Here is a 57,377-nt window from a genome sequence, read left to right on the forward strand (position 1 = left end):
GCCGGGGCATCGGAGGGTACGACCTGCGGTCGGCGGCCGACCGGGCGTTCGCCTTCGACTACGGCGGTTCGGGCAGGCAGGACCATCTGACCCTGTACCGCCCCGGCACGGGCACCGTCTGGATCCTGCAGAACCCGGGCTAGCGGTCCCCGGCCGGGGACCCGGTCAGAAGGGGTACCACCGCACTGCCGGGTCGCCGTCCCGCAAGGACGCGACCCGGCGGCCGAACTCGGCGCGCGCCGCCGGGTTCCCGGGCGCGTGCTGGGCCACCCACGCGCAGCTCGCCGTCTCCCGCGCCCCACGCAGCACCGCGCAGCCCGCCCACTCCCGTACGTCCCAGCCGTAGGTCCGGACGAAGGTGTCGTAGGCGTCGGGGTCCAGCCCGTACCGGTCCCGGCTGAGCGCCATCACCACCAGGTCGTGCTCCCGCAGATCCCCGGCGAACGTCTCCAGGTCCACCAGCACCGGTCCGTCCGGTCCGATGTGGACGTTGCGCGGCGAGGCGTCGCCGTGGATCGGCCCCGGGGGCAGCTGTGGTGTCAGCGCGGCGGCCGCCGCCGCGAAACCGTCCCGCCGCTCCCGCAGATACGCGGCGTCGGCCGGGTCGATCGCGTCCCCGGCCAGCCGCAGCCACCGCTCGACCCCGCCGAGCAGTTCGCGCCGCGGCAGCGCGAAGTCCGGTTCCGGCAGTGCGTGGATCAGCCGCAGCAGTTCGGCGAGGTCGGCGGGGCCGGCGGGGCGGGGCGGCGCGGGGAGCCGGTGCCAGAGCGTCACCGGGTGCCCGTCGGCCGGCAGCACCTCGGGTGCGGCCGCCCGCACCGCCGGGATGCCGCACTCCGCGAGCCAGGCGGCGACGCGCAGTTCGTGACGGGCCCGGTCCACCAGCGAGGCGTCGCGCCCCACCTTGGCGACGAGGTCCCCGGAGGCGAAGACCGCGTTCTCCCCGAGCGCGAGGAGCTCCGCGTCGGCCGCCGGAACGACCGCCGAGAGGAGCTCGCGCGCCCGTTGTTCCGTGAAGGGCACGTTCGCCGGATCCGTCGAGGCCACTTGATCCACCACTCGTACCCTCCGTACCTGCCGTGTCGGCGCCACCTGGCCGATCACCGAGATTGTCCCCTCCGGCCGGGAGCCCGGTGGCACCGGGTGGGCAGCCGCGCGGGCACCGGGCGGGCAGGAAGGCTGACGTTAAATCATTTGCACGAGACGTATCGTCTCGTCTAATCTCCGGGCATGACCACTCCCCGCCCCGCCCATATCGCCATGTTCAGCATCGCGGCCCACGGGCACGTGAACCCCAGCCTGGACGTCATCCGCGAACTCGTCGCCCGTGGCCACCGCGTCACCTACGCCATCCCCGAGTCCTTCGCGGAGCGCGTCGCCGCCACCGGTGCCGAGCCGAAGATGTACACCTCGACCCTCCCGGCCGACGGCGACCCCGACGCCTGGGGCACCGAGGTGATGGACCACATGGAGCCGTTCCTCGCCGATGCCGTCCAGGCGTTGCCGCAGCTCATCGCGGCGTACGAGGGCGACGAGCCGGATCTGGTCCTGTACGACATCACCGCCTACCCCGCGCGGGTCCTCGGGCACCGCTGGCAGGTGCCGGTCGTCCAGCTCTCGCCGAACCTCGTCGCCTGGGAGGGCTACGAGCACGAGGTCGCGGCGGCCGTCATGGACCCGGTCAAGCGCACCCCGCGCGGCATCGCCTTCTACGAGGGGTTCGCCGCCTGGATCGCCGAGAACGGCATGGACATCGACCCCGACACCTTCATGGGCCGCCCGGACCGCTGTCTCGCCGTCATCCCGCGCGCCATGCAGCCCCACGCCGACCGGGTCGACGAGTCCGTCTACACCTTCACCGGCCCCTGCCAGGGCGACCGGGCCGACCAGGGCGACTGGGAGCGCCCCGCCGACGCGGAAAAGGTTCTGCTCATCTCGCTCGGCTCCACCTTCACCAAGCAGCCCGGCTTCTACCGCGCGTGCATCGAGGCCTTCGGTGACCTGCCGGGCTGGCACGTACTGCTCCAGATCGGCAAGCAGGTCGACGTCCGCGAACTGGGCACGATCCCGGCCAACTTCGAGGTGCGCTCGTGGATTCCGCAGCTGGCGGTGCTCCAGAAGGCCGACGCCTTCATCACGCACGCCGGCATGGGCGGCTCGCAGGAGGGCCTGGCCTGCGGGGTGCCGATGGTCGCCGTGCCGCAGGCGGTCGACCAGTTCGGTAACGCGGCGCTGATCGAGGAGTTGGGCGTCGGCAAGCACGTACCGATGGAGCGGGCCGACGCGGCGACGCTGCGCGCGGCGGTCCTGGAGCTCGTGAACGACCCTGCGGTGGCGGCCCGTTCGGCGGAACTCCGGGCGGAGTTGGCGGCGGAAGGCGGGACGTCCTATGCGGCCGATCTCATCGAGGCGGAACTGCGCAAGTGAGCGGCGCGCTGCTCTGAAGTCCCCTCGTTCGGGCGTTAGTTGGAATGTGTCCCGAAGGTAAAACCTGACAGTGATTGTCAATCGACTGTCCAATTTGGCTCCGTTCAGCGGGGTTTGAAATTACGCAAGAGCGTTGCGTATGTCACACCTTCGTGTGGATCTTGAATTGAGCACGGTAAATCCGACAGGGTTTCGAGTCACCCGGAGCAATCCCTTCCGTGCTCCGGGTGACGTTTGATGAACGCTCAATTTCCCCCCCACATCCTCACGAGGAGGAACCCTCGTATGGCAACCCATAAGCGCGTCGGCAAGCGGCGTCTCGTACTGGCGATATCCGCCATGACCGCCGTCACCGCCGGAGCCACCCTGCTGGCTCTGCCCGCCGGTGCCGCTCCCGCCGAAGGAACCGTCTACGGCGCGAATGCCAAGGGCGCGATCGACGGCAGCTACATCGTCATGCTGAAGGACGGAAAGAGTGCCGAATCCGTCGGCGCCAAGGCCGTCACGGCAGAAGGCAAGGACCTCGCCAAGCGGTACGGCGGCAAGCTGAACCGCACGTACGACTCGGCGCTGCGCGGCTTCTCCGCCAGCGGCCTGGACGAGGCGGAGGCGAAGCGGCTCGCCGCCGACCCGTCCGTCGCCAAGGTCGTGCAGAACCACCGCTTCACCGCCACCGGCACCCAGGAGGCCCCACCCTCCTGGGGTCTGGACCGCATCGACCAGGCCGACACCAAGGGTGACGGCAAGTACGCCTACCCCGACGGGGCGGGTGAGGGCGTCACCGCGTACGTCATCGACACCGGCGTGCGCATCAGCCACAAGGACTTCGGCGGGCGCGCCTCGTCCGGCTTCGACGCCATCGACAACGACGACAACGCGGACGACGGCAACGGCCACGGCACGCACGTCGCGGGCACCATCGCCGGTAGCGCGCACGGTGTCGCCAAGAAGGCCAAGATCGTGGCCGTCCGGGTGCTCGACGCGAACGGCTCCGGCAGCACCGAGCAGGTCGTCGCGGGCATCGACTGGGTCGTCAAGAACCACAAGGGCCCGTCCGTCGCCAACATGAGCCTCGGCGGCGGCGCCGACGAGGCCCTCGACGCGGCCGTCAAGCGGGCCGTCGCCGCCGGCGTCACGTTCGCCGTCGCCGCGGGCAACGAGTCCACCGACGCGGGCCAGGGCTCCCCGTCCCGCGTCCCGGAGGCGATCACCGTCGCCTCCACCACCAAGGACGACCAGCAGTCCGACTTCTCCAACTACGGGAGCGTGGTCGACCTCTACGCCCCCGGCTCGGACATCACGTCCGCGTGGAACGACAGCGACTCGGGTACCAAGACCATCTCCGGTACGTCCATGGCCACCCCGCACGTCGCGGGCGCGGCCGCGGTCTACCTCGGCGGTCACAAGGACGCGACGCCGGAGCAGGTCGCCGGTGCGCTGACCAAGGGCGCCACCCCGGACAAGGTCTCCAACCCGAGTGCGGGCACGCCCAACAAGCTGCTCAAGGTCGTGGAGTAGTCACCGCACGGGCCGACACCGTGACGGACATCGTCATCGGCTGTCGGTGAGTTGAATTCCCGGTCGGCCGTCGCGCCCCTCCCCCACGGGGGCGCGACGGTCGACCACTCGGCGTTAGGCTCCGGCCATGACTTCCGCGACTTCCGCCGCAACCGCCGCCCCTTCCCTCCCGGATGGCGGGACTGTCAAGGTCGACTTCTACTTCGACCCCCTCTGCCCCTTCGCCTGGATCACCTCGCGCTGGATCCTGGAGGTCGAGCGACTGCGTGACATCGAGCTCCGCTTCCGCGTCATGAGCCTGTCCGTACTCAACGAAGGCCGCGAAGACCTCCCCGAGCGCTATCGCGAACTGCTCGACACGGGCTGGGGCCCGGTCCGCGTCTGCACGGCCGCCGCTCAGCAGCACGGCGAGTCCGTGCTCCGCGACCTCTACACCGCCCTCGGCACCCGCATCCACCATCAGGGCAACGCCATCGACGGTGACCTGATCAAGGAGGCGCTGGCCGAGGCGGGCCTACCCGTCGACCTGGCCGGGGCCGCCCACACCAGCGATCACGACGACGCGCTGCGCAAGAGCCACCACGAGGGCATGGACCCCGTCGGCGAGGAGGTCGGCACCCCGACCCTGCACATCGACGGCGTCGCCTTCTTCGGCCCGGTCCTCACCTCGATACCCCGGGGCGAGACAGCCGCCCGCATCTTCGACGGCGCCCGCGCGCTGGCCTCGTACCCCGACTTCTTCGAACTGAAGCGCACCCGCACCGGTGACCTCGACTTCAGCTGATCGCGGCACCGCCCCGCGTAAGCCCGCCCTCCGCCCACCCCTCGTACGACAGGAGCCCCGCGTGACCACCGCGATCCTCGGCTTCGCCCTCTTCTCCCTGCTCGTGACCATGGCCCCCGGCCCGGACACCCTGCTCGTCCTGCGCAACTGCCTGCGCGGTGGCCGGCGCACCGGAAGCGCCACCGCCGTCGGTGCGGCGGTCGGCTCCCTCGCGTGGGGCGTGGCCGCGGCGTTCGGCCTGGCCGCGGCCCTGCAGAAGTGGGACGCCGCGTTCACGGTGGTACGGCTCGCGGGAGCCGCGTACCTGATCGCCCTCGGCGCGCAGGCCCTGTGGCAACAACGCCCGCGGCGCCTGCGCCGGGCCGCGCGGGACACCACGGCGACCACGGATGAAGCCGACCAGCCGTCGGGGCCCGCCCCCGGTACGGTCGAGGCGTTCCGTCAGGGCCTGTTGAGCTGTCTGCTGAACCCGAAGGTCGGTGTCTTCTTCGTCGCCGTCGTCCCGCAGTTCCTCCCGCACGGAAGCTCGGCGTTCGGCGTGACCCTGCTCTTCGGCGCCATCGACGCGGCGATCGCGGGACTGTGGATGCTGCTCGTCGCCGTCTGCGCCGCCCGCCTGATCACCTGGCTGCGCCGCCCGCGCGTCCACCGCAACCTGGAACGCACCACCGGCGGTGTGCTGGTCGCCCTCGGAATCGGGGCGGCGGCGGAGTCGGCGTGACGGGTGCCGTACGGGAGCGCGGCCGACGGAGGCGCTCCCGCACGGCTGTGCGGTCAAGCCGCCGTTTCGGCCACGCGGCGGGTCGGCGGCCCCTCATCTCTGGGCTGAGAGGGCCGCCGGCCTGTGCGCTGGATCGGGCAACTGGAGGTCTCAGCGGACCATGTCGACGAAGGCGCTCCAAGCGGCGGCCGGCACGACGAAGGCGGGGCCGTTGGCCTGCTTCGAGTCGCGGATGCCGACCTGGTTGGTCAGCACCGCAATCGAGACGCAACCGCCCCCGTTGTTGTCGCCGCTGTACGAGGACTTGAACCAGGACGTCTCGTCGGCCACATCCAGGGCCAGGTAGGCGTTTGTGGTCATCAGATCTCTCTTGCTGGTCGGTGCAGGCAATCGGCCGTCTCGGCCGGGGCAAGAGCGCCGTCCCGCATGGCATCGAACTTCCGGGCATACCTCCAGACCTCGCGCGGCTTGTCGGACACCGTCATGACCGACGAGCCTTCCTCCATGACGACGGGGTCGAGCCGCGCGTCGAAACTATCTGGCCACCCTTGTCAGTGAGCTGCTCCGCTACGCGGAACAAGCCCCGCGACCCGGGGCGGTGTCCTGATGTCCGGCATGCCGCGCGTCCCGGAGATGGGGCCGCGCCCCGACCATGGCCGCGAGCTTGAGCGCTCGTACGTCCCGAAGCCTGGCGACGAGGTGCACGACAGGGTTGCGGACCGCAATGGGCGGGTCATCGTCGGGCCTGGCGTGTACGGCGTTCACCAGGTCTACCTGCGGCCGACTGACGACGACGACATGAACGCGGCGCGCACGGCAGCCGAGTGGGACCGGGTGCACATGGCAGGCGAAGGGGTCGGCCGGATGATCAGCGCCGAGGAACTGATCAAGTTCCGCAGGTTCGTGGGGCCGGGTCCGGGCCAGGTGGTGATCGACGCCGGCTGTGGAAAAGGCGCGTTTAGCCACCAACTGTGGCGGTACCTCCGCGCGCAGCGCATGCGGGGCTGGCGGAAGAGGAGATCGCCGTCCTCGATCGTGGGTGGGATTCGGCGGTGCGCTACGGCCTGGGCCGGGCCGCTGTCGTTGTACTCCGTAAGTCGGACCTCGCCCATAAGCCGGGCCGCTGCGGTGACGCCCTCGCATGGGCTCCGATCAAGTGACCAGCGCTGTGAAGGGCGCGCCGACGCCAGCCGATTGGGCGTGTATCGGATGACTGCGACACGCGCGGAGGCGTGTCAGTCGGTAGGCGGGAGCTCGTGGACCATTCGCAGGCCGTACGCGACGTCGCCGGGTGTGTGGGGGCAGTGGGTACCAGCCGCGAAGTGTCCAGGGGAGTTGCAGGTCTCAGCCGTCTCAGGACGTGGCCGTGAGGTTCGCTGATTCGGCGGCGCGGCGGTATTCGGCGTTGATGCGCTGGGCTTCCTCGAGCTGGTCTTCGAGGATGATGATGCGGCAGGCGGCCTCGATGGGGGTGCCCTGGTCGACGAGTTCGCGGGCGCGGGCGGCGATGCGCAGCTGGTAGCGGGAGTAGCGGCGGTGGCCGCCCGCGGAGCGGAGCGGGGTGATGAGGCGGGCTTCGCCGATGGCGCGGAGGAAACCCTGGGTGGTGCCGAGCATCTCGGCTGCCCGGCCCATGGTGTAGGCGGGGTAGTCGTCGTCGTCGAGACGGCCGTACGAGTCATCTGCTGTCATTTGCACCTCTCTGTGGAACGCGTGGAGGGGCCCTGGTGCCGTATGGCACCAGGGCCCCGAAGGAACTACAACACCATCTGCCGACCTTACTGCGTCGGCCTTCTGTGTCCGCGGACCCGACCGGAATGCTGTCGGGGGTGCGGGGATCGCGGTTGCCTGACCGGAGACCACCTCACTATCGATGTCCTGCGGTACCCGGACTCAAGTCTTCCGTCCGGGCGATCCTGATGGCGCCTGGCTCCTCCGTTCTTCCCTCTGGGATTACTCACTTACCTACTGCTGGTACTGCTCTCCTGCGTACTGCTGGTGATGCGTACTGCTCTGCGGCCTGTGACAACGCCGCTCTTCGGCAGCCAGCCCCGTCGCCCGTCCTGCGTCAGCTTTGGCTTGGAACCCCACTGCCGAACCTCCCGGTGCGCGCGCCCGCAGCCGACGCCTTCACCGAGGTGCTGCTCACTGACTTCACTGCTGTGCACTGCGAACTGCACTTACGGGTACTGCTACTGCGTGAACTGCGGTACTGCTCACGGCGGCCCCTGATCACTGCGGGCCCCCCGGTCCGGTCGTCAGCCCCGTCGCCGTCCTGCAAACAACGCTGGCTTCGAGACTCCACCACCGAACCGTCCTGCGCACTGCAACTTCGGGTACTGCTGCCTGGCAGTTCATCTCTGCCGGGCCTTGCTCGATCTCGGCTACGAGAGAAACCATAACCACACCACTGCCCAATGTCTACTCCAGCCAGCATAGATTTTCGCGAGTCCGACAGTGAGGAAATCGCCCCCGGGTAGCAGTGGGGCAGACGGGCCCGGCTGTCGACACCGTGGGCCTGGTCGTTCGAAGCTCGCACCAACGCCCCGCACGGCCGTACTGTCACGCCGTCACAGGTTGTAGCGCTCGATCTTCAGGGCCCAGTTCTGCAGTCCGGCGGTGCCGATGTTGTCGCTGGGGCTCACGCGCACCTGAGCGGTGACGTCCTTCTGGTTGAACTGCGGCTCGAAGCTGATGATCCGCAGCGCGGTGTGCGAGGACCACTCCGCCGAGGAAGCCGCCGACGAGAAACGGTGGTTGTCACTGACCGGGTTCGGGCTCTCGCCGCCGAACAGCACGTCGAGCAAGAGGACGCTGTTGTGGTCCGAGGAGCTCACCAGCGTCTCCGCGCTGAAGGTCACCACGAAGACCGCCCCGTAGGAGGGCGACATCGATCCGCCGACCGTGAGCCCGACCTTCGCCCCCGGCACGTCCTGCCAGCCTGGGCTCTTGGTCTCCCAACCGTCCGAGTCCCACGCCCAGTACGTGCGGTCCGTCGAGCGCTGAACCCAATCCGATGCAGCGGTCACACTGTTCCCCTTTCCGATGTGCGGTAACGGGTCGTGTACTGCCATCAAACGGGTGTGCTGGTGCGGGTTGCGCGCGGGCGAGAGCGAGGGGGAGCGGGGCTGGTGCCTTGAGGGAAGGGGTGGCTGGATCCATCAGGCTGCAGTCGGCGGCCTTCCTCTATCGCTGACTGTTGCGGAAACCGATGATCACCGCGCCCCACCAGCACACCTGGGACATCAGGGCAGTGCCGGCGCCCCAGGCCAGGAAGCGGCGCGGCGGCTGCTCGGTGGGCCGACGGTCGGCCATGCGCCGGTTCAGCAGGCCGGCCTGCAGTCCGTTGAGGGACAGCAGCAGCACCATCACCAGCTTGACCCGCGTGGGCGTCGAGGAGGTGTCCGGGTGCAGCAGCATGCCGCTGCCGACCAGGCCCGTCAGGCCGGCCCAGATCGGCGTGTGCAACCGGGCCGCACCGTCGAGGGCGTCCGTCAGCGCCATCCGGCCGGTCAGCCACAACAGGCCGTAGTAATCGGCGACGAGCACGGCCCCGAAGCCCAGCACCAGTGTTGCCAGGTGCGCGAAGAGCGCTGCGGTGTACAGCGAGGCATCCGCCCGCAGATGCCCCGAGACCCAGATCGCGACACCCCACGCAGCACAGACGGCCAGCGCGGCCCCCGCGACCGTCCACCACGAGTCGTACAGCCCCACCGGCCGGGCGCACCGGGCACTCCTCGCCCAGCCCGGCGCCCGCCGCGAGTGGGGGAGGAGGGGCACCGACGGGTCGGGGGGCAGGGCGGTGGACACGCTTCTCCGATCGGGTAAGGCGAGGCTTGCCTCACCATGGGTGAGTGGTCACTATGACCGGCGGAGCCGTTGATCACCACTCGCGAGGACTGTTGTGACCACCTCGTTGTCGAGCCGAGACCGACGGGGAGGTGTCGGCTGCCCGTTTCGGCCTCGGTCCGGAGGAAGCAGCCCTAGGCGCGAGCCGTCAGGCAGAACTGCGCCAGGCCGGCGTCGACATCGAGGACGATCTTCTCCATCTCTGTCCACGGCGGTGAGAAGGCCATTCCCCACTCGACCGTGAAGGCGAGGATCTTCTCCTCCTCCTGACCCGAGAGGATGTGGCGCGCGTAGGCGTAGTCGTCGCTGGTTCCGCAGGTCGGGTACAGGTCGAAGGCCGACTCGGGGGTGTACTCCTTGCCGCGTACGCCCTTGAGGGCCTCGCAGAACCGCTCGGCGAGCACGGCGGAGTCGTCGGCGTCGTCCTCCTCGATGAACTCGGCGTAGAGCAGGCCGTCCTTCAGTCCGCGCTTGCCGTCGAAGAGGGGGTTGTGGAAGTTCTTGGCCGGGTCGACGGACTGGTTCTGGTCGTCGCCCCACACGTAGAGCATCTTCTGGGTGTAGCTGTGGACGTCGACGAACCAACGGGTGCGGATGAAGTGGTCGATCAGCCAGCGCACATTGCGGGTCTCCGGCTCGGAGAAGGGCTCGGGGCCCTGGTAGACCTGGTCGGCGTCGGCCGGGTTGTCCGAGACCCGGACCGGGGCGAGGGGGTGGAAGGCGGTCCGGTAGTCGAAGAGGTGGTCGTAGTTGCGGTTGAGGTCGACGCCGATCGCGGCCGGATCGCCGCTGGACTGGGCCGGATTGCGGTTCCGCCGCCACATGGCATCGACGGTCTGGCTGTAGTGCCGGCCGTCCGGGTTGACGAGCGGGAAGACGATGACGTCGAGCTCCTCCAGGATCGTGCGTACCTGGGCGGAGGTGAAGCTCGTACCGCCGTAGGCAAGGCCCGTACCGCCGGTGTGTGCGTGCAACAGGTCGGCGGCGAGGTTGACCAGGATCTCGCAGCTGCCCCACTCGCGGGCGTGTGCGCCGCCGATCAGGACGACGGCGGGCTTCGGCTCCAGGCGGTGCGTGCCGATCCGCAGGGCGTGGCAGGTCCGGCCCTCGAAGGTCGGCTCGGGCAGCTCGATGAGGTCCGCCGTCGGGAACGCGGCGGCCAGGCTGGTCACGCCGGATTCGACTTCGGTGATGTTCAGGTACGGCATGGCGCCCCTCCTAGCTGTCCCGCACCTTGAGGGCGAGTCCCTGCGGAACCGCGTCCTCGGGGGCGAACCGGTCTCCTTCGCCTACCTCGGTCTGGCGGGCACGTCCGGTGGCGGTGGCGTCCTCGACGGTCTCGACATACACGCCGTCGCGAGCCAGGGCTTCGCCCTGCTCGGGGGAGACGTAGGCGTCCATGGTGAGACTGCCGTCCTCGTTCTGGCGGACCCGGCCGCCGACGTCGGGACGGGAGTCGCGCAGCAGGGCGCGCAGGGTGTCGGCATCCTTGGCCGTGACGCGGACACGCAGGATGGTGTACTCGCTGGACATGACGGGCCCCTCTCGGGCGCCGTCGGGCTCGGATCGGCCCTGCCGACCCGGCCGGGGGACGGCGCGCTCGCGACGAGTGGACGAGTGGGCGTGTGCTCGCGGGCGGGTACTACGTAGTGCCCAGGCATACGTCCGATGTGTGCCTTATGTCCTCAGCGTGCGCTTCCACCGTGGAACGAGCAAGCGGTGCCTCGGGCACTCCCTCCAGGCCGGCAGCCCGACCGTCGGAGTGAGGGTCGCCGCCCGCGCCGCCTCCTCGTACCGTCGCAGCAGGAGTGAGACGACCTCCGGCGCCGGGCCCAGGACGTCCGCCAGGATGTCCGCGCCCGCCTCCCGGGCGCCGGCGGCGATGCGGTCCGGCAGGCGGCCCGGGGCGAGGACGTACGGGGCGACCGCGATGTGGCGGACGCCCTCCGCGCGCAGGGAACGGACGGCGTCCTCCGTGCGCGGCAGGGAAGCGGAGGCGAACGCGGGTCGCACGGCGCACCAACCGGTGTGCCGCCACTCCCGCGCGATGTCAGCGATCACCGCGCTCGCCTCCGGGTCGGTGGAGCCCGCCGAGGCCAGGACGACCCCGGTCCGGTGCCGGTCGCCGGGCCGCAGCCCGGCTTCGTACAGCCGCCGCTCCAAGGCGGCCGTCAGCAAGGGGGAAGGGCCGAGGACGGCGGCCCGGCGCAGCCGCAGCCACGGCAGCCGGGACGCCGCCTCGCGCAGGACGGCCGGGATGTCGGCCTTGGCGTGGAAGGCACGGGTCAGCAGCAGGGGGAGGGCGACGACGTCCCGTACGCCCTCCGCCGACAGGCGTTCCAGCACCCGGGGCACGCTCGGCGCGCAGAAGTCCAGGAAGCCCACCTCGACGCGGAGATCCGGGCGCAGCGCTGCCAGTTGGTCCCGGAGCGTCGTCACCGTCGCCGCGTGGCGGGGGTCACGGCTGCCGTGGGCGACGATCAGCAGAACCATGCGCCTCACTCCTAGCGCGTCGCCAGGCCGCGGGTGCGCAGCACGCGGCGCTCCAACGGGCTGAAGACGATCAGGTCGATGGCGATGCCGACGAAGAGGATGAGGAAGATGCCGAGCAGCACCCCGGGCATGTCGGAGTCGGTCCGGGAGTTCTCCAGGAACTGGCCGAGCCCCAGGCCCAGATCGGGCGAGGAGGCGATGAGTTCGGCGGCCATCAGCGAGCGCCAGGAGAAGGCCCAGCCCTGCTTGAGCCCGGCGAGGTAGCCGGGCAGGGCGGCCGGCAGCAGGATGTGCCAGGCGCCGCGCGCGCCGGTGGCGCCGATGGTGCGCCCGGCCCGCAGGTACAGCGGCGGCACCTGGTCGATGCCGGAGACCAGGCCGTTGGCGATGGACGGCACCGCGCCCAGCAGGATCACCGCGTACATCGCGGAGTCCGTGATGCCGAGCCAGATGACGGCGGCCGGCACCCAGGCGACGGACGGCAGCGACTGGAGCCCGGAGAGGATCGGGCCGAGGGCGGCCCGTACGAACCGTACCCGGGCGACCAGCAGTCCCAGCGGGGTGCCGAGGGCCAGGGCGGCGGCGAAGCCCAGCAGACCGCGCGAGACGCTGGTCCAGACGATGTCGAGCAGGGTGCCCTGCACCCACAGCTCGGTGAGGCTGTGCCAGACGGCGGAGGGGTCGGGCAGCTTGTAGTCGTCGGTGACCTCCGCCAGGACCAGGATCTTCCAGACGGCGAGCACGAGGACGACGGCGCTCACGGGCGGCAGGACCTTGTGCAGCAGGACCTGGGTGAAGGGCGTCCGCTTGACCTGGACCGCGTCCAGCGCGTCGAGCCCGGCCTCCAGGCCCGCGAGGTCGTGGCCGTCGGGCTTCGCCTTCGCGGTGGTGTCAGTGCTGGCCATGGCGGCGGATCTCCCCACGCAGTTCTTCGGTTATCTCGACGGACAGATCCGCGACGGCCGCGTCCTCGATCCGCCGCGGCTGCGGGATGTCGACCTCCCACTCCCGGGCCACCCGGCCCGGGCGCGAGGACAGCAGCACCACGCGCTGGGCGAGCCGGACCGCTTCGCGGACGTTGTGCGTCACGAACAGCACCGACAGCGACGTCTCGGACCAGATCCGGGTCAGTTCGTGGTGCAGCACGTCCCGGGTGATGGCGTCGAGCGCGGCGAACGGCTCGTCCATCAGCAGCAGTTGGCTGTCCTGCGCCAGCGCCCGGGCGAGGGCGACGCGCTGCCGCATCCCGCCGGACAGCTCGTGCACCCGCTTGCGGTACGAGCCGCCGAGCCGCACCAGGTCCAGCAGCCGCTCCGCCTCCGGCCGCCGCTCGGCCCTCGGCACCCCGCGCAGCCGCAGGGCGAGCTCGATGTTCCGGCCCGCGGTCAGCCAGGGGAAGAGCGCGTGCTCCTGGAACATCAGCGCCGGCCTGCCGCCGGGCACCTCGATCGTGCCGGCCGTCGGCCGGTCCAGCCCGGCGACCAGGTTGAGCAGCGTGGACTTGCCGCAGCCCGAGGCGCCGAGCAGACAGACGAACTCGCCGGGCCGGACGTCGAGGGTGATGTCGTCCAGGACGGGCTGGGCCGCGCCGGGGCGGCCGAAGCTCTTGTGGACGTGGTGGAGCCGGACGGCTGCCGGGGCGTCCTGCGGGACGACGGCCGTGCCGGTCTTCTCGGTGGACAGTGCCGGGGCCATCCGGTCACCTCCTGGGTCTGGGCGCCGACGGGTCGGCGGTCGCTGCTTGACGGGATGCTCGACGGCAGACGCTTCGGCCGCGGGCTATCGCTTGCCGAGGTTCGCGGCGTCGACCGCCGGCTTGCCCTGGGCCTTGAGGACCTTGTTCAGCGGGGCCAGGTCGTAGATCCCGGACAGGTCCGGCTTCTCCAACAGGCCGGCCTTGACGGCGTGGTCCGCCTCGGCCTGCAGGGTCGAGGCCAGCGGGTCGTCGGTGACCGCGATGCTCCGCCACGCCGGGTCGAGCACCTCGGCGGGCAGCTCCTTGCCGGTGAGGCCCTTGAGGGCCGCGTTGGCGGAGGTCTTCGCCTTGTCCGGGTTCGCCGTGATCCAGGCGTTGGTCTTCACCGAGCCGCGCAGCACGGCCTCGACCACGTCCGGGTGCTCGTCGAGGAACTTCTGCGACACGATCACATTGGTGATCACGAACTTCTTGTCCGGCCACAGCGTGCTCTCGTCCAGCAGCACCTTGCCGCCCTCGGCGACCAGCTTCGAAGCGGTCGGCTCCGGCACCCAGGCACCGTCGACGGAACCGGCCTTGAAGGCGTCGGGGGTCACCTTGTTGTCCGTGCGGACGACGGACACGTCCCCCTTGCCGCTCTGCGGATCGACCTTCCAGCCCTTCTCGGCGATCCAGTTGAGGAACGCCACGTCCTGGGTGTTGCCCTTCTGCGGCGTGGCGATCTTCTTGCCCTTGACGTCGTCGAGCGAGGAGATCCGGTCCGGGTTCACGACGAGCTTCACACCGCCGGAGGCCGAGCCGGAGATGATGCGCAGGCTCTTGCCCTTGGACTTCACATAGCCGTTGATGGCGGGCGACGGGCCGATCCAGCCGATGTCGATCGAGCCCGCGTTGAGGGCCTCGATCTCGGACGGGCCGGCGTTGAAGGTCGTGGAGCGGAGCTTGGTGCCGCCCAGTTCCTTCTGGAGGATCCCTTCGTGGTCGCCGACCAGCGGGGTGGCGTGGGTGATGTTGGGGAAGTAGCCGATCTTCACCGTGTCGACCGAGAGCTTCGCGCCCTCGGCGGCGACGTCGTTCTTGTCGTCCTTCTTCTCCGAGCCGTAGCCGCAGGCGCCCAGGGCGCCGATCAGCAGGGGGAGGGCGACGGCGGCCGCGAGGACGCGGCGGGCGGGGCGGGCGGCAGACACGAGGGGGGTTCCTCTCGGTGGTCCGGGCGTACGGCTAGGGCACGCCCGGCGTCGACTGGGGTCTTCGGGGGTGGGGGAGGCACAGCGGCGGTACGGGCGTCAGCGCACACATCGCCCGACCCCGCCCTGTCCGCTGCCGAGGGCGCCGCTGCCGATCCGGCCGCCCTCCTTGTCGAAGGTCGAGAAGAAGTCCCTGCCCGTCGAGGTCATGATCAGAAGTCCCATCCCTCGTCGTCGGCCACCGGCTCCGCGGGACCGCCCGCCGCCTTCGCGGCGAACGCCTCGCCCGCCATTCCCGCCGTCAGCGTCGTACCGTCGGCGGGGTCGACGAGCAGGAAGGAACCCGTGCGGCGGGAGTCGGCGTAGGCGTCGAGCGCCAGCGGCTCGGCGGTGCGCAGCACGACCCGGCCGATGTCGTTGGCGGCCAGCTCGCCGGGCGCCGGGTGCTGGGAGAGGTCGCCCAGCGTCAGCCGCGAGGGGATGTCCTTGACGATCGCCTTGACCGTGCGGGTGGTGTGCTTGAGCAGCACCCGGTCCCCGACGCGCAGCGGCCGGTCGGCGACGTGGCAGACGGTCGCCTCGACGTCCCGCGTGGGGGCGGGCGCCCCGGCGGCGGGGGCGATGAGGTCACCGCGGGAGACGTCCAGATCGTCGGTGAGGCGCAGGGTCACGGACTGCGGCGCCCACGCCACGTCGACCTGCGAGCCCAGCGCGTCGATGCCGGCGATGGTGCTGCGCCGCCCGGAGGGCAGCACGGTGACGTCCTCGCCGACGCGCAGCACCCCGGAGGCGAGCTGCCCCGCGTAGCCGCGGTAGTCGCGGTGTTCGGGGGTCTGCGGGCGGATGACGTACTGGACGGGGAAGCGGGCCGGGTCGCCGGTGGGGTCGGCGACGACGGGGACGCTCTCCAGGTGCTCCAGGACGGTCGGGCCGCCGTACCAGTCCATGTGCGCCGACGGCGTGACCACGTTGTCGCCGGCCAGCGCGGAGATCGGGACCGCGGTGACGTCCGGCACGCCGAGCGAGGCGGCGTACGCGGTGAACTCCTCGGCGATGGCCGCGAAGACGGGCTCCGCGTAGTCGACGAGGTCCATCTTGTTGACCGCCAGCACGACGTGCGGGACGCGCAGCAGGGCGGCGACCGCGGCGTGCCGGCGGGTCTGTTCGACGACGCCGTTGCGGGCGTCGACCAGCACCACCGCGAGCTCGGCGGTGGAGGCGCCGGTGACCATGTTGCGGGTGTACTGCACGTGCCCGGGGGTGTCGGCGAGGACGAACCGGCGGCGGGGGGTGGCGAAATAGCGGTACGCGACGTCGATGGTGATGCCCTGCTCGCGCTCCGCGCGCAGCCCGTCGGTCAGCAGCGCCAGGTCGGGCGCCTGCTGCCCGCGGCCCAGCGAGGCCCGCTCGACGGCCTCCAGTTGGTCGGCCAGCACCGACTTGGAGTCGTGCAGCAGCCGCCCCACCAGCGTGGACTTGCCGTCGTCCACCGAGCCGGCGGTGGCGAAACGCAGCAGCGAGGTCGCCGCCGGGTCGATCGATGTGCTCATGGCTAGAAGTACCCCTCGCGCTTGCGGTCCTCCATCGCGGCCTCCGACAGCTTGTCGTCGGCCCTCGTCGCGCCCCGCTCGGTGAGCCGGGACGCCGCGATCTCGGCGATGACGTCGGTGATCGTCACCGCCGAGGAGTCGACGGCACCGGTGCAGGACATGTCACCGACCGTGCGGTAACGCACCAGCCGTCTGACGACCCGCTCACCGTCCTTGGGGCCGCCCCAGTCGCCCGCCGCCAGCCACATGCCGTCCCGGGCGAACACCTCGCGCTCGTGGGCGTAGTAAATGGCCGGGAGCTCGATCTTCTCCCGGGCGATGTACTGCCACACGTCCAGCTCGGTCCAGTTCGACAGCGGGAAGACCCGCACGTGCTCACCGGGGGAGTGGCGGCCGTTGTACAGCTGCCACAGCTCCGGGCGCTGCCGGCGCGGGTCCCAGCCGCCGAACTCGTCGCGCAGCGAGAACACGCGCTCCTTCGCGCGCGCCTTCTCCTCGTCGCGCCGGCCGCCGCCGAAGACCGCGTCGAAGCGGTGCGTGCCGATCGCGTCCAGCAGGGGCACCGTCTGGAGGGGGTTGCGGGTGCCGTCGGGGCGCTCGCGCAGCCGCCCGTCGTCGATGAAGTCCTGCACGGACGCCACGTGCAGCCGCAGGCCGTGCTCGGCGACCGTGCGGTCGCGGTAGGCGAGGACCTCGGGGAAGTTGTGGCCGGTGTCCACGTGCAGCAGCGAGAACGGCACCGCCGCCGGGGCGAACGCCTTCAGCGCCAGATGCAGCATGACGATCGAGTCCTTGCCGCCGGAGAAGAGGATCACCGGCCGCTCGAACTCCCCCGCCACCTCGCGGAAGATGTGCACCGCCTCCGACTCCAGGGCGTCCAGGTGCGTCAGGGCGTAGGGGTTCTCGTCCACGCTCACAGCATTCCCCTCTCCGTCAGCAGCGCGTGCAGTTCCGCCACCGACTCCTCGACGCCCGACCGGTGCGCCTCGATCCGCAGGTCCGGCTCCAAGGGCGCCTCGTACGGGTCGTCCACCCCCGTCAGTCCGGAGATCTCCCCCGCCGCCTGCTTGGCGTACAGGCCCTTCACGTCCCGCACGGAGCACACCTCCACCGGCGTCGCCACGTGCACCTCCACATAGCCGGTGCCGTGCTCCTGGTGGCGCTTGCGGACGGCCTCGCGGGAATCCGCGTAGGGCGCGATGACGGGCACGAGGACGGTCACGCCGTGCGCGGCCAGCAACCGGGCGACGAAACCGATGCGCTGCACGTTGGTGTCGCGGTCCGCACGGGAGAAGCCGAGCCCGGCGGAGAGGAATTCGCGGATCTCGTCCCCGTCCAGCACCTCCACCCGGTGCCCCTCGTCACGCAACCGCCCCGCCAGCGCGTAGGCGATGGTCGTCTTGCCCGCGCTGGGCAGCCCGGTGAGCCACACGGTGGCGCCCCTCTTATGCAGCGCGCTCGCCTCCGGGCGCTCAGGCCCGGTGTCGACGTTCGTCGGCTTCGGTCGCTCGTTCCTCGCTCCCTGTGCCTCCTCTCTTTCGACACCGGCGCGCCCTTTGGCTCGCGCGCTGGGACCCGTCATCCGTATCTCCTGAGAATGTGTCATCCGTGAAGCCCGCATTCCGTTTTTCCGCGCCCGGACCACCTGCCGGCCCTGGCATCCTCACCGTCCTCGACTTGGCGTGTGCACGGCGCGCAGCCGATGGAGGCGTAGCCCTCCGTCAGCAGCGGGTTGGTGAGCACACCGTGCTCCTCGACGTATCGGTCCACGTCCGCCTGCGTCCAGCGGGCGATCGGTGAGACCTTCACCTTCCGCCGTCGCGCGTCCCAGCCGACGACGGGCGTCCGCGCGCGGGTCGGCGACTCGTCGCGGCGCAGCCCGGTCGCCCAGGCGTCGTACGCGACGAGGCCTTCCTCCAGCGGCCGGACCTTACGCAGCGCGCAGCACAGGTCCGGGTCGCGGTCGTGCAGCCGCGGTCCGTGCTCGGCGTCCTGCTCGGCCACGGAACGGCGCGGGGTGAGGGTGATGACGTTGACGTCCATGACCGCGGCGACCGCGTCGCGGGTGCCGATGGTCTCCGGGAAGTGGTAGCCGGTGTCCAGGAAGACGACGTCCACGCCGGGCAGGGCGCGGGACGCGAGGTGGGCGACGACCGCGTCCTCCATGGAGGAGGTGACGCAGAACCGCGGCCCGAACGTCTCGGCCGCCCAGCGCAGGATGTCGAGCGCCGGGGCGTCCTCCAGCTCCCGCCCGGCCCGCTCGGCCAGTGCTTCCAAAGAGGCGTGACGGTCAGTCAAGTCGACGTCGTTCATGGCGATTCGATGCCCCCTTCGTGGGTGTCGTGCCGCAGGCCCTTGGCCAGCAACCCGAGGAACGAGAGCCGGAACGCGCGGTTGCAGGCACCGCATTCCCAGCTGCCGTGCCCCTCCTCGGAGGGGCGCAGGTCCTCGTCCCCGCAGTACGGGCAGTAGAAGGGGGCCGCCCGCCCGCTCATGACAGATCCTCCTGCGCGGCACGGGCCGCCCAGGTCGCGAACCGCTCACCGTCCTCGCGCTGCTCCGAGAACCGGGTGAGGACGCGCTCGACGTAGTCCGGGAGCTCGGCCGAAGTGACCTTCAGGCCGCGGACCTTGCGGCCGAAGCCGGCCTCGAGGCCCAGCGCGCCGCCCAGGTGCACCTGGAAGCCCTCGACCTGGTTGCCGTCGTCGTCGACGACGAGCTGGCCCTTGAGACCGATGTCCGCGACCTGGATGCGGGCGCAGGCGTTCGGGCAGCCGTTGATGTTGATGGTGACCGGCTGGTCGAAGTCCGGCAGCCGGCGCTCCAGTTCGTCGATCAGGCTCTGGCCCCGGCCCTTGGTCTCGACGATGGCGAGCTTGCAGAACTCGATGCCCGTGCAGGCCATCGTGCCGCGCCGGAAGGGCGACGGGCTGACCCGCAGATCCAGTGCCTCCAACCCGGCGACCAGGGACTCCACCTGCTCCTCGGGAACGTCGAGCACGATCATCTTCTGCTCGGCGGTGGTGCGCAGCCGACCCGAGCCGTGGGCCTCCGCCAGCGCGGCGACCTTCACCAGAAGGGTGCCGTCGACCCGGCCCACGCGCGGCGCGAAGCCGACGTAGAACGCGCCGTCCTTCTGACGGTGGACGCCGACGTGGTCGCGCCACTGTTCGACGGGCGCGGCGGGCGCGGGGCCGTCGAGGAGCGGGCGCCGCAGATACTCCTCCTCCAGGACCCGGCGGAACTTCTCCGCGCCCCAGTCGGCGACGAGGAACTTCAGCCGGGCGCGGTTGCGCAGCCGCCGGTAGCCGTAGTCGCGGAAGATGCCGATCACGCCGCCGTACACGTCGGGGACCTCGTCCAGCGGCACCCAGGCGCCGAGCCGGACCCCGATCTTCGGGTTGGTGGACAGACCGCCGCCGACCCACAGATCGAAGCCGGGGCCGTGTTCGGGGTGGTCGACGCCGACGAACGCGATGTCGTTGATCTCGTGCGCCACGTCCAGCAACGGCGAACCGGAGACGGCGGACTTGAACTTGCGCGGCAGATTGGAGAAGTCCTTGTTGCCGATGAACCGGCGGTGGATCTCGTCGATGGCGGGCGTGCCGTCGACGATCTCGTCCTCGGCGATGCCGGCGACGGGCGAGCCGAGGATCACGCGGGGCGTGTCACCGCAGGCCTCGGTCGTCGACAGGCCCACGGCCTCCAGCCGCCGCCATATCTCGGGGACGTCCTCGATCCGGATCCAGTGGTACTGCACGTTCTGCCGGTCGGTGAGGTCCGCGGTGCCCCGGGCGAACTCCTGGGAGATCTCGCCGATGACGCGCAGCTGCCCGGTGGTCAGCCGGCCGCCGTCGATGCGGACCCGCAGCATGAAGTAGCGGTCGTCAAGCTCCTCCGGCCCCAGGATCGCGGTCTTGCCGCCGTCGATCCCGGGCTTGCGCTGGGTGTACAGGCCCCACCAACGCATGCGGCCGCGCAGGTCGTTGGGGTCGATCGAGTCGAAACCGGCCTTGGAGTAGATCGTCTCAATACGTGTCCGCACATTGAGACCGTCGTCGTCCTTCTTGAACTGCTCGTTGCCGTTGAGCGGTGTGTGATGGCCGACGGCCCACTGGCCCTCGCCGCGGTGGCGGCCGGCCTTGCGGCGGGTCGTGGCATCGGCGGCGCTTTCCGAGGTGGCAGCCATGGCGATATGTCCTTCTGGGGGCGGCTCTGAGGAGGGCTGTTCATGCCGAGACACCCCCTATGACCTGCGCATACGCCGATCGACCCGGGCATGCGCGAAACAGCGGTCACGGGTGGTGCGACATGCGCGGCGAGCGCGGGCACGGCGGTGCGGGGTGGGGCGGCTCGGGGTGGCTCGTCCGCGACGATGGGGACGGCGAGGGGGCGGGAGGGCGCCGGGAACAACGGTGGTGCTGAGACTCTCAGCCCGCCGGACAGATGGCGCTGGACATGCGGCCCAGGTCGACGTGACGTCGACTCACCAAGGCAACTCCAGCTCGAGACATGACGGAAGCGTGGCACGGCGGTCTCCGGCCAGTAAAGCGTTGTCCGCGATGCGGACTGTATCGTCTCGGATGCCGGGATGGTTGTCTGTGCCGCCCGCAGCGGCGGGCGCCCTGCGGGCGCGTCCTCAATCGCCGGGCAGGCTGCAATCAGCCTGCCCGGCGATTGAGGACACCGCCGCGCAGCGGAGGTGCACCTGCCGCGGCCCGCAGTCGAAGAACCGGCCGGTCAGGCCTTACGCGCCGGGCCACGGGCCGGGCAGCGGGGCCGCCGGCTCGTCCTCGGTCTTGGTGTCGAAGACCCGGAAGCCACGCCGCTCGTAGTTGGCGAGGGCGTGCGGGCCGTCCTTGTCGCAGGTGTGCAGCCACACCCGCTTCGTCGGCGTCAGCTCCGGCCACCGCTCGGCCAGGTCCCACGCCCGCGCGGCGCCGAACGTCAGCAGCCGCCCGCCGAGGCGACGCCCCTGGAAGGCCGGGAGCAACCCGAAGTAGGCGATCTCGACGGTGCCCTCGCCCTGGGGGTCCAGCTCCATGTAACCCGCGGGCGTCCCCCGGTCGTACGCCACCCAGGTCTCCACACCCGGCCGCTCCAGATAGGCCAGCCACCGCTCGTACGGCCACGGCAGCCGGTCGGTCCAGCTGATGCTCCCGCCCACCGCCGTGTAGAGGAAACGGCTCAGCTCGGGCGAGGGCACCTCGGCCCGCTCGATCCGCAGGCCGTCCGGCACATCCGGCTCGGAAACCGGCGCGAGGTCGTCCGGAGACGTCAGTTCCATGGACCAGGTCGTCACAGAAATCACGCTGTTGCTCATGTCAACCAGCCAACCACGCGTTCGGGCGGACCTCGCCGGGGGCCCCGGGCGGGGGCGGTCAGCGCGCCGGCAGGCCGTGGCGGGCGGCCAGCACGACCGGGGCCCGGGATGCCGGCAGCAGGTCCTCCGCGTGCAGCGGCGCCAGCAGCCGGACGTCGATGCCGTCCGCGAAGCGGTACGGGCGGTGGCTGAGCACCCCCGCCAGCGTGCGCCGCATCCGGGACATCTCCGCCCGTACCGTCACCGTGCGGGTGGCGTCGCCGAAGAGATCCGACGCCAGCTCCGCGGCCGTGCGCCCGGCGGGGTGGCGGGCCAGTACGTACAGCAGCTCGGCGTGCCGCGGGCTCAGCTCCTGCGACCACTGCCCCGACTCGCCGGAGACCGTCACCGTCCAGCTCCGGGGCCGGCGCAGGTCCAGCACCACCCGGCCCGGCGTGCCGTCCCGGCCCGCCCCCGCGTCGGGCTCCTCGACGCGCACCAGCCAGCCGTCCGGCAGGGGTTCGAGCCGGCACAGCCCGAGGGTCGGCAGCCACACCCGTCCCGGCGCCACCGACTTGGGCAGCACCACCCGGCCCACCGGGCCCATGCCGGTCACCGCCGCCGTCCAGCCGTCCCGGTCGACCGCCAGCGCCCGGCCGCCGATCCGGGCCAGCATGGGCGTGGCGACCGAGCGCAGCCGGTCGACGGACTCCCAGTGCCGGGCGCGCAGCTCCGCCTCGGCCACCTTGGCCACCGCCGTGACGAGGGCCAGCGAGGCCGGATTGAACGCGCCCGCGGGCCCGCTGACGTTCAACACGCCCACCAGCCGCCCGTCCCGAGGGTCGTGCAGCGGGGCCGCCGCGCAGGTCCAGGCGTGATGGGTCCGGACGAAGTGCTCGGCGGAGTGCACCTGCACCGGGCGGCGCTCCACCAGCGCGGTGCCGAGGCCGTTCGTGCCGACCAGGTCCTCCGTCCAGGAGGCCCCCACGTCGAAACCCAGCCGGGTGGCGTTCCTGATCACCCCGTGGCTGCCCTCCCGCCACAGCACCCGGCCGTCGGCGTCCGCGACGGCCATCAGATGCTGCACGGTGTCGGCCACCTCGCCCAGCCCCTCGCGCAGCTGCGGCAGCAGCCCGCCCAGCCCGGAGGTGTGCCGCCGGTGCTCCACCTCCTCGGCCGACAGGGCCGGTGCGGCCCGGCCCACGTCCGGGTCGATGCCGTGGCGCCGCGCGCGATGCCAGGACTGCCCGATCACCTGACGCGGAAGCACGGCTCCGGCCTGCCGGGAGGGCTCCGTACCGGCGAGCGACGGATCAGCGAGCCACGCCTCCCGGACGGCGGGCAGCAGGCCCGCCTCGAATGGTCTGCGGTTCACGCTGCAATGGTGCCGCCGCGAGGCCCGTCGCGTCGGGGCATCGGCAAGATTGCAACGCACTGCAACCGTTGCGGGTGGCACCTGTGCGGGCGCAAGGTGACAGGGAGCGGTCGGAGGGTGGTGCCGAGTCGGCGCAGCATCACCCTCCGCCTCGACTCCCGCCGCCGTCGCGGCCGTCGCCCGCCCCACCCCTGCCCTCCCGCGCCACCCATTCGGCCACCGTGCAGGCCAAGGGCCATTCGGCGGATACGGTAAGGGCGTGCAGGCAGCAAATGAACCACCGGGGCGGTCGGTCGGCCGACTCCACAGGGCTCGCGTCCTGTACCGAAATGTCTCCAAACGCAGGATGGCGTGGCTTCTCCTGAAGGACACGGTCAACTCCTGCGTGGAGTACCGCGTCACCGGGCTCGCCGCCGAGGCGGCCTTCTTCACGCTGCTCTCGCTGCCGCCCCTGCTCCTCGGTCTCCTCGGCCTGCTCGGCTACCTGGACGCCTGGACCGGCACCAAGACCATCGAGAGCATCCAGAACAACATCCTCAACGCCTCCGCGACCGTCCTGTCGGACAAGGGCGTGAACGAGATCGCGCGGCCGCTCCTGCAGGACGTCACCAAACGCGGCCGCCCGGACATCATCTCGGTCGGCTTCGCCATCGCCCTGTGGTCCGGCTCGCGAGCCGTGAACGTCTTCGTGGACACCATCACGATCATGTACGGGCTGGAGGGCAAGCGCGGCATCGTCAAGACCCGGCTGCTCGCCTTCCTCCTCTATATCGTCGCCCTCCTCATCGGGGCGGTGGTCCTCCCGCTGATGGTCGTCGGGCCGGACGCCGTGCTGGACATCGTGCCGTGGAGCGCGGACCTCGTACGGGCGCTGTACTGGCCCGTCGTCACGCTGCTCTCCGTCGTCTTCCTGACGACGCTGTACCACGTGTCCGTACCGGTCCGTTCGCCCTGGCAGGAGGACATCCCCGGGGCGCTCGTCGCCCTCGCCATGTGGGTGCTGGGCAGCTTCCTGCTGCGCATCTACCTCACCCACACCGTCGAGGGCCCCACCATCTACGGCTCGCTCGCCGCGCCCGTCGCCGTGCTGCTGTGGATCGGCGTCTCGGCCTTCGCGGTCCTCGTGGGCGCCGCCGTGAACGCCGCCATAGACCGGGTGTGGCCGTCCGTCGCCACCGCCGCGGCGCGTGCCGAGGTGGACCGGGTGCGCGAGGCCGCGGCGGCGCGGGCGGCGGCCGAACGTGCCGCCCGGGCGTACGCCCCCGACGACGTCGACGAGGAGGACGGGGTGATGGGCCAGGACCGGGAGCCGCCGTCGGAGTTCCCCGAGCGTTGGGCGCAGTTCCTGCCCCCCGAGGACGTCCGCGCCCGGCTGCAGCACCTCAAGCCCGAACACCAGCCGAAGCACGCGAAGCACGGACGACACGCGAAGCCGGACGGACGCGGTTAGAAAAATCGTTGGCGTGGCGGTCAGGCGTGCGCCTACTCTCGCCACAGACCGCGCGCACCACGCGGCGAGACACAGGAAACCAGGAGGTGAGGACCGTGATGACTGTCATTGCGACGGGCGTTGCCCGCACTCAGAAGTCGGTTCACCCCACCTCTTTCCTGAAGGATCACTTCCTTGTTCGAGCTCGCTCCGTCACACCCTCTCACCGGCTACGGCTGGGACGACGGGTTCGCTGACAGCTTCACCCCGTACGCCGCCGAGGGCCTCACGCCCGGGCGGATCATCCGGGTCGACCGCGGCCGCTGTGACCTCGTCGTCCCCGACGGCGACGGTGTGCGGACCGTCCACGCCGACACCGCCCTCGTCACCACGGGCGACCCCCTGCGCATCATGTGCACCGGCGACTGGGCGGCCGTCGACCTCGCCCAGGGGTTCGTCCGCGCCCTGCTGCCGCGCCGCACGGCCTTCGTGCGCTCCACCTCCTCCCAGCGGTCCGAGGGCCAGATCCTCGCGGCCAACGTCGACCACGCCGTCATCGCGGTCTCCCTCGCCGTCGAGCTGGACCTCGGGCGGATCGAGCGGTTCCTCGCCCTGGCCTGGGAGAGCGGCGCCGCGCCCGTCGTCGTCCTCACCAAGGCGGACCTGGTCACGGAGACGGCCGGGCCGGACGTGCTCGCCCATCTCCTCGCCGACACGGAGGCGTCGGCGCCGGGCGTGCCGGTCCTGGCGGTCAGCGCGACCACCGGCGAGGGCGTCGACATCCTCGCCGCCACGCTGGCCGGGACGACGTCCGTGCTCCTCGGCCAGTCCGGCGCCGGCAAGTCCACCCTCGCCAACGCGCTCCTCGGCGAGGACGTCCAGACCGTCCAGGCCGCCCGCGACCGGGACGGCAAGGGCCGTCACACCACGACGACCCGCAATCTGCTGGCGCTGCCCGGCGGCGGCGTCCTGATCGACACCCCGGGCCTGCGGGGCGTCGGCCTCTGGGACGCCGAGGGCGGCGTCGCGCAGACCTTCTCCGAGATCGAGTCCCTGGCGGCCCGCTGCCGCTTCCACGACTGCGGCCACGAGTCGGAGCCGGGCTGCGCGGTCCTTCAAGCCCTCACCACGGGAGAGCTGCGCCAGCGCCGACTGGACAGCTACCGCAAGCTCCTGCGCGAGAACCAGCGCATCGCGGCCCGCACGGACGCCCGCCTGCGCGCGGAGATCCGCCGCGACTGGAAGAAGAAGCAGACGCTGGGCCGCGAAATGGCGGACCGCAAGCGGGGGCGCTAGCCGCTGGGCGAGGCCGGCAGCGGTGCCCGGCGCCGACGCGGGCGCCCCCCGAAGGGGGCGCGCCCCCGAGGCGCCGGGCCTGCGGCCGGTCCCCGGGCCTGCGGCCGGGTCTGCGGGCGGTGCCCGGGTCTGCGGCCGGTCCCCGGCCGGTGGGCCGCTGTGAGGGTCCCAAACGTGGCGTCCGATTTCCGCCAGTCCGGTGTTGTCCCATGCCGCAGACTGGAAGGTGTGATGGACGAAGAGACCAGGTACGAGGCAGTGAGCAGCCGCGATGCCCGCTTCGACGGAGTGTTCTTCTTCGCCGTGGTGACCACCGGCATCTACTGCCGCCCGAGCTGCCCGGCGGTGACCCCGAAGCGGGCGAACGTGCGCTTCCACCCGTCGGCGGCCGCTGCCCAGCGGGCCGGGTTCCGGGCCTGCCGGCGCTGTCGGCCGGACGCCGCGCCCGGGTCGGCCGAGTGGAACGTACGGGCCGACCTCGTCGGGCGGGCGATGCGGCTGATCGGGGACGGCGTCGTCGACCGCGAAGGGGTCGCCGGGCTCGCCGACCGGCTCGGGTACAGCTCCCGGCAGGTGCACCGCCAGCTCACCGACGAGCTGGGCGCCGGCCCCGTCGCCCTCGCACGGGCCCAGCGGGCCCACACCGCACGGGTCCTGCTCCAGACCACCGACCTGCCGGTCACCGAACTCGCGTTCGCGTCCGGCTTCGCCAGCGTGCGGCAGTTCAACGACACCATGCGCGAGATCTACGCCCGTACGCCGAGCGCCCTGCGCGCCCAGGCGCCCGGCACGCGTGGCCGCGCCGCCGCCGGCATCCCCCTGCGGCTCGCCCACCGCGGCCCGTACGCCGCCCGGGAGATCTTCGACTTCCTCCAGCGACGCGCCGTCCCCGGCATCGAGGAGACCCTCGGCGAGCCCGGCGCCCGCACCTACCGCCGCACCCTGCGCCTGCCGTACGGCACCGGCGTCGCCGAGGTCCGCGAACCGCGCCCCGCCGGGCCGCGCCGCGGCCACTGGCTCGACTGCCGGCTCCACCTCACCGACCCCCGGGACCTGTCCACCGCCGTCCAGCGCGTCCGGCGGCTTTTCGACCTCGACGCCGACCCGTACGCCGTCGACGAGCGGCTCGGCGCCGACCCCCACCTGGCCCCCCTCGTCGCCGCCCGCCCCGGGCTGCGGTCCCCGGGGGCGGCGGACGGGGAGGAGCTGGCGGTACGGGCCGTACTGGGCCAGCAGGTCACCGTGGCGGCCGCCGCACGGCTCGCCGGCACCCTGGTCGCCGCCTACGGCAAGCCGCTCGCCGCACCGGACGGCGGGCTCACCCACGTCTTCCCCGAGCCCGCCACCCTGGCCGACGCCACCCTCGAGGAGCTCGGCATGCCGGACTCCCGGCGACGCGCCCTGCGGACCGTCGCCACCGCGCTCGCGGACGACCGCGTGCGGCTCGACCCCGGCGTCGACCGGGACGCCACCGAGCGCGCCCTGCTCGACCTGCCCGGCATCGGCCCCTGGACCGCCGGCTACATCCGGATGCGGGCCCTCGGCGACCCCGACGTCTTCCTGCCGGGCGACGCCGGCGCCCGGCACGGGCTCACCGCCCTCGGTGCGCCCGCCGACGCCTGCGACGCCTGGCGCCCCTGGCGTTCCTACGCCCTGCACCACCTGTGGAACCACACGCCGCCCCGTGAACCGAAGGACGCCTGACGATGCTCTACACCGAAATCGACAGCCCGCTCGGACGGCTGCTCCTCACCGGCCGCCCCGCCGCCGACGCACCAGGCGGCACCGCCCTCGTCTCGCTGTCCGTACCCGGCCAGAAGAACGGTGTCCTCGCGCAGCCGGACTGGCACCGCGAACCCGCCGCCTTCGCCGAGGCCGAACGGCAGCTCACGGCCTACTTCGCGGGCGAGAGCAAGGACTTCACGCTCGCACTCGCCCCCCAGGGCACGGAATTCCGGCAACGGGTGTGGGCAGCCCTGGACTCGGTCCCGTACGGCGCCACCACCAGCTACGGCGAGCTGGCCGCCCGCGTCGGTGCCTCGCGCGCCGCCGTCCGCGCGGTCGGCGGCGCGGTCGGCGCCAACCCGCTGCTCGTGCTGCGCCCCTGCCACCGCGTGATCGGGGCCGACGGCTCGCTCACCGGCTACGCGGGCGGCCTGGACCGCAAGCGCCTGCTACTGGCCCTGGAGAGCGCGGGCTGAGCCCCGTCACCCCCGGACGACCGCGCCGATCCACCCGCCGACGACCAGCAGGCAGGCGAACAGCTCGACGAGCACGCTGGTCCCGAGCGCCCGCATCACCGTCCGCGTCGACGCCCACGCCTCGCCGTGCCCGCCCAGCCGCCGCCGCTCCATCGCGTAGAGCCCGGCGAGGAAACCCGGCACGGCACCGATCACGGGCAGGACGAAGAAGCCCACGACGCCCGACGCGCCCGCCACGAGGAAGGCGCGCCGGGTGATGCCCGCGCCCCTCGGCCGCCGTGGCGGCAGCAGCCAGATGACGGCCTGGTTCAGCAGCAGCACCCCCGTCGCCCCGGCCAGGACCGCCCAGGCCGACGCCGTCCGCTCGGTCATCGACCACCAGAGCACCCCCGCCCACACGATCGGCGGGCCGGGCAGCCCCGGGGTCACGACGCCGAACAGGCCGAGCAGCATCACCAGCCCGACCAGGACCAGCTGCCACGTCCCCATGGACCCAGGTTGCCAAAATGCCGCCACCAGCGCCCCTGCACCACACCTGACCTGCACAGACGCAAGTGCCGGCCCTCATCAGGCGCGGGCGGTCCAACCGTGCTCGGCCGCGTGCCAGCCCAGCTGCAACCGGGTCGTCACCCCCGCCAGCTCCATCAGCCGCTTCACCCGCCGCTGCACCGTCCGCAATCCCAGGCCGAGCTGTTTCGCGACACTCGCGTCCGTGAGCCCGACCAGCAGCAGGGAGAGGACCTCCAGGTCCATCGCATCGGGCCCGGGTGCCCCGGGCCCGGGTATGCCGGCCGCGGGCAGATGGCCGACCCGGTCCGCATCCGCACCGGCCGCGCGGATCGGCAGCGCCTCGTGCCAGACGTCCTCGAAGAGGTTCACCAGGGACTCCAGCAGCGCACCGCCGTGGACGACCAGCGCGGCCGACTCGGCGGTGTGCGAGGCGAGCGGCAGCAGCGCGATCCGGCGGTCGGCGATGACCAGCTCGGCCGGTACCCGCTCGACGGCCCGCAGCCGCGCGGGTTCGACACGGCCGAGGACGGCTGTGGCCCCGTCCCACCCCGGTGCCCCGGCCAGCGCGGCCCGCTCCACGACCGCCCGATGGGGCACCCCGCTCTCACCGCTCGCGGCGGCCCAGGGTCTCCCCGTCAACAGCGCGCACACTTCTTCGCCCGCGCCAAGACGCATTCGCGAAAGGCGCTGTGCGACAGCGCGCGCCCCGGTCACCACCTCCACCGCACCGGGGCCCGCGAGCCGTTCAGGCCGCTGCTCACGGTGCGCCGTCTCCCTCATCGCGTCCAGTCCTATGGCACCGAGCACGCGAACCCCTCCCCAAACCGCGTTCCGACTCGGGCCATCATCCCCGGGTGGTGTCCGCCGTGCACTCTTCCCGTATGCCACACAGTGTGGACAATAAGGGCATGAACCAGCAGGGGGATCGGTACGCCGACCAAGAGGACGCCTGGTGGGGCGAGTTGTACGGCAGGAGCGAACCCGATCCGGGTTCGGCCGCCGAGGGCGACAGCCTCGATGATCGTTTCATCTCGGCCGCGGCGGTGGTGAGGGCCGAACCGCGGGCACTGCGAGGCGCCGAGCCACCCGCACCGCCCGGCCCGCGCCCGCCCCAACCACCCCGCCGTACGGAGGCGGTGAGCCGCTCCGAACCGGTCAGGCGCTCCGGCCCCGGGAACCGCCCCGGGCCCGCGAAGCCCGTACATCCGTCCGAACCCGCGCCTCCCGCCTCTCCCGCGCCTCCCGCCCCTCCCTCAAGGCCCGCCGGCCCCAAGGCTTCCGCTCGAACCACCGACGCGTCCGGACCGCCGGCCCCCGCCGAAATCACCGGCCCCAAGGCCCCTCCGGACCCGCCCGCCCCGCCCGCCGCCGCGGACTCCGCCGGGCCGCCCCCACCACCCCCGTCCACCCGAGGCCTGCTCCCCGTCCCGAAGAGTTGGGGATCGCCCCACCCCGGCGCCCTGCCGGCCCCGCCCCAACTGCCCTCGCCCGCCCGGCCTTCGAACGCCCGGCCGGACCGGCCGCGCAAGCCCCCGCGCACCGATCCGAGGGCCCAGGTCCCACCCCCGCGGCTCCCTCTCCAGCAGAAGCGCTCCGCCCCTGCCGAGCCACCCACCCGGCCCCTCCCCACCGCCCCGTCCGCACCACCCACCCCCGCCGCACCGCCGGCACCGACAAGGGCGGCGATCGAGGCGGGCCGGACCGCCGGGGAGCTCGACGCGGGCAGCGGGCCCGAGCCGCCCACCCGACTGTCCTCGGTGCCCCGGCAGGTGGGCCGCACGGCGACCCGCGCGGCCGAGTTCGTGGGCCAAGGGCCGCCCACCTACGAGGCCGAGCCCACCGCTTGGCCCGCCGCCGCGCCCGGCGGGCTGGACGACCTCGTGCCCGACACCGTGGTCGACGGCGCCCGGTACGGCGTGCTGACGCTGCGCGCCCTGTCCCTGCGCGGGGACTCGGCGCGCTACCGCGGCGAACCGCGGCGGGACGCGCTGCTCACCGCCCGCTTCGGGGACGGCGACGACGCCCTGCTGCTCGTCGCCGTGGCGAGCGGCGGACGCGCCGCGGAAGGCGCCCACCGGGCCGCCCGGGACGTCTGCGCGTGGCTGGCCGACGCCGTCGGGCGCAGCCACCCCCGGCTGGTCGAGGACATCCGCCGCGGCCGCCGGGGCGAGCTGAGGTCGGGGCTGCACCGGCTCACCGACCGTTCCTACGGGCGGCTGCGCGGCCGGGCGGCAGACCTGGGCCTGCGGCCCGCCGAGTACACCGCCGCCGTGCGCTGTCTGCTGCTGCCCGCCGACGCCCGGTGCCGTACGCGCGTCTTCTTCGGCGTGGGCGCGGGCGGCCTCTTCCGGCTGCGGGAGGGCGCGTGGCAGGACCTGGACCCGGCACCGCGCGAGGCGGACGGGAACGTCGACCCGATCGTCGGCCGGGGCACCGGGCCCGCCGACCGGATCACCGTGGACCTCGGCATCGCCACCCCCGGCACCGCCCGCGTCATCGACCCCGTCGAGGTGCCCAGCGAGCCCTTCCGGTTCCGTGCGTCCGTCGCCCGGCCGGGTGACGTCCTGCTGCTGTGCAGCGCGGGCCTCGCCGACCCGCTGCGCGGCGAGCCCGCGCTGGGCGACCGGCTGGCCGAGCGGTGGACCGGGCAGCGGCCGCCCGGGCTGGCCGCGTTCCTCGCGGACGGACAACTGCGGGTGAAGGGATACGCCGACGACCGCACCGCGTGCGCGGTCTGGGAGGCATAGCCAGGAGTTCCGTGGGTTGATGGGGGCAGGAGCGCACTGTCAGGGGACGCGTTTCGGACGCGTCCCGACCCGACCCGAGAGGACCGGCCCGATGGCGAAGCAGACCGTGGCGGAACAGACGGTGGACATCCTCGTACGAGCCGGGGTGCGGCGGCTCTACGGGGTCGTGGGCGACAGCCTGAACCCCGTCGTGGACGCGATCCGCCGCAACGCCGCCATCGACTGGATCCAGGTCCGCCACGAGGAGGCGGCCGCGTTCGCCGCCGGGGCGGAGGCACAGCTGACGGGGAAGCTCGCGGCCTGCGCGGGCTCCTGCGGCCCCGGCAATCTGCACCTGATCAACGGCCTCTACGACGCGCACCGCTCCATGGCGCCGGTCCTCGCGCTGGCCTCGCACATCCCGAGCAGCGAGATCGGCACCGGTTTCTTCCAGGAGACCCACCCGGACCAGCTCTTCCGCGAGTGCAGCCACTACTGCGAGCTGATCTCCAACCCGCAGCAGATGCCCCGGGTGCTCCAGACCGCCGTCCAGAACGCGATCGGCCAGGGCGGTGTCAGCGTCATCACCCTGCCGGGCGACATCGCGGCCCAGCAGGCCCCCGAACGCAGCATCGAGCACGCCCTGGTCACCACGCGCCCCACCGTGCGGCCCGGTGACGCGGAGATCGAGGCGCTGGCCCGCATGGTGGACGAAGCGGGCAAGGTGACGCTGTTCTGCGGCAGCGGCACGGCGGGCGCGCACGACGAGGTGATGCGCTTCGCGGAGCGGGTGAAGGCGCCGGTCGGGCACGCGCTGCGCGGCAAGGAATGGATCCAGTACGACAATCCGTACGACGTGGGGATGAGCGGACTGCTCGGCTACGGCGCCGCCTACGAGGCGACCCACGAGTGCGACCTGCTGATCCTGCTGGGCACCGACTTCCCCTACAACGCCTTCCTGCCGAACGATGTGAAGATCGCGCAGGTCGATGTGCGCCCCCAGCACCTGGGCCGCCGGTCCAAGCTCGATCTCGCGGTGTGGGGCGACGTACGCGAGACGCTGCGCTGCCTCACACCGAAGGTGCAGGTCAAGAGCAGCCGCAAGTTCCTCGACAAGATGCTCAAGAAGCACGCCGACGCCCTCGAAGGGGTGGTCAAGGCCTATACGCGCAAGGTCGAGAAGCACACGCCGATCCATCCCGAGTACGTCGCCTCGATCCTCGACGAGGAAGCCGCCGCCGATGCGATCTTCACCGTGGACACCGGGATGAACAACGTCTGGGCCGCCCGCTATCTCACCCCCAACGGCCGCCGTCGCGTGATCGGTTCCTTCACCCACGGGTCGATGGCCAACGCCCTGCCGCAGGCGATCGGCGCCCAGTTCCTCGACCGTGACCGGCAGGTCGTCGCCATGTCGGGCGACGGTGGCTTCGCCATGCTGATGGGCGACTTCCTCACGCTCGTCCAGTACGACCTGCCGGTGAAGATCGTGCTCTTCAACAACTCCTCCCTCGGCATGGTCGAGTTGGAGATGATGGTCGGCGGGCTGCCGGCGTACGGCACGACCAACCACAACCCCGACTTCGCGGCCATCGCCCGGGCGGCGGGGGCGCACGGCGTCCGGGTCGAGAAGCCCAAGCACGTGCGGGGCGCGCTGCGGGACGCCTTCAAGCACAAGGGCCCCGCGCTGGTGGACATCGTGACCGACCCGAACGCCCTGTCCATCCCCCCGAAGATCAGCGCGGAGATGGTCGGCGGCTTCGCGCTCTCCGCGGGCAAGATCGTGCTGGACGGAGGGGTGGGCCGGATGCGGCAGATGGCCCGCTCCAACCTCCGTAATGTGCCGCGTCCTTGAGGGAAACCCTCGGCAGGAGCCCTAGAAGCCGGTGGAGCCGTCGATCCGCTCGCGGAGCAGGTCGGCGTGGCCGTTGTGCCGGGCGTACTCCGCGATCAGTTTCACCAGGATCACCCGCAGCGAGACCGGCTCGCCGCTGAGGCGCTCCCGGCCGGTGGCGTCCAGGGAGGGCGCGCCGGCCACGATCTCGCGCGAGCGCTCGCACTCGGTCCGCCACACCGCGAAAGCCTCCTCGACATCGCCGTCCAGCGCCTCGAAATCCTGGTCCGGATCGTCGTCCGAGTAGTACAGGTGGGGCAGGTCCTCGCCGGCGAACTGCATGCGGAACCACCACCGTTCCACCCCGGCGAGATGGCGGAGAAGGCCGTGCAGGCTCAGTCCGGAGGGTGCGACGCCCTTCTCGGAGAGCCGCTCCGCGGGGATGCCCGAACACTTGGCCTCGAACGTCGCCCGGTGCCAGTCGAGGAAGGCGGTCAGGACCTCGCGCTCCCCGCCGACGCGGGGGAGCTGTGCCCGGTCCGCGCCCGACCAGGGCTGTGCGTAGGTGTCGGCCGGCTGCCGGGCCGGGTTCTTCGCTGGAATCTCGGTCATGCGGCGAGTGTCGCAGGGGGTACTGACAATCGGCCCCCGGTGCCCGCGGACGCCGCCGGGGGCGACTATTCGCAGCGGCCGCGAGACAGTCCTGTATTTCAGTCATATCACCATGTTGATGCGTCAACAGGAGTCGTTCCCTTGAGAGTGGGGCATGCATTGCCGTGAGCGTGTTCGATCCGGGGCGCCGGGGAGGGGTCGGGGCGGCTAAGGATGAAACGGCGGACTGCGAACTGGGTGGACGCGGCGAGCGGCGCGGGTCGGGAAGGGGCCGCGGACGGCATGACGTCGGACGGGGACGGAAAAGGGGATTCCGGGCCTTGCTGGGAAAGACGAATCCGGCAAAAGGACCTGACGGCGGTCGGTGACGTGCGTGCCGCACTGCGCGAACTGCTCGCGCGGTGGGGGGCGCCGGGGCGGGCGGACACCGCCCGGCTCCTGGCGAGCGAGCTGGTTACCAACGCCCTGGTGCACACCGACGGCGGGGCGGTGGTCACCATCACCCTGAGCGGTGGTGACGCCGCCGAGGCCAAGGGGCGGCTGCGGGTGGAGGTGCGGGACTTCGTCGCGCGGCGTCCGACCCTGCACCGGGCGGGGCTGGACGGCGATCCGGAGTCCGTCATCGCCGGTGCCGCCACCTCGGGCCGCGGGCTGCTGCTGGTGCACTCCCTGGCGGATGCGTGGGGCGTACGGGCCCACGGCGTCGGCAAGTCCGTGTGGTTCGAGCTGGAGGCCCAGGAGCCGTGACGGCCGACGGTGCGGGCCGTGGCGGGTGGCCGCGCCGCTCGCGCGCTCCGAGTCGGCCTGTTCCGAGGTGAGTTGGCGTCCGCGGGATGCGGTGACCGCTCGTCGCCGTGTCGGTACCCAGTCGGGCGGCCGGGTAATATGGGTGCGGTTGGCCACGCGCGCCCCGGGCCGCGCGGCGGCCCAGGGCGGCCGGTTGTCAGTCAGCCGAACTGACGCTCGATCTGGGCGAGTTTGGCCTCCAGCGAGTCGAGTCGCGGGATGGCTTGGGTGTCGTCCTCCGCGGTGAGGTCGATCGGCTCAGGACCGTCGCCGACCGCCTGAAGTGGACGGGAACGAACGGGAAGGTGTCCCTGCTCGGCTATGGAAGGGTCCGAACCGATCTGTGCGGGCTGCGCGGCGGCGGGCACGGCAGCCGGTCCCGTGGGTCCGCCGGGCGGGCGCACGTCCACTTGCTGGCCGCCGCGGCCGAGGCCCCACGCCCGGTGCTGCCGGTTGTAGGCCTTGAGGCGGGCCCGCTCCAGCCTGCCCGCCTCCCGCTGGCGGATGCGGTGCTGTTCCCGCTGCCGTTTGTCCTCGCGGACCTCCTCGACCGCTTCGTCCAGCGTCCGTACGCCCTCGAGCAGCATCAGCGACCAGGCGCCGAAGGTCTCGCGCGGAGCCCGCAGCCACCGCACTATGCGGATCTGCGGCAACGGGCGGGGCACCAGGCCCTGTTCGCGCAGCGCGGCCCGGCGGGTCTGTTTGAGCGCGCGGTCGAAGAGCACCGCCGCCGACAGCGACATCCCCGCGAAGAACTGCGGGGCGCCCGCGTGGTCTATCCCGCGCGGCGCGTGCACCCAGTTGAACCAGGCGGCGGCACCCGCGAACGTCCACACCAGCAGCCGCGAGCCGAGGGCCGCGTCGCCGTGGCTGGCCTCGCGGACCGCGAGGACGGAGCAGAACATCGCCGCGCCGTCGAGGCCGAAGGGGACCAGGTACTCCCAGCCGTCCGTCAGCCCCAGGTTCTGCTGTCCGAAGCCCACCAGGCCGTGGAAGGAGAGCGCGGCGGCGACGGCGGCACAGCAGAAGAGGAGTACGTACGAGGCGATGCCGTAGACGGTCTCCTTGCGGCGCCTGCGCTCCTCGGTGCGTTCCCAGGAATCCGTGGTGCCCGCCGCGTCCTCCGGGCTGCCCCGCCGCCCGCGCGTGAGCACCGCCACCGCCACCAGGGCCCCGGTGAGCGCCACCCCACAGGGCAGTACCCAATTCAGCGGTATGTCGGTCACTCTCATCTTGCTTCCCTTGCTTTGCGGTACTGCGTTTCGCGCGTCATCCTGTCGGAATCGGACCGTTCCCCCAAGGGTTTTGGAGCAAGTGAACGCCAATGGAGGCCAAGGGAATACGGATAGGTGCGAAGTAAGTCGAACACCGTTCAGGTGAAGGGGAATTGTGTTCCCCTCAAGTCACTCGACCGGGTGGAATCAAGCCCATCAGCTTGCAGACAGCCGATCGAGTCGGTCCGCATCGCAGGTGCGCGGACAGGTAAGACAGGTGTCATCGGGGCGCAGGGTGTAGAAGAAGCAGCAACTCACCCGGTCCCGGGTCGGCAACGACCCCGCTCCGCGGGCCGACGGCACGGTCAGCTCACGGAAGTCGGAGCCGCCGACGTACGGCGCCGTGGCCCCCGGCAGCAGCAGGGCCAGCTCCTGCAGCGCCCGCTGTTCCTCGCCGAGCAGCCGCCCCAGATGCCAGAGCCCCTCGGTCACCTCGTCGGTCGCCATGCCCCACAGGGCGCGCGGCCCGCGTCGCATGCGCGGCCGGAAGCCGTCCAGCACCGGCCCCAGATGCTCGGCGACGGCCGCCCGCACCTCCGCGCGCAGCGCTTCCTCGTCCGGTACGACCCGGGCGCCCGGGTCGGTGGCGGCCGGGTCGTCGGGCAGGCAGGCGAACCGGGTGACCTCGGCCGTCATCCGCCCCAGCGTGCGGTGGAAGGAGACGGCCTCGACGGGCAGCCGCGGCACGCGGCGGTGCAGGAACCAGGGGACGGTGACGAGCAGACAGACCGGCCAGGCGTAGCGGTGCAGACCGAAGCCGGCCACCACGTCGGGGCGGCCCGGCTGCCCGTAGTCGCGCCGGATCTGTTCGTCGTCCCACGCGAGGTAGGCGTCGAGGTCCGCGCCGCCCGCCGCGAGTCCGGCCGCCGTGACCCAGCCGTCGCCGTGGCGCGGGGCCTCCGTCAGGACGGTCAGGGAAGGGAAGACCTCGGTCAGGCGGGCGTACGCGTCGGCCACGGGGGAGACCCGGGCGGTCCCGGCGTCCAAAGAAGGGGAGGGGCCGGGGAAGCCAGGGGGGCCGGGGAGAGGGGAGGGGGCGGAGGCGCGCGGAGGCGGGGCGGCCGAGGCGGGAACCATGCGGGGACCACCGAATCGAGATCGATGTCAGGTAAGCCTTACCTTACCGGAATCGTCCGGGGTTTGAACTGTCACAGGTGCCGCCTATGGTTCGGTATGGACACCCAGGAGGACCCCCATGGAGCAGGGCAGACCCCGTACCGCGGCGCCGCTGCCGAGCGCCGGTGTCCCGGCGCAGGCCGGGCCACCCGCGGCGCGCGGTGAGCACGTCCACGACGAGCGGGAGCACGGTTACGGCCACCCTGTGCCCGGCGCCCCCCGGGGCGCCGCTCGGCCGGAGCAGCCCGAGCGTACCGAGGAGCCCGCGCGCGGCGAGCGCACCGCGCGCAGGATGCCGCAGCGCTACTCCGTCCGGGGGCAGGTGCTCGACGCGCTGCGCAAGGCGCTGGTCAGCGGTGAGCTGGTCCCCGGGGAGGTCTACTCCGGCCCCGCGCTCGGCGAGCGGTTCGGGGTGTCCGCGACGCCCGTGCGGGAGGCCATGCAGCAGCTCGTGCTCGAAGGCGCCGTCGAGGTCGTGCCCAACCGCGGCTTCCGGGTCGCCAGCCGCACCGAGCGCGACCTCGCCGAGCTGGCCGAGGTACGGGCCCTCCTCGAGGTCCCCGCCATGCTGCGGCTGGCCCGCACGCTCCCGGCGCGGACCTGGTCCGAGCTGCTGCCGCTGGCCGAGACCGCCGCCGTCGTGGCGGCGAGCGGCGACCGCGCCGGTTACGCCGAGGCCGACCGGGCCTTCCACCGGGCCCTCCTCGGCCTCACGGGCAACCGCCAGCTGGTCATGGTCGCCGACGAACTGCACCGCCGCGCCCAGTGGCCGACGCCCCACGGTCCGGTGCGCCGCACCGCCGACCTCGTCGCCGACGCGGCCGAGCACCTGACCCTCCTCGACGCCCTCGCCGCGCAGGACCTCGCCGGCGTCGAGTCCTTGGTGACCCGCCACTTCACCGGCGCGGCCTGACGGCTGGGTGGCCGGCGGCTGACCCGCCGTTTCGTCCTCAAGCGCCGGACGGGCTGTTGTGCTGTGTCCTCAAGCGCCGGACGGGCTGTTGTGCTGTGTCCTCAAGCGCCGGACGGGCTGCTGTGCTCTGTCCTCAAGCGCCGGACGGGCTGATTTGTAGCCCGTCCGGCGATTGAGGACACCGCCGCGCAGCGGAGGTGCACCCGCCACGGCGGCGAGAGGCCTAGACAGCCGGGTCCGGGCCGGCCTGGGGCGGTACGGTCGCGGCCCGCGCAGACGTGAGGCGGTCCGCCAGCCAGGCCGGGACGCCGCCGAGGAGGTGGACCAGCCGGGTGGCCTCCGCGCGCAGCCGGTCCGCCTCGCCCGCGTCGGGCACCACCGCGGCCAGGGAGGCCAACGCCGGGGCGATGCCGACCAGATAGCCCAACTCCTCCCGGATGCGCAGCGATTCCGCGAAGCCGTGCCGTGCCTCGGCGAGCTTGCCGTCGTGCTCGGCCATCGCCGCCACGTGCCGCCAGGTGAAGGAGAGCAGCAGCCGGTGGCCGTGCGCCGTCGCCCCCGCGTGTGCGCGCTGGAAGGCGGCCGTGGCGCCCGAGGGGTTGTCGGACAGGTGCTGGGCGATGAGCCCCCGCCGGAAGTCCAACTGCGGCCGGGTCGGCGAGCCGGGTCCGAGCAGCGCGGCCGCCCGCCCCAGCGCGGCGCGTGCCTCGTCGGCCCGGTCACGTACCCCCAAAAGGGTGGACGCGTACGCGAGATGACCCCGTTCGCAGGCCGCCGCCCCGCGTTCCTCGTCGTCCATGGCCAGAGCTTCCGCCGACCGCAGTGCGTCCTCGGCGTCCCCCCAACCCTTCGCCGTGAACATGCACCGTTCGATCAGCACCGCCGTGCGCCGCAGCGCCACCCCCGCCTCCGCCGCGGCGCGCGGCGAGAGGAGCGCGGCGGCGTCCTCCCAGCAGGCGCGCGACCGCAGCCGCCACACGGCTCGTTCGAGTGGATCGTCCCCTTGTGGATCCGGTCCTTGTGGTCCCCATGGCTCCGACAACCCAGAATTCCGCATGGCGGTATCCGCCACAGTGCCCTCCCCAAGCGCGCCGTCGAGCTGGAAGCCGTGCCCGCATCTCAGCACGGGGACCCGGGCGCGGCCAAGGGTCAGGTGTGAACCGATTCACAAACCCGTGGACGGTCCACGGCCGTCCTGCGCGCTCGCGCGGCGGCCGAAGTCCGTTGCGTCCGAAGAGGGTTGTCGAACCCTCGTGTCCCGCGACTCCCAGCGGTAGCGGCAGGTTACCGAAGAGATCGCAGGCCATAGCCCCGCCGCGGTCGCGGCGGCGGGGTGTTCGAACACCGGACGGGCCCGCCCGTCGGCGGGCGTTCGGGCGGGTGCCGGCGCCGCGTGCGGGTTCCGGCCGGGCCGCGCGGAAAATGCCTCGATTCCGGTGGCGTGACCCTGGCAGGATGACGGCTCGCCGCCGCACACGATGCCGACGGCGTCCCACCGCACACGACACAGGAGTCACGTACATGCGCCGAAGCCTCGGAAACCCCCAGCGCCCTGACCGGACGACTGTTCCCGAGGACTTCTTCGCCCATGCGTACTCCGCAGCACCGCACGCTCAACATCGGCATCCTGGCGCACGTCGACGCCGGTAAGACCAGTCTCACCGAGCGCCTACTGTTCGACACCGGCGCCATCGACCGGCTCGGCAGTGTCGACGCCGGCAGCACCCGGACCGACACCGGCGAGCTCGAACGCCGCCGCGGCATCACCATCCGCACCGCCGTCGCCCCCTTGACCCTCGGCGATCTGCGGGTCAACCTCATCGACACCCCCGGCCACAGCGACTTCATCGCCGAGGTGGAGCGCGCCCTCGGTGTGCTCGACGGCGCGGTGCTCGTGCTGTCCGCCGTGGAGGGCGTGCAGGCACAGACGCGCGTGCTGATGAAGACCCTGCGGCGGCTGCGGCTGCCGACGCTGGTGTTCGTCAACAAGACCGACCGCGCGGGCGCCCGCGAAGCGGGACTGCTGGCCGACGTCCGTCACCGGCTCACCCCGCACATCGTGCCGATGGGCACGGTCCGCGACCTCGGCACCCCCGCCGCCCGTACGGTCCCGGGCTCGCTCGCCGACCCGGACTTCCGCGACCTGGTGGCGGAAGCCCTGGCCGAAGGTGACGACGCGCTCCTCGCGGACCTCGTCGCCGGGCACGTCCCCACCGCCCGGGAGCTGGCGACCCGGCTGGCCGACCGCACCGGCCGCGGCCTGGCGTACCCGGTCTTCTTCGGCTCGGCGCTGTCCGGGCAGGGCGTGGACGCGCTGCTCGACGGCATCGCGTCCCTGCTGCCGCCCGCGCCCGCGACTGACCGGAACGCCGGATCGACCGGCACGGTGTTCGCCGTCGAGCGCGGCACCTGCGGGGAGAAGACGGCGTATCTGCGGCTGTTCGCGGGCGAGCTGTCCGAGCGGGAGCGGATCACCCTGCGCCGGCCCGAGGCGGACGGGACGCCGGGGGAACACACCGGCCGGATCACCGGACTGAAGGTCGTCGGAGCCCCGGCCGCGGAGCCGCTCACCGCGGGCGGCATCGCGCGGATCCGGGGTCTGCCGCGGGTCCGCGTCGGGGACCGGCTCGGTCCCGAGCCCCACGGGGACACCGAGCCGCACTTCGCGCCGCCGAGCCTGGAGACCGTCGTCCGGCCCGTCCGCCCGGACGACGCGGCCCGGCTGCACTCCGCGCTGACCGCCCTCGCCGACCAGGACCCGCTGATCGGCACCCGCGCCCTGCCGGGCGGCGGCACGTCGGTGCTGCTCTACGGCGAGGTGCAGAAGGAGATCGTCGCGGCGACGCTGAGCACGGAGTTCGGCGTCGACGCCCTGTTCGAGCCGAGCCGCGCGGTGTACCGGGAGCGGCCGACGGGGACCGGAGAGGCGTACGAGGAGATCGACCGGCACGGCGGCCATGTCTTCTGGGCCACGGTCGGGCTGCGCGTCGCGCCGGGCGCGCCGGGCTCGGGCACGGTGTTCCGCCGCGACACCGAACTCGGCGCCCTCCCGCTCGCCTTCGACCGTGCCGTCGAGGAGACGGTCACCCGCACCCTCGCACAGGGCCTGCACGGCTGGCAGGTCACCGACTGCGTCGTCACCCTGACCCGATCCGGCTTCGTCGGCCCCATGAGCACCGCCGCCGACTTCCGCTCCCTGACCCCGCTGGTCCTGATGCGCGCGCTCGCCGCGGCGGGCACCCGCGTCTACGAACCGTGCCTGGACTACGAACTGGAGCTGCCGCTCGACACCTTGAGCGCGGCGACGGCCGCGCTGGCCGCGCTCGGGGCGGAGATCCGCGACACGTCGGGCGGCACGGACTCCTGGCTGGTGACGGGCGTCATCTCGGCCGCCCGCGCGGCCGATTTCGAGCGTCGCCTGCCGGCCCTCGCCCGGGGCGAGGCCACCTGGTGGGCGACCCCCGCCGCCGACCGCCCCCACCCGGGTGAACCACCGGCCCGCGCCCGCACCGGTGCCGACCCCCTCAACCGGGCCGAGTACCTGCGGCACCTCGGCCGGGTGTGACGGCCGGGCCGGAGCCGTGCCGAGGTGCGTCAGCTCATCCGCAGGGCCAGGAAGAAGTCCAGCTTGTCCTCCAGGCGCGACAGATCGCGGCCCGTCAGTTGCTCGATCCGGCCCACCCGGTAGCGCAGGGTGTTCACATGCAGGTGCAGGCGCGTCGCACAGCGGGTCCAGGAGCCGTCGCAGTCGAGGAACGCCTCCAGCGTCGGGATCAGCTCGGCGCGGTGGCGGCGGTCGTAGTCGCGCAGCGGGTCCAGCAGACGGGCGGTGAAGGCGCGGCGGACGTCGTCGGGGACGAAGGGGAGGAGCAGGACGTGGGAGGCCAGCTCCTGGTGGCCCGCGGCGCAGACGCGGCCGGGGCGGGCCGCCGCCACGCGGCGGGCGTGGCGGGCCTCCTCCAGGGCGCCGCGCAGCCCCTCCGCCGAGTGCACGGCCGCGCTGACGCCCAGCGTCAGACGACCGTCGTCGGCGAGGCCCCGGGAGAGGGGCTCGCGGACGGCGGCGAGGAGCGCGTCGGCGTGCAGACCGGTGACGGCGGCGGCGTCCTCCGCGTCGGCGGGGCCGGCGGACACGGAAGGCACCGAGGGGGCCGGGGGCACCGAGGGGAGGGGCACCAGCGCGACCGCCTCATCACCCGTGTGGGCGACAGCGATGCGGTCGGAGGGGTCGGGGCCGATCGCGCCGGGGTCGACCAGCACCTCCTCCAGCAGGGCCTGGGCGACCGGACCGCCGGGGATGTCGCCGCCCTCCCACTCGACCCGGGCCACGACGATCTGCCAGTGCGGGGCCGTGCCCAGCCCGGGCAGCAGCACCGGCGCGGCCACCCGCAGCCGGGCCGCGATCTCGGCCGGGGCGGCACCCGTCTGGACCAGCTCGAGCACTTCCTGCGCGAGCCGGCGCCGTACCGTACGGGCGGCTTCCCGCCGGTCGCGCTCGACGGCGATCAGCTGGGTGACGCCGTGCAGCAGGTCCAGCCGCTCCTCCGGCCAGTCACCGGCGTCCGCCTCGACGGCCAGCAGCCAGTCGGACAGGACCGTCTCGCGCAGATCGCGGCCGCTGCTGCGAATGGGGAACAGCGAGTACGTGGCACCGGCGGTGGTGATGCGGTGCGGGCCGCGCCGGCCGGTGCGCGAGGCGGCCAGGTGCTCGCCCGCGAGGGTGGCGCTGACCGCGGCGGGCAGTGCGGGCCCGGCCCCCGCCAGCGAGGAGCCCGCGATGGGGCGGCCGCTGGGGGAGAGCACCCAGGCCCGCAGGTCCAGGTCGGAGCCGAGCAGATCGAGGACCACCTCGGGGCCGCCGCCCGCAGGGCCCGCGGTCATCAGCCGGCGGTGCCGGTCCACGACCGCCGCCAGGTCGCCGGCCCGTTCGCCGGAGACCTGCCGCACGACGTGCTCGGTGATGGACGCGAAGGACACGTCCTCGTCGACGGAGAACAGCGGCATCCGGTGCCGCGCACAGGCCAGCACCAGGTCGTCGGGGGTGGAGGCCATCTCCGCCTCGCCCGCCGCGAGCCCCGCCACCCCGGCCGCCGCCAGGATCCGGACGAACCGCTCGGAGTCCTCCGGCTCGCGCCGCCAGGCGAGCCCGGTGAGCACCAGCTCACCGCCGGACAGATACCGGCTCGGGTCCCGCAGGTCGGTGGTCATCACGCCGCGCACGGTGCGGTCCAGCTCGTCCTCGCCGCCGAGCAGCCGAAGGCCCAGCGCATCCGTCTCCAGCAGTGCGCGCAGCCGCATCGTGGTCGCCGCCGATCTGTCTTGTTTGTCACCAGTGGAATGCCGTGAGGTTTCCGAACCCCGTCTTTCGTTCGAATCTACAAGACATGGGCCACGGCCAGCCAACCGCTTCATGGTTTCCGTGACTGCACCCGGGCGCCCGCACCTCTGTGTACTGGGCCCACTCCGCGTGAACAGGACATGAACCGCCCCGCAGAAGCACCCCCCTCGCAGCGCCCTCGAGACTCGAGAAGAGAACATCCATGGACTTCCTGCGCCCTGCCAGCTGGGAGGAGGCTCTCGCCGCGAAGGCGGAGCACCCCACGGCTGTGCCCATCGCGGGTGGTACGGACGTGATGGTCGAGATCAACTTCGACCACCGCCGGCCGGAGTACCTGCTGGATCTCAACCGCATCGGCGAACTCTACGAATGGGAGGTCGGCGAGCGCGACGTCCGCCTCGGCGCCGCCGTGCCCTACACCCGGATCATGGACCACCTGCGCGCGGAGCTGCCCGGCCTCGCGCTCGCCTCGCACACCGTCGGCTCCCCGCAGATCCGCAACCGCGGCAGCGTCGGCGGCAACCTCGGCGCCGCCTCCCCGGCGGGCGACGCGCACCCCGCGCTGCTGGCGGCGGGCGCCGACGTCGAGGCGGTGTCCGTGCGCGGCACCCGGCTGATCCCGGTCGAGGAGTTCTACACCGGGGTCAAGCGCAACGCCCTGGAGCCCGACGAACTGATCCGGGCCGTGCGCATCCGCAAGGCCGACGGGCCGCAGGCGTTCTCCAAGGTCGGCACCCGCAACGCCATGGTCATCGCCGTCTGTGCCTTCGGCCTCGCCCTGCACCCCGGGACCCGCACGGTCAGGACCGGCATCGGCTCCGCCGCGCCCACGCCCGTCCGGGCCCGGGCGGCGGAGGACTTCCTTCAGGCGGCGCTCGCCGAGGGCGGCTTCTGGGACTCCGGGCGGATCATCACCCCCTCGGTCGCCCGGCAGTTCGCCGAACTCGCCGCCGGCGCCTGCAACCCGATCGACGACGTGCGCGGCAGCGCCGAGTACCGCAGGCACGCGGTGGCCGTCATGGCCCGCCGCACCCTCGGCTGGACCTGGGACGCGTACCGTGGAAACGAGAGGAGCGCATCATGCGCGTGAATTTCACGGTCAACGGCCGACCGCAGGAGGCCGACGACGTCTGGGAGGGCGAGAGCCTCCTGTACGTCCTGCGCGAGCGGCTGGGTCTGCCGGGCTCCAAGAACGCCTGCGAGCAGGGCGAGTGCGGGTCCTGCACGGTCCGTCTCGACGGCGTCCCGGTCTGTGCGTGTCTGGTGGCGGCCGGCCAGGTGGAGGGCCGCGCCGTCGACACCGTCGAAGGGCTCGCCGACTATGCCGGGCGCCGCTCGGCAGGGGGCCGGGCGGGTACCGCCCGGGGGACGGACATCGACGAGGCCCGGCGCTGGCAGGCCCGGCCGCCGGGCGCGCGCACCGCCGAACTCTCGCCCGTACAGCAGGCTTTCATCGACGCGGGCGCGGTCCAGTGCGGCTTCTGCACCCCGGGTCTCCTCGTCGCCGCCGACGAACTGCTGGAACGCAACGCCGAGCCCTCCGACGCGGACATCCGCGAGGCGCTCTCGGGCAATCTGTGCCGCTGCACCGGCTACGAGAAGATCCTCGACGCGGTGCGCCTCGCGGCGGCCCGCGCGGACCGTGCCGAAGAGGCGGTCTGAGGATGTCCGTCACGCGCACCCCCACCAGCCTGACCCAGGGCAGCCGCACCAAGGGCGGCATCGGCGAGTCCACCCTCCGACCCGACGGCACCCTCAAGGTGACCGGCGAGTTCGCCTACGCCTCCGACCTGTGGCACGAGGACATGCTCTGGGGCTTCACCCTCCGCAGCCCGTACGCCCACGCGCGGATCGTCTCCGTCGACATCGCCGAAGCGCTGGCCACCGCCGGTGTCGAGACCGTCATGACCTACGCCGACCTGCCCGCCGAGACCCGCTACGGACTGGAGATCAAGGACACCCCCGTCCTCGCCGACGGCGTCGTCCGCTGTCACGGCGAGCCCGTCGCCCTCGTCGCCGCGGACCACCCCGAGACCGCCCGCCGCGCCGCCGCCAAGATCAAGGTCGAGTACGCCGAACTGCCCGTCGTCGTCGACGAGGAGAGCGCCACCGGGCCCGGAGCCCCGCTGCTCCACCCCGGCCGTAGCGACCACCACGCCGGTCACGTCCCGCACCCCAACATCGTCCACCGGCAGCCCATCGTCCGCGGCGACGTCGCCGCCGCGAAGGCCCGGGCCGACGTCGTCGTCTCCGGCGACTACGAGGTGGGCATGCAGGACCAGGCGTTCCTGGGCCCCGAGTCCGGGCTCGCCGTGCCCGCCGAGGACGGCGGCGTCGACCTCTACATCGCCACCCAGTGGCTGCACGCCGACCTCGGCCAACTCGCTCCGGTCCTCGGCCTGCCCGAGGACAAGGTGCGGATGACGCTGTCCGGCGTCGGCGGTGCCTTCGGCGGCCGCGAGGACCTCTCCATGCAGGCCCACGCGTGCCTGCTCGCCCTGCGCACCGGCAAACCCGTCAAGATCGTCTACAACCGCTTCGAGTCCTTCTTCGGCCACGTCCACCGCCACCCCGCCAAGCTCCACTACGAGCACGGGGCGACCAAGGACGGCAAGCTCCTCTACATGACCTGCCGCATCGTGCTGGACGGCGGCGCGTACGCCTCCTCCTCCCCGGCCGTCGTCGGCAACGCCGCCTCGCTCTCCGTCGGCCCGTACGTCGTGGACAACGTCGACATCGAGGCCATAGCGCTCTACACCAACAACCCGCCCTGCGGCGCGATGCGCGGCTTCGGGGCGGTCCAGGCGTGCTTCGCCTACGAGGCGCAGATGGACAAGCTCGCCGCCGAACTGGGCATGGACCCGGTCGAGTTCCGCCGCCGCAACGCCATGGCGCAAGGGGCGGTCATGCCCACCGGCCAGGTCGTCGACTCCCCGGCCCCGGTCGCCGAACTGCTGCGCCGGGTCAAGGCGATGCCGTTGCCGCCCGAGCGGCAGTGGCTCAGCGCGGGCAGTCCGGGCGGCTCCGTCGACGTACGGGCGCTGCCCGGCGGGCTGTCCAACACCACGCATGGCGAGGGCGTCGTCCGGGGAGTCGGCTATGCCGTCGGCATCAAGAACGTCGGCTTCTCCGAGGGCTTCGACGACTACTCCACCGCCCGGGTCCGCCTGGAGGTCGTCGCCGGACAGCCCGTCGCGGTCGTGCACACCGCGATGGCCGAGGTCGGCCAGGGCGGTGTCACCGTGCACGCCCAGATCGCCCGTACCGAGCTGGGTGTCAGCCAGGTGAGCATCCAGCCGGCCGACACCCGCGTCGGCTCGGCGGGCTCCACCTCCGCCTCCCGCCAGACGTACGTCACCGGCGGCGCGGTCAAGCACGCCTGCGAGGCGGTGCGGGCCCGCGCCCTGGAACTGGGCCGGGCCAAGTTCGGTACGTACCACCCGGCGTGGGCCCGTGCCGAACTCCTCCTGGAGGGCGGCAAGGTGGTCACCGACGGCGGCGAGGTCCTCGCCGATCTCGTCGACGTCCTCGGGGACGAGGCCGTCGACATCGAGCTCGAGTGGCGCCACCGCCCCACCCAGGCCTTCGACCTGGTCACCGGCCAGGGCTTCGGCCATGTGCAGTACTCGTTCGCCGCCCACCGCGCGGTCGTCGAGGTCGACACCGAGCTGGGCCTGGTCAAGGTCGTCGAGCTGGCCTGCGCCCAGGACGTCGGCAAGGCGCTCAACCCGCAGTCCGTCGTCGGCCAGATCCAGGGCGGCACCACCCAGGGCCTCGGCCTCGCGGTCATGGAGGAGATCGTCGTCTCGGAGGACGGGCGGGTGCGCAACCCCTCCTTCACCGACTATCTGATCCCCACCATCCTCGACACCCCGACCATCCCGGTCGACGTGCTCGAACTGGCCGACGACCACGCCCCCTACGGGCTGCGCGGCGTCGGCGAGGCTCCCACCCTGTCCTCGACCCCGGCCGTCGTCTCCGCGATCCGCGCGGCGACGGGGCTGGCGCTGAACCGGGTCCCGGTGCGTCCCGAACACCTCACCGGGACCTGACACCCGCCGTACGCGTCGCGCATCGGCGTGCGGCGCGTACGGCACCTCTCGACCAGCACCCCACCGCCTCGGCCCCGCGCCCCCCGGGGGCCGCCGCGGTGCCCCGTTCGTCTCGGGCCGTCCCCCGGGTCGTGCAGCCATGACACATCCCAAATCCCGCGCTCGCGTGGGTGCCCCTGTGAACCTTGGGAGTAGGCATTCATGACCCAGTCATCCCTGGAGTCGGTGACCACGGCGGACGACGCGGGCGCGGGCTCGCGGCCGTCCGCCGGACGGTCCTGGCTCGACCGGTACTTCCACATCAGCCATCGGGGGTCCACCGTCCCCCGCGAGATACGCGGCGGCATCACCACCTTCATGGCGATGTGTTACATCCTGCTGCTCAATCCGCTGATCCTCTCCGGCCCCGACGCCTCGAACCACACCCTCAGCCACGCGGGCCTCATCACCGCCACCGCCTTCGCCGCGGCCCTGTCGACCCTGCTCATGGGCTTCGTGGGCAAGGTGCCACTCGCGCTGGCCGCCGGGCTCGGGGTCTCCGGCGTGCTCTCCACCCAGGTCGCGCCCCACATGACCTGGCCGCAGGCGATGGGCATGTGCGTGATGTACGGGGCGGTGATCGTGCTCCTGGTCCTCACCGGCCTGCGCGAGCTGATCATGAACGCCATCCCGCTGGCGCTCAAGCACGCCATCACCATGGGCATCGGCATGTTCATCGCCCTGATCGGCCTGGTGAAGGCCGGCTTCGTGCACGCCTCCACGGGCGGCGGCCCGGTCACCCTGGGCCCGGCCGGAGAGCTCGCCGGCTGGCCCGTGCTGATCTTCTGTGTCACGCTCCTGATCGTCTTCATGCTCCAGGCCCGCGAGATGCCCGGCGCGATCCTCATCGGCATCGTCTCCGGCACGGTCCTCGCGGTCGTCGTCAACGCGGCCTTCGACCCCGGCCCCAAGGCCTGGCGGAGCGGTCCGCCCGAGCTGAAGGGCAGCGCGGTGTCCATGCCGGACTTCTCCCTCTTCGGGCAGGTGGAGTTCGGCGGCTGGGGTTCGGCGGGCGCCATGACCGTCACCATGGTCGTCTTCACCCTGGTGCTGGCCGGCTTCTTCGACGCGATGGCCACCATCATCGGTGTCGGCACCGAGGCGAAGCTCGCCGACGACCGGGGCCGGATGCCGGGCCTCAGCAAGGCACTGTTCGTCGACGGCGCGGGCGGCGCGATCGGCGGGGTCTCCGGGGCGTCGGGCCAGACCGTCTTCATCGAGTCGGCCACCGGGGTCGGCGAGGGCGCCCGGACCGGACTGTCGTCCGTGGTGACCGGCCTGTTCTTCGCCGCCTGCCTGTTCTTCACCCCGGTCACCCGCGTCGTTCCCGGTGAAGTCGCTGCCGCGGCTCTGGTGGTCATCGGGGCGATGATGATGAGCAACGCCAGACACATCGACTGGAACGACCGGGCGGTGGCGATCCCGGTCTTCCTCACCGTGGTGCTGATGCCCTTCACCTACTCCATCACCGCCGGGGTGGGGGCGGGCGTCATCGCCTACACCGCCATCAAGGCCGCCCAGGGCAAGTGGCGCGAGCCCGGTGCCTTCATGTGGGCACTGACCGTCGTCTTCGTCGGATACTTCGCCCTTCACCCCATCGAGCACTGGCTGGGCGTGAAATAACGCCCGTGGCCCGCACCCCGTAAGGAGACCGCCATGCTGGACATCGCCGAGGAGCTGCACCGGTGGTGCGAGCGCGGCCGCGACTTCGCCGTCGCCACCGTGGTCGCCACCCACGGCAGCGCCCCCCGGCCGCCCGGCGCCGCCCTCGCCGTCGACGCCGACGGCGAGGCGATCGGGTCGGTCTCCGGCGGGTGCGTGGAGGGCGCCGTCTACGAACTGTGCCAAGAGGCATTGGTGAGCGGTGAGAGCGTCCTCAGCAGCTTCGGCTATTCGGACGAGGACGCCTTCGCCGTGGGCCTGACCTGTGGCGGCGTCATCGACATCCTCGTCACCCCGGTCCGGCCGTCCGGCGCGGGTGCCGAGGAGGGGGGCGCCGGCGGGGACAGCACCGCCGCAACGCTCGACGCCGCGCTGGCCGCCGCCGCCCGCGGGGAGACGGCCGCCCTCGCGCGCGTCGTCGCCGGCCCGCCCGCGCTGATCGGCCGGGCGCTGCTCGTACGTCCCGACGGCACCCGCACCGGCACCCTCGGCGGCCACCGGGTCCTGGACCGTACCGCCGCCGAGGAAGCGGCCGCCCTGCTCGACGCGGGCCGCACCGGCACGGTGGAGATCGGCGCGGACGGTTCGCGCTGCGGGGAGCCGGTGGTCCTGCTGGTCGAGTCCAGCGTGCCGCCGCCCCGCATGATCGTCTTCGGGGCCATCGACTTCGCCGCCGCCCTGGCCCGGGTCGGGAAGTTCCTCGGGTATCACGTCACGGTCTGCGACGCCCGACCGGTCTTCGCCACCGCCGGGCGGTTCCCGGCGGCGGACGAGGTCGTCGTCGACTGGCCGCACCGCTACCTCGACGCGCAGGAGCTCGACTCCCGTACCGTCCTGTGCGTGCTGACGCACGACGCCAAGTTCGACGTACCGCTGCTGGAGCGGGCGCTCCGGCTCCCCGTCGCCTACGTCGGCGCGATGGGCTCGCGGCGCACTCACGAGGACCGGCTCGACCGGCTGCGCGCGGTGGGCGTGGGCGAGCGGGAGCTGGACCGGCTGCGCTCGCCGATCGGGCTCGACCTCGGGGCGCGCACCCCCGAGGAGACGGCCCTGTCCATCGGCGCCGAGATCGTCGCGAGCCGCCGCGGCGGCTCCGGCGTTCCCCTCACCGGCGCGCACACCCCCATCCACCACGAACCGCGGAGCGGGCCGGAGCGGCTGGGTTCGGTGGCCTGAGGGCCCCCGGTGGGCCTGAGGGCCCCCGGCGCACCGGAACTGACGGTGGATCATGCGTGGCCGGAATGCGCCCCCGGCCCGTTCCCGGCTCGGAATTAAGGGTTCCGGGACCGGCGGAGCAGGGTGTGTGGGACGTGTGAAAACATGCCCCACACCTTTCGTTCCTCTAGCCCAGAGAGTCACTTTGTCATCTTCCAGATGGTCCCGGACCCTCGCCGTGGCCCTGTGCATGGCCGCGTGCGGAACGACCGCCGTCGCAACCACCGCGACCGCGGCTCCGGCCCCTCGTGACACGAGCGTCGAGAACTACTGGACCGCCGAGCGCCTGGCCGCCGCCAAGCCCGTCGAGACCGGTCGCAAGGCGGCAGGGTCCGCCGGCAAGATCGCGGGCGCCCCCAGGTCCTCCGCCCCCGCCCTCGGCGCCCCCGCGCTGACGGCCGCCGCGGCCCCCTCCGGCACCCCTCAGGGCAAGTACGGCGACGGCATCCCCATGGTCGGCACGTTCTTCGCCGCCGGCGGCCCGAGCGGCAACACCTACTGCACCGCGAGCGTCGTACAGAGCGCGGGCCGCAACCTCGTCCTGACCGCCGGGCACTGCGCCAAGGGCCAGGTCAGCACCAAGAGCATCTTCATCCCGCAGTACCGCAAGGGGCAGGACGCCGCCCACCAGCCGTTCGGCGTCTTCCCGGTGGAGCGCGTCTTCACCGACCCGCGCTACAGCTCCAACAGCACCGGCGCCGACTCCGACCTGGACTTCGGCCTCATCCGCGTCGGCACCAACGCCAAGGGTGCCCGGGTGCAGGACCTCACCGGCTCCCTCCGGCTGACCCCCACGCCCCGCTGGAACAGCACGGTCACCGTCACCGGCTACCCCATCGCGAACAACCCCGACCAGCGGGCCATCAGCTGCACCGTGCCGACCAAGCGGCTGGCGGGCTACCGCCAGGTCGAGATGCGGTGCGGCGGCTACTACGGCGGCGTCTCCGGCAGCCCGTGGATCGCCAACTACGACGCCAAGTCCCGTACCGGCGATGTCATCGGCAACCTCGGTGGCTACTACGGCGGCGGCAACAAGGCGGGCGACCACTGGGTGAACTACTCCCCGGTCTACGACCGTCAGATCCAGGACCTGTACCAGGACGCGGTCGCCGACCGTACGCCCGTCCGTGACGGCGGCGCCTACCGGCCGCAGTCCACGGCCAACCGGCTGCCCGGTGCCGCCTCGACCTGGCGGCACGCCAAGCACATCGCCTCCGGCGACTACACCGGCGACGGGCGCGACGACCTGCTGACGCTGTGGAGCGACGGCGAGGTCAGCCTCTACCCCGGCGACGGCAAGGGCGGCTTCGGCTCCGAGAAGACGCTCGCCAAGGCGGGCAGCTTCTGGAGCCGCGCCGAGGCCGTCACCGGCGGCGATTTCACCGGTTCGAACCGTTCCGACCTGGTGGTGCGCTGGGACAACGGCAAGGTCAGCCTCTTCGCGGACGGCGACCCGGCGGGCTTCGGCAAGGAGTACACCCTCGCCGCGGCCGGCTCCTTCCCCTGGAAGTACGCCACCCAGATCACCGCGGGCAAGTTCAACTCCACGGACAAGGCCTCGGACCTGGTCGTCCGCTGGGCCGACGGCGGACTCAGCCTCTACTCGGGTGTGAGCTCCTCCGGTCTCGGCACCGAGCGCCGCCTCGCGGAGAAGGGCTCGTTCTGGAAGAACTCCATCGCCCTCGCGAGTGCCCAGCCCGCGGGCCAGGACCGCTCGAACCTGATGGTCCGCTGGGCCGACGGCTCGCTGGGCAGCTTCGCCTTCTCCGGCTCCGCGCTGTCGGGCACCCGCCTCCAGGCACCCAACGCCTCCTGGCAGCCCGCCGTCATGACCGCCGGTGACTTCACCGCCGGCGGCCGCCGGGACGACCTCGTCGTCCGCTGGTCCGACGGCGAGTCCTCGCTCTACGACAACACCACGGGCGCGGCCCTCGGCACCTGGAACCCGCTGATCACTCCCTGATCCCGGTCCTCCTGCCCCAGGGGCGGCACCGGTCACCGCTACGGCGGCGGCCGATGCCGCCCTCTCGCATTCCCGGCCCATATCCCCGGAACGGGTGACCGGAATTTGCCCTCCTATTGCCTCCCCATGGACAGAACACCCGTCACGTATGGCAAGCTGGGTGTCGAAGGTGCCGCCCCGGCCGCAATTCGCGGGTATATCCGCCGCGGCACCCGCGCTGTGTCCGTACGAGCGAGGAGGTGATCGGGATGACCAGTCGGAGTCCCGAGGGAAGTCCTCGCCACAGCATGCCGTTCACGTCCCCGAACCGCTGACTTCGGTCCCGCTGATTCCAGCGCCGACCGTGCGGATCGGCCCGGCCGCCCGGGCCCTTCGGTGAACTGACGCCCTTCGGCCCTTGCCGCGGGCGCTGTCGCGTGGTAACTCCCCGACCGACCTTTCCGGCGCTTCGCCGTTCCCTTTTACCGGCGCTCCGGGGTAATTCCGCCCTGCCCTGCCGGAAATCCTTCCCGCGCATTCCGCTGCGCGTTTCACCCGCACTTATCCGTGCCACGGCCGGGCTGCGCCATGCCGCGAATTCGCCATGCCGCCATGCCGCCATGCCCGTGCGCCCGGAGAGAGGTTTCGGCATGACCAACAGCACCCTCACCCCCCAGAAGCTCGCACCGCCGGGCCGTACCCGCCGCGACCGCAAGGCCGCCGAACTCCAGGCCCGTACCCGCCTCGTCGGCGAGCGCCTCGCCGAGGTCAGCGGCCGCCCGGCCGCCCGGGTCCTGCAGGACGTTCACGCCACCGCCCAGGGGCTGCGGCACGACGAGGCCACCGACCGTCTGGAGCGGCACGGCGCCAACGTCGTCGCGCACGAGCGCGCGCCGCGCTGGTTCGTCCAGCTCGCGAAGGCCTACTGGAACCCCTTCATCCTCGTCCTCGTCGTCCTGGACGCCGTCATGCTCTGGCAGTGGCTCCAGGTGGCCGACGCGGAGCCCTTCGACCCCGGCATCGCCATCCTCGGCACGATGGTGCTGGTCAGCGGGCTGCTGCGGTTCTGGCAGGAGTACCGCTCGGGCCGCTCCGCCGCCGCCCTGCGGGCACTGGTCACCACCACCTGCGCCGTGGTGCGCAGGGCCGGCCGCGGCGACGCGCCGGCCACCGTCGAGATCCCCATGGACCAGGTCGTCCCCGGCGACGTCGTCCGCCTCGCGGCCGGTGACCTCGTCCCCGCCGACCTGCGGCTGCTGACGGCCAAGGACCTCATGGTCAGCCAGGCCGCGCTGTCCGGCGAGTCGCTGCCCGTCGCCAAGGCCGACACCCGGCTCCACGACTACGGCCAGAGCCTGACGAACGACCCGGTGGAGGCCGACAACCTCGTCCTGATGGGCACCTCCGTCACCTCCGGCGCGGCCACCGGCGTCGTCGTCGCGACCGGCCAGGACACCTACTTCGGCTCGATGGCCGGCTCCCTGGCCGGTGAGCGCCCGCAGACCAGCTTCGACACCGGCGTGCGCAAGGTCAGCTTCCTGCTGATCCGCTTCATGCTCGTCATGGTCCCCGTCGTCTTCGCCGTCAACGGCTTCACGAAGGGCGACTGGGACGAGGCCTTCATGTTCGCGCTCGCCGTCGCCGTCGGCCTCACCCCCGAGATGCTGCCCATGGTGGTCACCACCAACCTGGCGCGCGGCGCGGTCGCCATGTCCCGGCGCAAGGTCGTCGTCAAGCGGCTCAACGCCATCCAGAACCTCGGTGCCATGGACGTGCTGTGCACGGACAAGACGGGAACGCTGACCGAGGACCGCATCGTCCTCGACCGCTACCTCGACGTGCGCGGCCAGGAGGACGGCGAGGTCCTGGAGTACGCCTACCTCAACAGCCACTTCCAGACCGGGCTGCGCAACCTCATGGACCAGGCGGTCATCGACCGGGTGCTCGAGGCCGAGGAGGTTGTCGTCGACGCCCGCTTCACGAAGGTCGACGAGATCCCCTTCGACTTCGCGCGCCGAAGGATGTCCGTGGTCCTCAGCCGCAACGGCCTGGAGGCACCCGGCCGGGCCGCCGAGCACGTCCTCATCACCAAGGGCGCGGTCGAGGAAGTCCTCGCCCTGTGCACGCACATGACCGACGAGGGCAAGAAGGTGGAACTCACCCGTGAGCTGCGCCGCGAGGTGACCCGCACGGCCGAGGACAACAACCGGCAGGGCCTGCGCGTCCTCGCCGTCGCGACCCGCAGGCTCACCGCCGAGCGGACCGCCTACACCGTCGACGACGAGGCGGGCCTCACCCTCATCGGCTTCCTCGCCTTCCTCGACCCGCCGAAGGCCGACGCCGCGGCCGCTCTCCAGGCCCTCGCCGACAAGGGCGTCGCCGTCAAGGTCGTCACGGGCGACAACGAACTGGTCGCCGCCCGGGTCTGCGCCGACGTCGGCATCGACGTGGGAGTCGTCGTCACCGGCCGCGAGATCGACGGCACGGACGAGCCGGAGCTGCGCGCCCTGGTCCGCACGACCACGGTCTTCGCCAAGACCAACCCGGTCCAGAAGGCCCGCATCGTACGGGCGCTACAGGCCGAGGGCCACACCGTCGGCTTCCTCGGCGACGGCATCAACGACGCCGCCGCGCTGCGCGACGCCGACGTCGGCATCTCCGTCGACTCGGCCGTCGACATCGCCAAGGAGTCCGCGGACATCATCCTGCTGGAGAAGGACCTGATGGTCCTGGAGCAGGGCGTCGAGCAGGGCCGGACCACGTTCGGCAACACCATCAAGTACATCAAGATGACCGCCAGCTCGAACTTCGGCAACGTCTTCTCGGTGCTGGTCGCGAGCGCCTTCATCCCCTTCCAGCCGATGCTGGCGATCCACCTGCTGGTGCAGAACCTCGCGTACGACATCTCGCAGCTGGCCACGCCCTGGGACCGGATGGACCCCGAGTACCTGCGCAAGCCGCGCACCTGGGACGCCAAGGGCATCGCCCGGTTCATGCTCTGCGTCGGCCCGATCAGCTCCGTCTTCGACATCATCACCTTCCTGGTGATGTGGAACGTCTTCGGGGCGGACAGCGACGCACACCAGACGCTGTTCCAGTCCGGCTGGTTCATCGAGGGCCTGCTGTCCCAGACCCTGATCGTGCACATGATCCGCACCCGCAGGATCCCGTTCATCCAGTCCCGGGCCTCGGCCCCCGTGCTGGTCATGACCGGTCTGGTGATGGCGCTCGGCATCTTCCTGCCGTTCTCGCCGCTGGCGTCGGCGCTGTCGATGGAGCCGCTGCCCATGGGCTACTTCCCGTGGCTGATCGGGATCCTGCTGACGTACTGCGCGCTCACGCAGGTGGTGAAGACGTGGTACATCCGGCGGTTCAGCACCTGGCTCTGAGGAGCCGATAGGACAGTGAAGAGGAGGGTGGAACATGGTCATCGTCAACGAGTGGCACCTGGCGGCCAACATCGCGGCCGGACTGGGATTCGGCGCGATCATCGGCCTGGAGCGCCAGTGGCGCTCCCGGATGGCGGGGCTCCGTACGAACGCGCTGGTCGCGGCCGGATCCGCCCTCTTCGTGCTGCTCTCCCAGTACGGCTTCGCCGCCGCGACGAGCACCACGGGCTACGACGGCTCGCGGGTCGCCGCACAGATCGTCTCCGGCATCGGCTTCCTCGGCGCGGGCGTCATCATGCGTGACGGGCTGAGCGTCCGGGGCCTCAACACCGCGGCCACGCTGTGGTGTTCGGCCGCCGTCGGCGCCCTCGCCGGCACCGGCCTGTACGTGGTCGCGGGGCTCGGCACGGCGGGCGTCGTCGGCGCCAACACCCTGCTGCGCCCCCTGGCCCGCGGCCTCGACCGCACGCCGCGCGCCGGCGCGGAGGTGGCCACCGACTACTACTTCGAGGTGGTCTGTACCGAGCCCGAGGAGGCTCACGTCCGCACCCTCGTCGTCCAGTCCCTGGCCCGCCCCGGTTTCCGTCTCCGCTCCGTCCACAGCGTCGACGCGGAGGCCGCCGGGAAGGTCACCGTCGCCGCCGAACTCACCACCGAGCGCCACGACGACAGTCTCCTGGAGGAGGCGGTCAGCCGCCTCTCCCTGGAGCCGGCGGTGTCGGCGGTGAGCTGGACGGTCCTGCACGGCCCGGACGACTCGGACGAGCCGGACGAGCCGTCGGGCTACGAGAACGGCCGCCGGGGGCGGCGGGTGCGGGACTTCTTCACGGGGCGGTGAGGTGGGCGCGGCCGGTCGTTGCGGGTGGTCACACGCGCAACCGCGTAGCCTTCCCGGCCAGGCGTCGTCGAGCGGTGTCGAGTGCCTCGCACAGGTCGTCCGTGGAGGTGAGGGTCGTCGGCGCGTGGACGGTGTGCGGGATGATCCACAGGCGGTTGCCGAGGTATCTGCCCGGGGAAGGCGCGAGGAGTTCCCAGCCGGGAGGCTGCACGGTGACGCCACGCGTCCCGGCGAGGCGGTAGGCGGTGCCGAGGGGGAGCGGAAACCACACGGTCCGCTCGGCGCCGCTCATGAGGTACGGGCCGATGTGATCGCCGTCCGCCCTGAGTTGGGTGAGGGCGGCGCCCGCCAGGCCGAACGTGATCTGCGCGAAGTCCCACCGGGTGCCGACGGTGAGTGGTGTGGGCCGGGCGGCCTTCCAATGCGCTGTGGCGACCGCCGCCGGGCGGGCTGTGCGCCATCCACCAGCCCAACCTTCTCCCCCGCCTCGCCACGCCGGCCAAGCTGTTCGCGGCGGATTACTGGATCACGGCAGAAGCGGTCGACGGCAGCGACGAAGCCACCCTGTGGATCCTCGCCGATGACCAGAAGTCCTGGGCGTCGGTGGACTACGTGCCCGGCCACGACACCTTCACCGTCGAGCATTACGGGCCCCGAGGGCTGTGGGACGAGTTGGAATCGGCATTCCGGCTCTGGGAGCACCGCGGCCGACCAGATCGCGACCGGGCCGGTCTGACCATCACCGCCGAAGGACAGCACGTCTGGCTCGACACCCCGGACAACATCATCAACTGAGCCCTTCACGCAGCGTCTGGTTCTCCCCGGTACCGGGGAGAACCAGACGCTGCGTGTCATCGCCACCCGGGCGGCAGTCGACGGTGAGTTCCTGGAACTTCCAGCACTGGAGGCGGCGTCCGGGCGCCCGGTGCGGAGCGACTGGCGGCGGGCGGGTGAGGAGAAGCGGAACCCACCGGCGGACGCGGTCGTCGTGGTGGCGATGACGATGAACACGGCCAGCAAGTGGGCGGCCGGGATCGCCGGCACCTACGCTCTCGAGCTGGGCTGCCCGTGGTCGCCCTGCCGTTCTGGCCGACGGCTCTGGACACCCACCCGGCGACTCGGCGCTCGGTGAAGACACTGCGTGGCGCCGGGGTGCGTGTGCTCCACGGCGAGGGGGAGTGGCAGCCCCACGCACCTGGGACGGGGGGCGAGCGGCGGCACCTTGCACTGGACGTTCTCTCGCCACAGGAGAGGTGAGGCCGCGACGCGATCAGTCAGATCAGCGCAGGTCCTTGCTGCGTAC

General features: G+C 72.2%; 51 protein-coding genes and 2 pseudogenes (1 of these 53 only partly in view). 22 read left to right on the forward strand and 31 right to left on the reverse strand.

The features are described from left to right. Positions 1–165 precede the first annotated feature (165 nt). A complete protein-coding gene (locus FHS38_RS29905; RefSeq protein WP_229822817.1) occupies positions 166–1,056 on the reverse strand; it encodes a phosphotransferase enzyme family protein in 891 nt (296 codons plus the stop codon). 174 nt (positions 1,057–1,230) lie between these two features. On the opposite strand from FHS38_RS29905, the gene mgt reads away from it, so the two are divergent. From mgt to FHS38_RS29925, 4 genes are all read left to right on the forward strand, one after another. Next, positions 1,231–2,427: a macrolide-inactivating glycosyltransferase gene (gene mgt, locus FHS38_RS29910; protein ID WP_184738860.1), complete on the forward strand. Its 1,197-nt coding sequence runs from the start codon at positions 1,231–1,233 to the stop codon at positions 2,425–2,427. A 285-nt stretch (positions 2,428–2,712) separates the two neighbouring features. Beyond that, a complete protein-coding gene (locus FHS38_RS29915; RefSeq protein WP_184738862.1) occupies positions 2,713–3,945 on the forward strand; it encodes a S8 family peptidase in 1,233 nt (410 codons plus the stop codon). Between the two features lie 127 nt (positions 3,946–4,072). Continuing rightward, positions 4,073–4,729, forward strand: a complete 657-nt coding sequence (locus tag FHS38_RS29920) for a mycothiol-dependent nitroreductase Rv2466c family protein (protein ID WP_184738864.1) — start codon at positions 4,073–4,075, stop codon at positions 4,727–4,729. A 61-nt stretch (positions 4,730–4,790) separates the two neighbouring features. Further along, positions 4,791–5,450: a LysE family translocator gene (locus tag FHS38_RS29925; RefSeq protein ID WP_184738866.1), complete on the forward strand. Its 660-nt coding sequence runs from the start codon at positions 4,791–4,793 to the stop codon at positions 5,448–5,450. A 150-nt stretch (positions 5,451–5,600) separates the two neighbouring features. Here FHS38_RS29925 and FHS38_RS29930 read toward each other — a convergent pair whose 3' ends face one another. From FHS38_RS29930 to FHS38_RS30020, 21 genes and pseudogenes are all read right to left on the reverse strand, one after another. Beyond that, entirely contained in the window at positions 5,601–5,810 is a 210-nt protein-coding gene (locus FHS38_RS29930) for a DUF397 domain-containing protein (RefSeq protein ID WP_184738868.1), read from the reverse strand. Beyond that, positions 5,810–5,968: pseudogene (locus FHS38_RS36590) on the reverse strand (XRE family transcriptional regulator); the annotation flags it as partial. The pseudogene FHS38_RS36590 and the gene FHS38_RS29930, both read right to left, overlap by 1 nt. A gap of 835 nt (positions 5,969–6,803) precedes the next feature. Next, positions 6,804–7,142, reverse strand: a complete 339-nt coding sequence (locus tag FHS38_RS29935; RefSeq protein ID WP_184738870.1) for a MerR family transcriptional regulator — start codon at positions 7,140–7,142, stop codon at positions 6,804–6,806. Positions 7,143–8,020: 878 nt separating this feature from the next. After that, positions 8,021–8,479 carry a hypothetical protein gene (locus tag FHS38_RS29940; RefSeq protein ID WP_184738872.1) on the reverse strand — a complete coding sequence of 153 codons (459 nt, stop codon included), beginning with the start codon at positions 8,477–8,479 and terminating at the stop codon, positions 8,021–8,023. Positions 8,480–8,636: 157 nt separating this feature from the next. Next, positions 8,637–9,260: a hypothetical protein gene (locus FHS38_RS29945; protein ID WP_221495517.1), complete on the reverse strand. Its 624-nt coding sequence runs from the start codon at positions 9,258–9,260 to the stop codon at positions 8,637–8,639. A 173-nt stretch (positions 9,261–9,433) separates the two neighbouring features. Beyond that, positions 9,434–10,507, reverse strand: a complete 1,074-nt coding sequence (locus tag FHS38_RS29950; protein WP_184738874.1) for a M14 family metallopeptidase — start codon at positions 10,505–10,507, stop codon at positions 9,434–9,436. A 10-nt stretch (positions 10,508–10,517) separates the two neighbouring features. Beyond that, positions 10,518–10,832 (reverse strand): hypothetical protein, encoded by a 315-nt coding sequence (locus FHS38_RS29955; RefSeq protein ID WP_184738876.1) that lies wholly within the window; start codon positions 10,830–10,832, stop codon positions 10,518–10,520. A 144-nt stretch (positions 10,833–10,976) separates the two neighbouring features. Further along, positions 10,977–11,801: a sirohydrochlorin chelatase gene (locus FHS38_RS29960; RefSeq protein ID WP_184738878.1), complete on the reverse strand. Its 825-nt coding sequence runs from the start codon at positions 11,799–11,801 to the stop codon at positions 10,977–10,979. A gap of 2 nt (positions 11,802–11,803) precedes the next feature. Further along, complete coding sequence (locus FHS38_RS29965; protein ID WP_184738880.1) at positions 11,804–12,697, reverse strand: ABC transporter permease; 894 nt, start codon at positions 12,695–12,697, stop codon at positions 11,804–11,806. Next, positions 12,684–13,487, reverse strand: a complete 804-nt coding sequence (locus FHS38_RS29970) for an ABC transporter ATP-binding protein (protein ID WP_184738882.1) — start codon at positions 13,485–13,487, stop codon at positions 12,684–12,686. The genes FHS38_RS29965 and FHS38_RS29970 overlap by 14 nt, the downstream gene beginning before the upstream one ends. 84 nt (positions 13,488–13,571) lie before the next feature. Further along, positions 13,572–14,675 carry an aliphatic sulfonate ABC transporter substrate-binding protein gene (locus tag FHS38_RS29975; RefSeq protein ID WP_184738884.1) on the reverse strand — a complete coding sequence of 368 codons (1,104 nt, stop codon included), beginning with the start codon at positions 14,673–14,675 and terminating at the stop codon, positions 13,572–13,574. Positions 14,676–14,774: 99 nt separating this feature from the next. Further along, entirely contained in the window at positions 14,775–14,900 is a 126-nt protein-coding gene (locus FHS38_RS29980; protein ID WP_184738886.1) for a hypothetical protein, read from the reverse strand. Beyond that, a complete protein-coding gene (locus FHS38_RS29985) occupies positions 14,888–16,225 on the reverse strand; it encodes a sulfate adenylyltransferase subunit 1 (protein ID WP_184738888.1) in 1,338 nt (445 codons plus the stop codon). Before FHS38_RS29985 ends, FHS38_RS29980 begins: the two co-directional genes overlap by 13 nt. A 2-nt stretch (positions 16,226–16,227) precedes the next feature. After that, positions 16,228–17,142, reverse strand: coding sequence for a sulfate adenylyltransferase subunit CysD (gene cysD, locus FHS38_RS29990; RefSeq protein WP_184738890.1), 915 nt, complete (start codon positions 17,140–17,142; stop codon positions 16,228–16,230). Then, positions 17,139–17,678 carry an adenylyl-sulfate kinase gene (gene cysC, locus FHS38_RS29995; protein WP_229822816.1) on the reverse strand — a complete coding sequence of 180 codons (540 nt, stop codon included), beginning with the start codon at positions 17,676–17,678 and terminating at the stop codon, positions 17,139–17,141. The genes cysD and cysC overlap by 4 nt, the downstream gene beginning before the upstream one ends. Before the next feature lie 149 nt (positions 17,679–17,827). Then, entirely contained in the window at positions 17,828–18,538 is a 711-nt protein-coding gene (locus FHS38_RS30000) for a phosphoadenylyl-sulfate reductase (RefSeq protein WP_184738894.1), read from the reverse strand. Then, the gene (locus FHS38_RS30005; RefSeq protein WP_184738896.1) at positions 18,535–18,720 is read right to left on the reverse strand and encodes a hypothetical protein; all 186 of its coding nucleotides are present in this window, start codon (positions 18,718–18,720) and stop codon (positions 18,535–18,537) included. The genes FHS38_RS30000 and FHS38_RS30005 overlap by 4 nt, the downstream gene beginning before the upstream one ends. Continuing rightward, a complete protein-coding gene (locus FHS38_RS30010; RefSeq protein WP_184738897.1) occupies positions 18,717–20,414 on the reverse strand; it encodes a nitrite/sulfite reductase in 1,698 nt (565 codons plus the stop codon). Before FHS38_RS30010 ends, FHS38_RS30005 begins: the two co-directional genes overlap by 4 nt. Before the next feature lie 241 nt (positions 20,415–20,655). Beyond that, positions 20,656–20,739 carry a putative leader peptide gene (locus tag FHS38_RS36430; protein ID WP_362250088.1) on the reverse strand — a complete coding sequence of 28 codons (84 nt, stop codon included), beginning with the start codon at positions 20,737–20,739 and terminating at the stop codon, positions 20,656–20,658. 233 nt (positions 20,740–20,972) lie between these two features. Beyond that, on the reverse strand, positions 20,973–21,548 hold the full coding sequence (locus tag FHS38_RS30015; protein WP_184738898.1) for a GNAT family N-acetyltransferase: 576 nt from the start codon (positions 21,546–21,548) through the stop codon (positions 20,973–20,975). Between the two features lie 58 nt (positions 21,549–21,606). Beyond that, entirely contained in the window at positions 21,607–22,902 is a 1,296-nt protein-coding gene (locus FHS38_RS30020) for a GAF domain-containing protein (protein WP_184738900.1), read from the reverse strand. A 259-nt stretch (positions 22,903–23,161) separates the two neighbouring features. On the opposite strand from FHS38_RS30020, the gene FHS38_RS30025 reads away from it, so the two are divergent. The 4 genes from FHS38_RS30025 to FHS38_RS30040 all read left to right on the forward strand — a co-directional run bounded on the left by FHS38_RS30025 (position 23,162) and on the right by FHS38_RS30040 (position 27,828). Then, a complete protein-coding gene (locus FHS38_RS30025) occupies positions 23,162–24,352 on the forward strand; it encodes a YihY/virulence factor BrkB family protein (RefSeq protein ID WP_184738901.1) in 1,191 nt (396 codons plus the stop codon). 174 nt (positions 24,353–24,526) lie between these two features. Then, positions 24,527–25,627, forward strand: coding sequence for a ribosome small subunit-dependent GTPase A (gene rsgA, locus FHS38_RS30030; protein WP_184738903.1), 1,101 nt, complete (start codon positions 24,527–24,529; stop codon positions 25,625–25,627). Positions 25,628–25,858: 231 nt separating this feature from the next. Next, positions 25,859–27,331: a DNA-3-methyladenine glycosylase 2 family protein gene (locus tag FHS38_RS30035; RefSeq protein ID WP_184738905.1), complete on the forward strand. Its 1,473-nt coding sequence runs from the start codon at positions 25,859–25,861 to the stop codon at positions 27,329–27,331. Positions 27,332–27,333: 2 nt separating this feature from the next. Beyond that, positions 27,334–27,828: a methylated-DNA--[protein]-cysteine S-methyltransferase gene (locus tag FHS38_RS30040; RefSeq protein WP_184738907.1), complete on the forward strand. Its 495-nt coding sequence runs from the start codon at positions 27,334–27,336 to the stop codon at positions 27,826–27,828. A gap of 6 nt (positions 27,829–27,834) precedes the next feature. On the opposite strand, the gene FHS38_RS30045 is transcribed toward FHS38_RS30040, so the two are convergent. Together FHS38_RS30045 and FHS38_RS30050 are read right to left on the reverse strand one after the other, a co-directional pair. Continuing rightward, entirely contained in the window at positions 27,835–28,317 is a 483-nt protein-coding gene (locus FHS38_RS30045; RefSeq protein ID WP_184738909.1) for a DUF456 domain-containing protein, read from the reverse strand. 78 nt (positions 28,318–28,395) lie between these two features. Further along, a pseudogene (locus tag FHS38_RS30050) lies at positions 28,396–29,061 on the reverse strand (helix-turn-helix transcriptional regulator); the annotation flags it as partial. A 1,034-nt stretch (positions 29,062–30,095) separates the two neighbouring features. Here FHS38_RS30050 and FHS38_RS36435 point away from each other — a divergent pair. After that, positions 30,096–31,085, forward strand: a complete 990-nt coding sequence (locus FHS38_RS36435) for a protein phosphatase 2C domain-containing protein (RefSeq protein ID WP_373301858.1) — start codon at positions 30,096–30,098, stop codon at positions 31,083–31,085. Between the two features lie 91 nt (positions 31,086–31,176). Next, the gene (locus FHS38_RS30060; RefSeq protein ID WP_184738915.1) at positions 31,177–32,919 is read left to right on the forward strand and encodes a pyruvate dehydrogenase; all 1,743 of its coding nucleotides are present in this window, start codon (positions 31,177–31,179) and stop codon (positions 32,917–32,919) included. A gap of 21 nt (positions 32,920–32,940) precedes the next feature. On the opposite strand, the gene FHS38_RS30065 is transcribed toward FHS38_RS30060, so the two are convergent. Then, positions 32,941–33,510, reverse strand: a complete 570-nt coding sequence (locus FHS38_RS30065) for a DinB family protein (RefSeq protein ID WP_184738917.1) — start codon at positions 33,508–33,510, stop codon at positions 32,941–32,943. A gap of 282 nt (positions 33,511–33,792) precedes the next feature. Here FHS38_RS30065 and FHS38_RS30070 point away from each other — a divergent pair, with 282 nt between their 5' ends. Then, the gene (locus tag FHS38_RS30070; protein ID WP_184738919.1) at positions 33,793–34,257 is read left to right on the forward strand and encodes an ATP-binding protein; all 465 of its coding nucleotides are present in this window, start codon (positions 33,793–33,795) and stop codon (positions 34,255–34,257) included. 200 nt (positions 34,258–34,457) lie between these two features. Here FHS38_RS30070 and FHS38_RS30075 read toward each other — a convergent pair whose 3' ends face one another. After that, a complete protein-coding gene (locus FHS38_RS30075; RefSeq protein WP_184738921.1) occupies positions 34,458–35,528 on the reverse strand; it encodes a DUF2637 domain-containing protein in 1,071 nt (356 codons plus the stop codon). A gap of 198 nt (positions 35,529–35,726) precedes the next feature. Beyond that, complete coding sequence (locus FHS38_RS30080) at positions 35,727–36,527, reverse strand: (2Fe-2S)-binding protein (protein WP_229822809.1); 801 nt, start codon at positions 36,525–36,527, stop codon at positions 35,727–35,729. 238 nt (positions 36,528–36,765) lie between these two features. Here FHS38_RS30080 and FHS38_RS30085 point away from each other — a divergent pair, with 238 nt between their 5' ends. After that, the gene (locus FHS38_RS30085) at positions 36,766–37,599 is read left to right on the forward strand and encodes a GntR family transcriptional regulator (protein WP_184738924.1); all 834 of its coding nucleotides are present in this window, start codon (positions 36,766–36,768) and stop codon (positions 37,597–37,599) included. Between the two features lie 223 nt (positions 37,600–37,822). Here FHS38_RS30085 and FHS38_RS30090 read toward each other — a convergent pair whose 3' ends face one another. Continuing rightward, positions 37,823–38,656, reverse strand: a complete 834-nt coding sequence (locus tag FHS38_RS30090) for a hypothetical protein (RefSeq protein ID WP_184738926.1) — start codon at positions 38,654–38,656, stop codon at positions 37,823–37,825. A 531-nt stretch (positions 38,657–39,187) separates the two neighbouring features. On the opposite strand from FHS38_RS30090, the gene otr(A) reads away from it, so the two are divergent. Then, positions 39,188–41,164, forward strand: coding sequence for a tetracycline resistance ribosomal protection protein Otr(A) (otr(A), locus tag FHS38_RS30095; protein ID WP_184738928.1), 1,977 nt, complete (start codon positions 39,188–39,190; stop codon positions 41,162–41,164). 29 nt (positions 41,165–41,193) lie between these two features. On the opposite strand, the gene FHS38_RS30100 is transcribed toward otr(A), so the two are convergent. Then, positions 41,194–42,897: a PucR family transcriptional regulator gene (locus FHS38_RS30100; protein WP_184738930.1), complete on the reverse strand. Its 1,704-nt coding sequence runs from the start codon at positions 42,895–42,897 to the stop codon at positions 41,194–41,196. A 242-nt stretch (positions 42,898–43,139) separates the two neighbouring features. On the opposite strand from FHS38_RS30100, the gene FHS38_RS30105 reads away from it, so the two are divergent. The 8 genes from FHS38_RS30105 to FHS38_RS30140 all read left to right on the forward strand — a co-directional run bounded on the left by FHS38_RS30105 (position 43,140) and on the right by FHS38_RS30140 (position 56,074). Next, entirely contained in the window at positions 43,140–44,027 is an 888-nt protein-coding gene (locus FHS38_RS30105) for an FAD binding domain-containing protein (protein ID WP_184738932.1), read from the forward strand. Then, a complete protein-coding gene (locus FHS38_RS30110) occupies positions 44,018–44,599 on the forward strand; it encodes a (2Fe-2S)-binding protein (protein ID WP_184738934.1) in 582 nt (193 codons plus the stop codon). The genes FHS38_RS30105 and FHS38_RS30110 overlap by 10 nt, the downstream gene beginning before the upstream one ends. Before the next feature lie 2 nt (positions 44,600–44,601). Beyond that, entirely contained in the window at positions 44,602–46,989 is a 2,388-nt protein-coding gene (pucD, locus tag FHS38_RS30115) for a xanthine dehydrogenase subunit D (protein ID WP_184738935.1), read from the forward strand. 201 nt (positions 46,990–47,190) lie between these two features. Beyond that, positions 47,191–48,651 (forward strand): NCS2 family permease, encoded by a 1,461-nt coding sequence (locus FHS38_RS30120; protein ID WP_184738937.1) that lies wholly within the window; start codon positions 47,191–47,193, stop codon positions 48,649–48,651. Between the two features lie 33 nt (positions 48,652–48,684). Next, positions 48,685–49,866 (forward strand): XdhC family protein, encoded by a 1,182-nt coding sequence (locus FHS38_RS30125; protein ID WP_184738939.1) that lies wholly within the window; start codon positions 48,685–48,687, stop codon positions 49,864–49,866. A gap of 184 nt (positions 49,867–50,050) precedes the next feature. Next, complete coding sequence (locus FHS38_RS30130) at positions 50,051–51,868, forward strand: trypsin-like serine peptidase (protein ID WP_184738941.1); 1,818 nt, start codon at positions 50,051–50,053, stop codon at positions 51,866–51,868. Positions 51,869–52,497: 629 nt separating this feature from the next. Further along, positions 52,498–55,236 (forward strand): magnesium-translocating P-type ATPase, encoded by a 2,739-nt coding sequence (gene mgtA, locus FHS38_RS30135; protein ID WP_184738943.1) that lies wholly within the window; start codon positions 52,498–52,500, stop codon positions 55,234–55,236. 34 nt (positions 55,237–55,270) lie between these two features. Then, positions 55,271–56,074, forward strand: coding sequence for an MgtC/SapB family protein (locus FHS38_RS30140; RefSeq protein WP_184738945.1), 804 nt, complete (start codon positions 55,271–55,273; stop codon positions 56,072–56,074). Between the two features lie 28 nt (positions 56,075–56,102). On the opposite strand, the gene FHS38_RS30145 is transcribed toward FHS38_RS30140, so the two are convergent. Further along, a complete protein-coding gene (locus FHS38_RS30145; RefSeq protein WP_184738947.1) occupies positions 56,103–56,366 on the reverse strand; it encodes a hypothetical protein in 264 nt (87 codons plus the stop codon). 104 nt (positions 56,367–56,470) lie between these two features. Here FHS38_RS30145 and FHS38_RS30150 point away from each other — a divergent pair, with 104 nt between their 5' ends. Beyond that, positions 56,471–56,869: a hypothetical protein gene (locus FHS38_RS30150; protein WP_184738949.1), complete on the forward strand. Its 399-nt coding sequence runs from the start codon at positions 56,471–56,473 to the stop codon at positions 56,867–56,869. Positions 56,870–57,353: 484 nt separating this feature from the next. Here FHS38_RS30150 and FHS38_RS30155 read toward each other — a convergent pair whose 3' ends face one another. After that, positions 57,354–57,377: the 3' end of an RDD family protein gene (locus tag FHS38_RS30155; RefSeq protein ID WP_184738951.1), read on the reverse strand. It continues 543 nt past the right edge of the window; only the last 24 of its 567 coding nucleotides appear in the window; its start codon lies beyond the right edge, outside the window; it ends in the stop codon at positions 57,354–57,356.

This window comes from Streptomyces netropsis, from assembly GCF_014203545.1.
GTDB lineage: Bacteria > Actinomycetota > Actinomycetes > Streptomycetales > Streptomycetaceae > Streptomyces > Streptomyces netropsis.

Coding starts and splice junctions, on each gene's coding strand:
- mgt (WP_184738860.1), top strand. CDS start 1,231: ATGACCACTCCCCGCCCCGCCCATATCGCCATGTTCAGCATCGCGGCC.
- FHS38_RS29915 (WP_184738862.1), top strand. CDS start 2,713: ATGGCAACCCATAAGCGCGTCGGCAAGCGGCGTCTCGTACTGGCGATA.
- FHS38_RS29920 (WP_184738864.1), top strand. CDS start 4,073: ATGACTTCCGCGACTTCCGCCGCAACCGCCGCCCCTTCCCTCCCGGAT.
- FHS38_RS29930 (WP_184738868.1), bottom strand. CDS start 5,810: ATGACCACAAACGCCTACCTGGCCCTGGATGTGGCCGACGAGACGTCC.
- FHS38_RS29935 (WP_184738870.1), bottom strand. CDS start 7,142: ATGACAGCAGATGACTCGTACGGCCGTCTCGACGACGACGACTACCCC.
- FHS38_RS29950 (WP_184738874.1), bottom strand. CDS start 10,507: ATGCCGTACCTGAACATCACCGAAGTCGAATCCGGCGTGACCAGCCTG.
- FHS38_RS29955 (WP_184738876.1), bottom strand. CDS start 10,832: ATGTCCAGCGAGTACACCATCCTGCGTGTCCGCGTCACGGCCAAGGAT.
- FHS38_RS29965 (WP_184738880.1), bottom strand. CDS start 12,697: ATGGCCAGCACTGACACCACCGCGAAGGCGAAGCCCGACGGCCACGAC.
- FHS38_RS29970 (WP_184738882.1), bottom strand. CDS start 13,487: ATGGCCCCGGCACTGTCCACCGAGAAGACCGGCACGGCCGTCGTCCCG.
- FHS38_RS29980 (WP_184738886.1), bottom strand. CDS start 14,900: ATGGGACTTCTGATCATGACCTCGACGGGCAGGGACTTCTTCTCGACC.
- FHS38_RS29985 (WP_184738888.1), bottom strand. CDS start 16,225: ATGAGCACATCGATCGACCCGGCGGCGACCTCGCTGCTGCGTTTCGCC.
- FHS38_RS30000 (WP_184738894.1), bottom strand. CDS start 18,538: ATGAACGACGTCGACTTGACTGACCGTCACGCCTCTTTGGAAGCACTG.
- FHS38_RS30005 (WP_184738896.1), bottom strand. CDS start 18,720: ATGAGCGGGCGGGCGGCCCCCTTCTACTGCCCGTACTGCGGGGACGAG.
- FHS38_RS30010 (WP_184738897.1), bottom strand. CDS start 20,414: ATGGCTGCCACCTCGGAAAGCGCCGCCGATGCCACGACCCGCCGCAAG.
- FHS38_RS36430 (WP_362250088.1), bottom strand. CDS start 20,739: ATGTCTCGAGCTGGAGTTGCCTTGGTGAGTCGACGTCACGTCGACCTG.
- FHS38_RS30015 (WP_184738898.1), bottom strand. CDS start 21,548: ATGAGCAACAGCGTGATTTCTGTGACGACCTGGTCCATGGAACTGACG.
- FHS38_RS30035 (WP_184738905.1), top strand. CDS start 25,859: ATGGACGAAGAGACCAGGTACGAGGCAGTGAGCAGCCGCGATGCCCGC.
- FHS38_RS30040 (WP_184738907.1), top strand. CDS start 27,334: ATGCTCTACACCGAAATCGACAGCCCGCTCGGACGGCTGCTCCTCACC.
- FHS38_RS30045 (WP_184738909.1), bottom strand. CDS start 28,317: ATGGGGACGTGGCAGCTGGTCCTGGTCGGGCTGGTGATGCTGCTCGGC.
- FHS38_RS30060 (WP_184738915.1), top strand. CDS start 31,177: ATGGCGAAGCAGACCGTGGCGGAACAGACGGTGGACATCCTCGTACGA.
- FHS38_RS30065 (WP_184738917.1), bottom strand. CDS start 33,510: ATGACCGAGATTCCAGCGAAGAACCCGGCCCGGCAGCCGGCCGACACC.
- FHS38_RS30070 (WP_184738919.1), top strand. CDS start 33,793: ATGACGTCGGACGGGGACGGAAAAGGGGATTCCGGGCCTTGCTGGGAA.
- FHS38_RS30075 (WP_184738921.1), bottom strand. CDS start 35,528: ATGAGAGTGACCGACATACCGCTGAATTGGGTACTGCCCTGTGGGGTG.
- FHS38_RS30085 (WP_184738924.1), top strand. CDS start 36,766: ATGGAGCAGGGCAGACCCCGTACCGCGGCGCCGCTGCCGAGCGCCGGT.
- FHS38_RS30090 (WP_184738926.1), bottom strand. CDS start 38,656: ATGCGGAATTCTGGGTTGTCGGAGCCATGGGGACCACAAGGACCGGAT.
- FHS38_RS30100 (WP_184738930.1), bottom strand. CDS start 42,897: ATGCGGCTGCGCGCACTGCTGGAGACGGATGCGCTGGGCCTTCGGCTG.
- FHS38_RS30105 (WP_184738932.1), top strand. CDS start 43,140: ATGGACTTCCTGCGCCCTGCCAGCTGGGAGGAGGCTCTCGCCGCGAAG.
- FHS38_RS30110 (WP_184738934.1), top strand. CDS start 44,018: ATGCGCGTGAATTTCACGGTCAACGGCCGACCGCAGGAGGCCGACGAC.
- pucD (WP_184738935.1), top strand. CDS start 44,602: ATGTCCGTCACGCGCACCCCCACCAGCCTGACCCAGGGCAGCCGCACC.
- FHS38_RS30120 (WP_184738937.1), top strand. CDS start 47,191: ATGACCCAGTCATCCCTGGAGTCGGTGACCACGGCGGACGACGCGGGC.
- FHS38_RS30125 (WP_184738939.1), top strand. CDS start 48,685: ATGCTGGACATCGCCGAGGAGCTGCACCGGTGGTGCGAGCGCGGCCGC.
- mgtA (WP_184738943.1), top strand. CDS start 52,498: ATGACCAACAGCACCCTCACCCCCCAGAAGCTCGCACCGCCGGGCCGT.
- FHS38_RS30140 (WP_184738945.1), top strand. CDS start 55,271: ATGGTCATCGTCAACGAGTGGCACCTGGCGGCCAACATCGCGGCCGGA.
- FHS38_RS30145 (WP_184738947.1), bottom strand. CDS start 56,366: ATGAGCGGCGCCGAGCGGACCGTGTGGTTTCCGCTCCCCCTCGGCACC.